The organism is Kiloniella sp., from assembly GCF_965205715.1.
In the GTDB taxonomy this organism is placed as follows: domain Bacteria; phylum Pseudomonadota; class Alphaproteobacteria; order Kiloniellales; family Kiloniellaceae; genus Kiloniella.
In genome coordinates, this window is record NZ_CBDBHW010000013.1 from 913792 (window position 1) to 969742 (window position 55951).

A 55951-nucleotide genomic window follows, 5' to 3' on the forward strand; every position below is an offset into this window, starting at 1 on the left:
ATGCCGCCAAGTTTTGCTCCAACCAGATCCTCAGGAGATTTGAATCTCTTGCTTCTTTCTGCTTTCCAGACATAAACACTGCTATCGATCATGATCGGGGATGACCAGCTTGTTTGCGAAGAGGTACTTCCTTTGAACCAAACCGGAATTACCCATGGGACGATAATGCTTTCCCTGGACATCAACTCGTTGAGCCTTTTCCTCGGGAGTATTTTTACTGAATAGTGATGACCCTCTCGACTACTTTTTGAAAGATGTGCTGCCAGGTCGTAGGTTAAGCCTGTACCTTCACCGGTAACGAATGGAGGGACGTTATGATAGCTATAGAGAACGTAGCTTTCAGCGTAAGTTGGGGCTGAAAAGAAAAATCCTAGAGAGTTGATCATTCCAAGAAGAAAAAAATTAAATGCTTTGTGGGCGCGAAATAGAGTCAAGGTTACTCTCCTCGATACAAACTCCCTCGGCAGGATTTTTATATCAATTTTGTATTGAGGAGCGGTTAATTTTCTATTTTCTGGGAATGACCTTTGTAACGTGTCCCATCTTACGCCCGGCTTTTGCTTCATCTTTTCCGTACAGGTGAAGCTTTGCTGAAGGGTCAGAAAGGATCTCTGCCCAATTATCCACGTCTTTACCAAGCAGGTTTGTCATTACGGCATCAGAATGGCGATATACGGAACCAAGAACTTGTCCAGCCGTTGCGCGGATAAACTGCTCAAACTGTGATGTAACGCAAGCATCCATTGACCAGTGGCCCGAGTTATGGGGGCGGGGAGCCATTTCGTTGACGAGAATTTCATCATCCGTCGTCACGAACATTTCTATGGCCATCATTCCAACCAACTGCATTTCCTCAGCCATATGGCGCGCGAGAACTTCGGCACGATCACTGATTTTTTGCGATACACGTGCAGGAACAATGGTTTGGTCCAGAATATGGTTTTTGTGACGATTTTCTACGGGGATATAGGCTTGGCAATCTCCCTGAATGCTACGTGCAACGATGACAGAGATCTCCATGCGGAAATCAACCAGAGCTTCGATGATGGTTTCGGCTTGCTCTCTATCTCCGACAACTGTTTTCCAGGCCTCGGCCAGATCGGTATCAGGCGCAATAAAAGTTTGCCCTTTGCCGTCATATCCCATCTCGGTTGTTTTCAAAACGCAGGGCCGTCCTATGTCACGCACAACCCGGTCGAGAGCCTTTAGGTTTGTGACCTCGGCATAGCGTGTGGTGGGGACATTAATCGATTGGCAGAAATCCTTTTCCCTTAATCGATTTTGGCAAATGTGGAGTACGTTTGGGCCCGGATTGACTGGCACGCGGTCAATCAGAAATGCAGCTGTTTTCGCCGGAACATTTTCAAACTCATAAGTGACGACATCAACGTGTTTTGCAAATTCAGCAAGAGTTTTTTCGTCGTCGTATCTAGCGACTGTTGTATACCTTGAGACTTCACTCGCCGGGCTGTTTTCGTCTGGGCAGTAGATATGGCAATGATAGCCAAGTTCTGCAGCCGCGGAAGCGGCCATGCGGCCAAGTTGTCCGCCGCCAAGGATACCGATGACAGAACCTGGTGCGAGGGGTGCAGAAAGAGTTTTGCTCATGATTTATGTGTCTCCGTGGGAGGCAGTATTAAACAGTATCTACGGGCTCAAGTGCGACAGCTGCGGACTGGCGTTCTCGCCATGCGTCCAATGCGTCTGCAATGTTTTTGTCGTTTAGGGCGAGGACAGAACCTGCAAGCAATCCTGCGTTGATCGCTCCTGGTTTACCAATAGCCAACGTGCCGACTGGTACACCACCTGGCATTTGTACGATTGAAAGCAAGCTGTCCTGACCTTTTAGGCTTTTGCTTTCTATCGGCACACCAAAAACAGGCAGTGGAGTCATGGCTGCGGCCATTCCGGGAAGGTGAGCTGCGCCACCTGCTCCCGCAATAATAATGCTCAAGCCCCGGTCTCGGGCCGTAGAGGCGTATTCGACTAATCTTTGCGGAGTTCTGTGCGCGGAAACAATTCGTTTCTCATAGGAGATGCCGAGGGCTTCGAGGGTTTCGGCCGCATGTTTCATGGTAGGCCAATCTGACTGACTGCCCATGATAATACCAACTTGCGGAGACTTCTCGGACATGGCTTTATCCTGCCTTATAGTATATCGGAGCGCATTATTAAGACGTGTGGTTCGATAACGCAAGTAAAGAGAACTAACGAATTTTACATTCAAATTACCTATTCTTGGTAACAATATGTAAAATGATTTTGTATAATGTGCTCAACAAGTTCATTTGCCGCGGTGTTTGGCATATGATGAGATTCCAGCAGGAAGCCGGAATTACAATATAAAGCAAAGGGATTGCTTGTTTAATGAAGGTCCAAAGACCACGTGGCGGAACTGGATCCGTTAGCAGTGTTGGCCGGGTATCTGCTGCTCCGGCAGTGAAACCTGCTCAATCTGTAGATAGTGTAAGTGGGATTTCCACTCCTCAAGACATTGCCTCGGTTGGTGGCATACCTGAAGCCGAGTTTACCCCTAAAGTCAGGGCTGCAATAGAACAGCTCATGAAAGAGGTTCAGGTCGTTCGTCAGGAGCTGGACCAAGCCAAAAAACGCGTTGATTACCTTGAAAAACTTGCGGATCAAGATGTGCTGACACCTGTTCTAAACAGGCGTGCATTTGTTCGTGAGCTTGATCGGATGATGGCCTATAGCGAGCGTTACGAAGTCCCGGGTAGTGTCATATATATTGATGTAAACGGCATGAAGGAAATCAATGACGGCCTTGGTCATGATGCTGGGGATGAGGCTATTAAGCATGTTGCCTCATCTTTGCTAAATCATGTGCGTTCGTCGGATATTGTCGGGCGGCTCGGTGGAGACGAATTTGGTGTTATCCTCCTGCAAGCAGCCCCTGAAATCGCAACGGAAAAAGCGCAATTACTTGCTGACGAAGTTTCACGCCACCCTTTTGATTATGAAGGTAAAAGTGTCAACGTTCACGTATCCCACGGTGTTCATAGTTTCCAGGGGAGCGATGCCAATGCAGCGCTCAAGGCTGCTGACCTTGCTATGTACGAGCAAAAGAAAGCAAGGCAAGAGCAGGAGTAGTCGTCATTTTTCAAAGGAGATCTTTTGCGAGAAAAGGCCTCTAAAAGATAATAATCTTATTTCTGGTGACGTGTCTTAGGCAATGATGTCTGGCAGCAATTGGCTTTCCAGCCTATTCATGGCGTCTTTCAAATTCAGTTTCTTTTTCTTTAATCGGACGAGTTGAAGCTGATCGAAAGGGGCGTGTTCTTGCAGGCGTGCAATAACATCATCCATGTCTCGGTGTTCTTGTTTAAGCCTTTCGAGTTCTTCGATAAGCTCTTTTCTGCTACTGCCTGTAGTGTCTGCCAATTTGTGGATGTCTCGTTAACGCACGTTAAATGAAGGGAATAGTTATACTCTGACTTTGAAAATAAGCATAGGTTTAGTATGAGGAGAATTGTATGAATTGTGTTTCTCTTGTGCAGGTATGGCAAAAACAGCCATAAGCGGTGCGTTTTAATGGTGTGGATAGAGTGATGTTGGGAATGTTTTGAAAGCGAATCGACTTCATCATCGTCTCTGGGCCGCGTCTGTAAAGCACAGATATCCAAATTTGAAACCAAATCCAAGCCCGAGTGAGTGGCAGTAATATACGTTGTAATAAATAGTTAAAGATGTTTGATCAAAACCAGTTGCCGACAAATCCCTTTTGGAATTTTTCTCTTGATGTCTATGGACAACAAGGTGTCGCGCCTGCTTGTTTGGTCCTTCAGGATAAATACGATCTTGATGTCAATTTGCTCTTGTTCTGTTGCTGGGCTGGGATATGCGGAAAGCCTTTGGATAAGCGGGAACTTTCTAGTTTGATCTTAGGAATAGAGCAGTGGAGAGATCATGTTATTCAACCGCTTCGTGATGTTCGGATCTGGATGAAATCTGAGACCGTAACAGGATTTCGCCATACAGATGATTTGCGCCAAAATGTTAAGGATGCTGAATTGTGGGCTGAAGCGTTGCAGCAAAATTTTATGCACCTTCAACTGCCATTGCGACCCGCAAGCGAACCGTCATCTGAAATTGCAGCCCAAAATATGACGCTGTATTTAGCGCTGTGTGAGGTTGAGGCTATTGGAACCGTAGACTGTGCCGATCTGGCAGCAATTGTCAGGGGAGGTTTCCCTGATCTTCCTCCGTTAGAAGCCGTATGGCTATTTCAGTAATCACTAATTACCACCCTGCTTATCACTCTGCTTATCACCGTGCTTATCACTGTGCGGAGGAAAGTATGATCGCTTATCGTTAAGGGCGCTTTTTACTGTTTTCATCCCAACGATTCATGCCATCAATTTCAATATCAAGCATGTCCAGGACTCTACCAAGCGTATAATCGACCATTTCTTCCAGGCTATCTGGTTTTGCGTAAAAGGCTGGCACAGGTGGGGCGATAATGGCCCCAATTTCGGAGAGATTTACCAAAGTACGGAGGTGACCAGTGTGTAGGGGAGTTTCTCTGACCATAAGGATCAGTTTACGGCGTTCCTTCAATATTACATCAGCTGCACGGGTCAAAAGACTCGAGGTAACGCCTGTTGATATCTCTGACATGCTCCGAATTGAGCATGGCGCAATGATCATGCCACGCGTTTTGTAGGAACCGCTGGATAGGCAGGCGGCAATGTCGTTGATATTATGGTTCACATCAGCGAGTTTCTTAACATCCGAAACTTTTAAATCACTTTCGTAAGCCATTGTTATTTCAGCAGATTTACTCATGATTAGGTGTGTTTCAATCGGCAGGGTTTTTAGCAGTTGCAAAAGCCTTATGCCATAAGTGATGCCACTCGCACCGCTAATGCCGATGATGATTCGCTCTGTTGTCATGCGTAACTATCTTTCACATTTGTGAAGAATAAATGAAATAATTGTACCGAGCCCCTTGGCAAGTCCTATGGACAGGTCTACCATAATTTATACGCTGTCTTCTCAAAAATGTTATTGGGTTTGAGTTGGTACAAAATTGGCAAAAAATATGCGTTTGGGACGCTCTGAAAACATCCCATACACTAAAGCCGAGCTTTCGGCTAGTTGTCAGTGCTTTGCCAAATCAAGATTTGATGGTTTTTTCAAACAACACGGTCGCTTTTAACTGCGGAGGATATTCTTCGTAGTGTTTTTTGCTGGAAAAAAATCGAGAGCAAAAGTTTACCGTGGCATTTTTTTGAAGCTGCAGGTGCAACTACGGAACTAGAGGGAGACGAATATGGCCACTGCCCAACGCATTGAGTCCTTACGTACAAAACACAGTACTTTAGAGAGCGCTATCTGTCAGGAGAATCTGCGCCCGCATCCCGATGAATCCCTAATAATGTCGCTTAAGAAGCAAAAACTTCACGTTAAAGATGAAATGACACAACTGAGCGATCCCCATTAACGAGGCAAAAGCTTTGGATTGAAACATCCTTTGCTTCTAAGAATATAAAATAGCAAACCCGCTCTGTGTATTTAACAGGGCGGGTTTTCTTATGTTTTCGTATATCTTGTAAATATCTTGTAAAATTATTTTCAATTGGAGGCTCTGCCTACTGAGGCAGTTTGATCATGTGCTAAATTTACAGCACTCTAAGTCATCTGGTCTGGGAGGCCGGATAATATAAAACCATAAAAAAAGTTGGGACACGCCAATGGGTCTTTTTGATGAAGTGCAATCGCGCTCTTTGTCCGAGCCAGAAAAATTCTGGGCTGAGGCAGCGGAAAATATTGACTGGTCTAAGCCATTTGAAAAGGTGCTGGATGATAGTTCCGCCCCGTTTTATCACTGGTTTCAAGGGGGGGAACTCAATACTTGTTATAACGCCCTCGATCGCCACGTCACGGCGGGGCGCGGAGATCAAATTGCATTAATTTACGATAGTCCCGTCACAGACACCAAAGAGCAAATTACCTATGCAAATCTTCTGAGCCGTGTTTCTAAGTTTGCGGGCGCTTTGGACAATCTTGATGTTCAAAAAGGCGACCGGGTTATTATTTACATGCCAATGATTCTGGAAGCCGCCATAGCCATGTTGGCATGTGCTCGAATCGGAGCTGTTCATTCCGTGGTATTTGGCGGATTTGCCGCGAATGAGCTGGCGACACGCATAGATGATTGTCAGCCCAAGGTCATTGTTACGGCATCTTGTGGTATCGAAGTCAGCAAGGTGATCCCCTATAAACCGCTACTTGATCAGGCGATTGAATTATCAGCGAACAAGCCGGAACATTGTATTGTTTGGCAGCGGCCTCAAGCCAAGGCCTCTATGATTTCTGGCCGCGATCTCGATTGGAAAGAGGTGGAAAGTCAGGCTTCTGAGATAGATTGCGTACCTGTAGCGGCGACAGACCCTCTTTACATTCTTTATACATCTGGAACCACTGGTCAACCTAAGGGTATCGTACGTGATAATGGTGGTCATGCCGTTGCCCTCTATTGGTCGATGAAAAATATTTATAATGTTGAGCCTGGAGATGTTTTCTGGGGGGCGTCTGATGTTGGGTGGGTCGTTGGCCATTCTTATATTGTTTATGGCCCGCTGATGTATGGCGCTACATCTGTTATGTATGAAGGAAAACCTGTTGGAACCCCAGATCCCGGCGCTTTCTGGCGGGTAATTTCAGAGTACAAGGTTTCAGTACTCTTTACTGCTCCGACCGCTTTTCGGGCCATTCGTCAACAAGATCCCGATGCAACATACCTTGATAAGTATGATCTCTCTTGTTTTAAAACTCTATTCCTCGCAGGAGAGCGTTGCGATCCAGACACTTTGAACTGGGCTCTGGAAAAGCTTGGTGTTCCTGTGATTGATCATTGGTGGCAAACTGAAACGGGTTGGCCTATTGCCTCAAACTGTTTGGGGATTGAACAGCTTCCAATCGTGGCAGGGTCTCCTGCGAGATGCGTTCCAGGGTGGGATGTTCGAATTCTTGATAGCGATCATCATGAAGTTGGTGCCGGGGATATTGGTGCAATCGTCTGTAGTTTGCCCTTGCCACCTGGAACGTTTTCCACTCTGTGGAACGCGCCAGAAAGGCACCGAGAAGCTTATCTCAGTACTTTCCCTGGATACTATGAAACAGGGGATGCAGGCTATAAAGACGAGAACGGGTACATTTTTGTGATGTCACGCACGGATGACATCATAAATGTTGCTGGCCACCGTTTGTCGACAGGCGCTATGGAGGAAGTTCTTGCGGCGCATGAGGATGTTTCCGAATGCGCGGTTATTGGTGTGGCTGATAAGCTAAAGGGCCAACTCCCATTGGGCTTTATGGTCTTAAAGGCAGGTGCTGATCGTTCTCATGATGAGGTTATTTCTGAAGTTGTTCAGAAGGTACGCAAGGAAATAGGACCAGTTGCTGCGTTTAAGTTAGCCGCTGTGGTCGGGCGCTTACCAAAAACCAGATCAGGTAAAATTCTTCGCGCGACGATGCGCAAAATTGCCGACTGTGAAGAGTATAAAGTACCTGCGACAATCGATGATCCAATAATTTTAGATGAAATCGCGGTTGCTCTTAAGGGGCTTGGTTACGCTTAGACCGCCTAGGATAAATTCTATATCTATTCCTTCATCAATTTTGATGAAGGGGGCAGCGTAGGTTTGTGATCCTGCGCTGACCATATTTCATAAGGAAAGTTCTTATGGAATATGATTGCCAGACTTGCCCGATCAATTTGATCGGGCTTTTTTTTACGCAAAACAAAAGGCCTCTTCGATGAAGAGGCCTTTTGGCATATTTCTATATGACTTGTCTTAAGCCCTAGTCGTCGGTTTTCTTGAAGGCCCGTGTGAAGGCTTCATAGGGATCTTCTGGGACTTCTTCGACAGGTGTCGTTGGAACGATCTCTTCTTCTTCGATTGGCTCAGGCTTCGGAATGATTCGGCCAGCCTTCTCAGCTTCTTTAATCGCTTTGTCGATGGTCAGGTTCAAATCGACCTGCTTACAAAGGCCAAGTAACACTGGGTCACGTGGGCGAATATTGCTGATGTTCCAGTGGGAACGATCTCTGATAGCCTGGATCGTCTTTTTGGTCGTGCCGATCAGCTTTGAGACATGATTGTCGGTTAATTCAGGGTGGTGGCGTACCAACCATGAAATTCCGTCAGGTTTATCCTGGCGCTTGGCAATAGGTGTGTACCTAGGACCTTTTGTGCGTTTGGAAGGCTGTGGAAGTCCCTCTTGCTGAAAAAAGCGTAGAGTCTTGCTTGAATCTTTTTCACAGCGTTCAATTTCGGCGCGCGTAAGCTGCGAGCTGGCAATCGGGTCCATACCCCGGATGCCCACAGCGACTTCGCCATCAGCGATGCCTTGAATCTCCAAGGTGTGAAGCTGACAGAAACCTGCGATCTGTTCAAAGCTTAACGATGTATTCTCGACCAACCAAACGGCGGTCGCTTTTGGCATTAGTGGCTGAGACATTGGTTCTCCTAATCGTGCCGTCGGCTAATGGTCCGCCGGCTACGGTAATAAATACCCAGCTGGTGGCTTACCTCGAATATAGCTCGAGGCCAAGCAGGAAATAAAGATATGAGGTGATTTTTTTATTAATCACCCACCTTTAGCATGATTTTACCGATATGTTTGGATGATTCCATCAATCGGTGGGCTTCAGCGGCATCTGAAAGTGGAAGGGTCTTAAACAGTACAGGCTGTAGTTTTTTGCCTGCAAGGAGGGGCCAAACATTGTTTTGTAGCTTTTGGGCAACATCAGCTTTGAATTCTTTTGAGCGTGCCCGGAGGGTCGAGCCCGTAATTTTTAGGCGCTTGAGCATAACCGGCATGAAGTTAACAGACGCTTCAGGACCATTTAAAAAGGCGATGAAGCATAAGCGCCCATCCATACCAAGTGTTGAAATGTCTTTTTGTATATAATCGCCGCCAACCATGTCGAGGACAACATCCACACCTTTTTTACTGGTGAACGCTTTTGATTTTTCCACAAAATCTTCGGTTCGGTAGTTGATGGCGAGGTCCGCACCCAACTCCATGCAAGCGTTACACTTCTCGTCGCTACCAGCTGTGGCGATAACTTTCGCGCCAAAAGCTTTCGCAAGTTGTATCGCAGTGGTTCCAATTCCGGAAGTTCCGCCGTGGATTAAGATTGTTTCGCCAGACTTAAGTTCGCAACGATCAAAAATATTACTCCAAACTGTGAAGTAAGTTTCAGGAATAGCAGCCGCTTGCTCAAGGCTAAAACCAGGTGGAACCGGAAGGCATTGTCCGACTGGAGCTGTGCAATATTCTGCATAGCCTCCGCCCCCCACAAGTGCTGTTACTTTGTCGCCAATGTTATAAGTACTAACCGAAGCCCCGATTTTTGCAATTGTGCCTGATACTTCCAGGCCGGGAATGTCTGATTCTCCTGGAGGAGGGGGATAAAGTCCCCGGCGCTGGATGACGTCGGGGCGGTTTACCCCTGCATAAGAGACCTTGATCAGAACTTCATTATCAGAGGGTTCAGGGACAGGACGGCTTGAAGGGACCAGCTGGTCAGCATCTCCAAACTCTTTTATTTCGACAACGGACATTTGTTCCGGGATTTGTGGGGACACGTTATTGCCTCTGCTCGTTGATGTTTTGGAGTATTTTAAAGATATTTATTCTGTTTTTCTCTTTACGGAACAGTCTAATATGCTCGGTATATAGTTGCCATTAAATAAAACGCTGACCATTTGATTGGAGATTTTTATGAACTTGGATGATTTGGAGCCAACAAAGGGGAAGCCCAAACTTAAAGATCTGGAACCAATGGGGTTGGGGGAACTTGGGGACTATATTCGCGAACTTGAGGTCGAGATTGAGCGGGCCCAGGCTGAAATAAGCCGAAAAGAAAAACATCGCCAAGGGATCGACGGGCTATTCAAGAAATGATGACAAGTCTTGAAATTGTCCTGCCTGTGTTTGCCATCATACTTTGTGGATATTTAATAGGTCGGAAAGAGTGGGTAACAGCCTCTGCACTGAGAGGGCTTTCGTTTTTTGTTTATTACCTCGCTATTCCAGCACTTTTATTTCGGACCATGGCGCGTGGGAATATTTCTGACGACCTGGACCTTTCGTTGATTGTCTCTTTCTACAGTGTGTCACTCTTTATATTTGCTTTCAGTGCTCTTCTCGGGCGTTTTTACTATGGTCATCAACTAAAAGAAGCTGCGGTGATGGCTATGGGGGCGACCTATGGCAACTTGTTGTTACTAGGCTTCCCTCTTGTTTATTCCGCTTTTGGTGATGAGGGGATGGTCCCGCTTACCATGCTCATTGCCTTTCAAGCCCCTGTTTTGATGGGGTTAACGTCGATGCTGACGGAGTACGATCTTTCGCGAGAGCAAGGCGGTGGTCAGGGCGCAAAAGCTATGATGAAGGCACTTGTGAGCTCGATTACCCGAAATCCCATTATCATTGGCTTGATCTTGGGCGGTATTTACCAGTCTTCTGGTTTGGAGCTCTTTGCTTTACTTGATCGATTTACATCAATTCTGGGCGGGGCTGTTGTTCCCTGCGCCCTTTTTTCGTTAGGTGTTTCTCTTACGGGATTCAAATTAGCTGGAGATCTCAAGCAAAGTTTTTTAATCGTTGCCTTGAAAACAATTGTGTATCCCGTGATGGTGACCTTCCTGGTTTTTTACGTTATTGACGTGCCGCCGTTATGGGCTGCAGTTGCCGTTATCCTTGCTGCTCAGCCGACAGGGGTTAATGTTTTTATCCTGGCGCAGCAATACGGTGTGTTTAGCGCTCGGGCAGCATCAATTGTGCTGTCTTCGACTATTCTATCTGTTGTCACAGTTACGGTATTAATTGCATACTACGTCAATATTCTTCCCAAATAATGTCCCTCAATCCACAATATAGATATTACAGGAGATACTTATGCCCGGCCTCAAAGGGAGAGCAGCAGTCATTACAGGTTCGACCAGCGGAATAGGTAAGGGCATTGCAGAGCGGCTCGCTGCTCAAGGTGTTGATATCATGCTCAATGGTTTTGGTAATCGGGATGAAATTTCCAAACTTGAAGATCAGCTAAAGTCTGATTATGGGGTGCGGGTCGCCTATTCAGGGGCTGATATGTCTAAGCCGGACGAAATTAGGCTCCTTATTGCGCAGGCCCAAGATGTGTTTGGTTCTGTCGATATACTTGTAAACAATGCGGGTATTCAAAACGTTTCTCCTATTGATGAATTTCCAGAAGATCGTTGGGATGCAGTAATTGCAATCAACCTTTCATCTGCTTTCCATTCCATCAAAGCTGCACTGCCGGGAATGAAAGAGCAGGGGTGGGGGCGTATTGTAAACGTAGCTTCTGCGCATGGATTGACGGCGTCGGCTAATAAATCGGCGTATGTGGCTGCCAAGCATGGTGTCGTTGGCTTGACCAAGGCGGTGGCACTTGAAGTCGCAACCCAGGGCATAACTGCCAACGCAATTTGCCCGGGGTGGGTTTTGACCGACCTTGTTCGTGCTCAAATCGAAGCTCGGGCTCAAGAGAGTGGGCGGAGTTTTGATGTAGAAAAGCGGATATTAGTTTCAGAAAAAACTCCTACTCAAGATTTTTCTACCCCTGAACAGATCGGCGAACTTGCAGTATTTTTATGTGGTGAGGCCGCTTCTCAGATGACGGGAGCGCCGTATTCAATCGATGGCGGATGGATGGCGCAATAGACCATAAGTTATTATTATTGCTATTTCTTCGACTTTTTCTAGTCGTTGTTAATATGAGGAACCTCTTTTCTTGAGGTTCCTTTTTTTTAGCACTTGAAATTCCTAAAAACGTTATTAAATCTCTATTAATAGAAATGATATTTGGCACTTCTCCGCTTTGTTGAGTAGATTTAGGATTTCAAATAGAGCATAGATTGATTATCTGGAATGGATGATTGTCTAATTTTGAGTTTGAAGTATTCGGTATCCTTGATGCCTCTGGCTCGCTTACGGATCATTCCTATACTGACATTACCAGCCTCTATCCTGGCGCTTGTGAGCTTGTGTTTGGCGTAGTTGCAGATGCCCACACAATGTTTCCGTAGGGATTTCGCGAACTTTTTTAGATAGAGCATCTGTGACTGATCTGCTATCAGGCACCAACGTTCCAGTTGCTCCGCCATCGCCTCAAATGAAGCGGCACTCCACAGCAGCTGAAGCTGTTCTTTCAAGACGTAAAGTGCATTCAGGTTGCTATTGCTCTCCAGCAACCTTTGCAGCTTGTCACTTTGTTTTTCACTCAACTTATCCGCATTTTTGAGCAACAGATAATGTGTCCCTTTCATCAACTCTTTACCACTTGGATCGGCCTTTCTGAACTCAAGTCGACGCTGATTATGGATAGCTTTGCTGTAGTTTTTCATGACGTGGAAACGGTCAAATACTATGTCGGCCAACGGCAAGGACTCTCTGACAGCCTTTTGGTAGGCAGGCCCCATATCCATCGCTACGGCCTTTATTTTGCAGGCTGTATCTGGTTGCAGTTGTTTCAAAAACCTTGAAAAAACCTCGGCAGTTCGGCCTGCTTCAACCCAGATCAGATGACCGCCAACCATATCGTAGACCACCGTCATGTAGTCATGACCTTTCGCCCGGGCAACTTCATCTACACCAATATATTCCAAGCCAGTTAGCTCTGCAGGATCAAGCGTAGGGAGAGTTTCAATAAGGTATGCCCTGTCGATATTCTTGACCGTTTCCCATCGTATATCCAAATGTCTGGAAACCGCTTGAATAGACATATGCCGACATAATCCACTGATCAGTCGGCAAAATCGGTGAGTGAAACGGCACCCTTTATCAACAAAATCACACCCCTCAATGCGGCGTTCGCCCTTGTTAATATAAACCTGCGCCAGCTCAATCTCGACCACACAAGGATACCCAAAAAGGGGGATGTCGTTTACTTGTCGGCGGACATGCTGGTTGATGCTTCCCTTCTGGCCTGTAGCAGGGTCTATAGCCCTCCTACGCGCGTCTCGGCTGCAGTGAATGACAATCTTAACACCGCCGTCATCCAGTTTAATTTCATTTACACGTTGCCCTTTGAGGCCTAAAATATGCTGCGAGATGTTGATTGTCATATACCTGCTCTATGTAAAGTTATCAGAAACCATACATATCAACAGGTTACTTGGCGGTCGGCATCTTTTTCTACTCAACAAAGCGGAGAAGAGCCTGATATTTTTGATCTTAACCAATTTTTAGTTGGTTTGTTTTAGTCTTGTAATATCAGATTTAGGTTTTTTAGTTGGTTTATTACTATTTTAGTTAATTACGATGCCTCCCTGTTGACTTGCCGCCGGTTTTTGCCGGCGGTCTTTTTTTGTTCAAAATATGTCAAAAAAGGCATTGTTTGTCTTAAAAGTGTCAAAAATGAAAACAAGACCTTGACGCGAGCGCCAAGTCTTCATAACCTCTTGCGTAACAAAGGCAAGTTGACAGGGTGGACAAAAAGACTACGCGTTTATAATCGTAGCGTTTGTTATATATATGCCAAAAAAAATACTGGCCGGGCTTTAAGCCCGGCCTTTGGTGTTTCTGGGGTTTGTTTCTGAAACAGAGGAACGTTTAGTTCTTATCCATTAACTCAGGTTTGTTCCCCGTAGACCTTGTAATCGGGATGTTTTTCGGTTTATTAGATTCTGGAATTTCCCTCGCGAGATCTATGACCAGAAGGCCATTTTCCAGGTTCGCACCAGTTACTTTGATGTGATCATCTAGGTCGAAACTTTTTTGAAAAGAGCGGTTTGCAATACCCTGATGTAGGTAGGTAACACTATCGTCAGGCTCTTTATCTTTTTGTCCGGTAACAAGAAGAGAGTTTTCCTTGAGGGTAATATCTAGTTCGTCTTGGGAAAAGCCAGCCAAAGCCATGGTTATACGATAGGCATTTTCCTGCGTTTTTTCGATATTGTATGGGGGGAAGCTGGATGCGGTATTATCCAAACGCTTTGCTGTGTCGAGCATGTTCATCATGCGGTCGAATCCAACAGTAGCGCGAAGTAGTGGGGTAAGGTCACGATGGTGCATTGCGTGTTCTCCATTGAGCAACAGGCCTAATATCTGGCTCACCTCATGGTCGAGCCGGCGATTAAGAGAAACCCCTAAGGCATTTCTCTTACTATTCGAGTTAAGTGTAAAAAATTGGATTTCAAGATCCCGGCTTCAAAAATGCCAAACCCTCATTTAGTTTTTATTTGACGGCTGATCGTTACCAATATTTTGTTAAGGCACTGGATGTTAATATGAGCACAAATAGCGCAGGTAATCTTAAACAATGCGCAAGCAAGAGTCGTCAGGCAGGATATGGTCACATTTCTGGATTCTACATATCAAGAGGCATTATCTTTAACTCGTGAAGCGCGGGATTATATGGCCGACCGTGCGCGTAATCGCCACCCATGGCTTCGTCCCGAAGATCGTTTGCAGATTTGCTGTGAAAGTATGCGGCTAACAACCAGGCTTACGCAGGTAATGGCGTGGCTGATGATGCAGCGGGCAGTATTGACGGGCGAGATAACAATGGATGAAGCCACAAGACCGGAAAATCGTTTGTCCGGACAGGTGGTTTGTGATGTGCCTGATGAGCTTCCTGATGGTGCAGACCCTAGAATGGCTGACCTAATGAGCCGAAGCTATCTAATATACATGCGCGTAATGCGACTTGATTCGCAATTGGATAGAGCGAAAAAAAAGGCCCCGTAAACGGGACCTTTATTTTTCGTATACAGAAACGGCTTAGTTCTTGATGCCGAATGCTGCAAAACGCTTGTTGAACTTAGCAACCTGACCGCCGGTATCAACCAAACGGTGCTCGCCAGTCCAAGCAGGATGACTTTTAGGATCAATATCAAGACGCATGGTGTCGCCTTCTTTGCCCCAAGTCGAGCGTGTTTCGAATTCACTACCGTCAGTCATTATAACTTTGATGGCGTGGTATTCTGGATGAATGTCTTTTTTCATAGTCCTGTATCCCCATAGGAAGCGGGGGCTTTGTAACTGAACCTGTACCTAGAGGCAAGTAGAAAACCACGAATCGAGGAAGAACTACTTAGCTAGGTCATAGGGTCGCATTGAAGCCATTAATAATTTGTGGTTTCTCACACTGGAGTGGAAAGGTCAATTCCGTTATTAGATATCTGATAATAAATTTGGTTACTCCTCGTTTTGAGGACTGTATGGCAGGAAATAAAATATGAGTCGCACGAGCGCCCGTAATAAATCTGAAACGCAAAGCGCGGACCGACCGAGCAGTAAAGAACTGAAGCACTTGCTGTTACTCTGGCAGTTTGTGCGTCCTTATAAGCTCCAGATCATCGGTGCGATGATTGCTTTGGTTGTTGCCGCAGGAACAGTTCTTGGTTTGGGGCGCGGTCTTAAGGCATTGATAGATCAGGGCTTTTCTAGCGGTGATAGCGCGTTGCTGGATCAGGCCGTTTTTGTTCTTTTTGGGGTTACTGTTCTGTTAGCTCTTGCCAGTTACTCAAGATATTATCTTGTCTCATGGATTGGTGAACGGGTTGTTGCTGATATCAGGACAGCAGTTTTTAGCCATATTATTAAAATGTCACCGGCATTTTTTGAAGTTACGCGTAGTGGAGAAATCCTTTCCCGTCTGACAACAGACACAACTCTTCTTCAGGTGGTTGTCGGGTCTTCTTTTTCAATCGCGTTGCGTAACATATTGATGTTCTTCGGTGGTTTGACGCTTCTCGTCATTACGTCCCCGAAACTCACGGGCTTTGTCGCCTTGGTAATTCCCTTCGTTTTAATCCCGATTCTCTTCTTTGGGCGTAAAGTCCGTCGTTTAAGTAAGGACAGTCAGGATCGTATTGCTGATGTCGGAGTCTTTGCGGATGAAACAATTGGGGCGATTCGCACCGTTCAAGCATTTAGCCATGAAGATATTGACCGTGGATTCTTTTCCGGCCGAGTCGAAGATGCTTTTGGTACTGCTGCGACTCGAATCCGTTTTCGTGCCCTTTTGACTGCTGTGGTTATCGTCCTCGTTTTCGGTTCCATCAGTGCTATTTTGTGGATGGGAGGGCGTGATGTCCTCGAAGGTAAGATTTCCGCAGGGGAACTCTCGTCGTTTGTTTTCTATGCAATTGTCGTCGCAGGCTCACTCGGTGCCTTTAGTGAAGTTATTGGTGACTTACAACGTGCTGCCGGAGCAACGGAGCGGCTGCTCGACCTTCTATCGATGAAGACGGATATTGCGGCTCCAGAAAACCCTATTGTTCTACCTAAGAAAATCAAGGGCGCGGTATCTTTCAAGGATGTCGGTTTTAATTATCCTTCCAGGCCTAACCAATCAGCCATGACGGATTTCTCTGCTGATATTAAATCTGGTGAGAAAGTCGCCATAGTCGGTCCTTCAGGGGCAGGGAAAACCACAGTGTTTCAGCTATTACTCAGGTATTATGATGCCCAGAAGGGCGGGATATCCATTGATGGCGTGGCAATCGGAGACCTCGACCCGATTGAAATGCGACAGCACATCGGGATGGTTTCGCAAGAGCCGGTTATCTTCTCAACGACAGCGTTAGAGAATATTCGCTATGGCCGTCCTGATGCGAGCGAAGAAGATATTTTTGATGCTGCTAAAGCGGCGTCGGCGCATGAGTTCCTCAAGGACTTGCCAGATGGTTACAATACATTCCTTGGTGAAAAAGGGGTGAGATTGTCCGGTGGGCAACGACAGCGCTTGGCAATTGCTCGAGCAATTCTTCGTGACCCCGAGATCCTTCTGTTAGACGAAGCTACGTCTGCTTTGGATTCTCAAAGTGAGCAAGCTGTTCAGAAAGCCCTGGATAATCTACTGGAAGGGCGCACCACCCTGATGATTGCACACCGTCTTGCCACCGTCCTGAAAGCTGATCGCATCCTGGTCATGGATCAGGGTAAAATCGTTGCCAGTGGGACCCATAACGAACTGATTAAACAGGATGGGCTCTATGCCAATCTGGCAGAACTGCAGTTTGGAATCGATATGAATCCTTCGATACAAGCTAAAGCAGCAAGCTAGCCATATAATAAAATATACTTAGCGTTGAGTTAGTTTGAGCTCGATACGGCGATTTCTTCTGTAGGCTATCTCATCGCGGCTGGTATCCAGGGGTTGGAATTGACCAAAGCCCGTTGCGGCTAATCTGGATGCTGGAATTCCCTGGGAAATCAGAAATTTAACGACTGATATAGATCTCGCTGTAGAAAGTTCCCAGTTAGACGGGAATTCAGGGGTAGAAATGGGCTGCACATCCGTGTGGCCGTCGACCCGTAGTATCCAGTCAATTTCGTTTGGAATAGTTCCTGAGAGCTCTCTTAGGGTGTTTGCCAGCTGTCCCAGCTGTTGGCTGCCCCCATCTTCGAGTGTGGCAGAGCCGCTCGTGAATAAAACTTCGGACTGGAAGACGAAGCGATCGCCGACAATCCTAATATCTTGCCGGTTACCCAGTACTTCTTTTAGGCGGCCAAAAAATTCAGATCTGTACTTGGCAAGTTGTTGTACCTTTGTTGCAAGGGCTACATTCAAGCGTTTGCCGAGATCAATAATTTGAGTCTCTTGAGCTGCATTAATGGCCTCAGATATTTCCAGTGTCGCAGATATATCGGAAAGCTGTTTTCGAAGGGCTGCGATTTGTTGATTTAAGAGGACAACCTCTGTCTGGGCCTCGGCAGTTAACTCTTGCTGACCTGCGAAATCGCTCTCTACACCTGCAAGCTTCTGGGTCAAATTATCGCGAAGTTCCTTCAGCAGAGCAATTTCAGCTAATTGGGTTTCAATCTTTTCTTTGTCAGCTTCAACGACTTTATAGGCGTCTTCTAACTCGGCATTCACCCGCGCTGATTCTGCAGATAATTTTGCTGCGGCGAGTTCAAGTATAGAGAGTTGTTCTTCGATTGATTTTTTATTGTTTAAGAGTTCTTCTTTTTCAGCTTCGAGCGCTTTTTTATCCGCCTCTAAGAGGTCCTTATCTTCTTGCAGAAGGTTCTTGTCAGCCTGAAGTAATGCTTGGGCGCTTATCAGATCCTTTAGTTTCTTACTGACAGAAACAAGCTCTCCTTCAAGGTCTTCTTTGTCCTCGGATAGGGATGAAAGCTGATTGGCAAGGCTATCTCGTGAGGAAATGGAACTTTGTAATTCAGTGGTTAATTGAGTGACGCTGGTCCGAAGTCGAGAATTTGCTGATTTTTCCAGGGATAGGAGATCTGCGAGCTCACTAATCTCTCTATTCAAATTGTTAAGGGCTTTGTCTTTACCGCTCAGGGCATTGCTTAGGGTGAACTGCGCCACCATAAAGACCATGAGAACGAAAATGATAACCAAGAGAAGTGTTGCGAGGGCATCAACAAATCCTGGCCATATATTAATTGCTCTTCGGTTGTTTCTGCGGCTTGAGAAAGACATCTGCGGCTATTCCCCTTCTGCAAGGGCTGCCAATGTTCGTGTTAAGAGGCGTATTTCACTCCGAATTTCCTGAACGGAGCTTTCTCGACCATTGTTGAGGTCACCGGATAATTGCTCTAGACGCAGATCCATGTTGCGTAGATGGCCACGTGATGCTTCATCTATTCCTGTATTCACTGGCGGCTTTGATTGAGCCTGAGCGAGTTGACCTAGAATTGGCTTAAGCTGCGCTTGAGTTTCCGCAATGCTCAACATCACACTCTGTTCAGCTCTCATATGGTCTGTCAGTGTCGACATACGTTCTGTCAAAGTGATCAGGCTTTGATTTGACCTTACGCGTTCTTCCTCATCCCGAGACATTGTCCGCTCAAGCTTTTCAAGACTTTCAGCCGTTTGTTCCAACAAGGCGGAAATATAGGCAGGAACAGACTGATCGCCATCCACACCAGGGCCACCGCTGGAAAGTTTTGTGATACCCGAAAGCCATTCTTCGAGGTAATTAAGGAACCGGTTGTGGGCTTGCCTGGCCTGTAGCTCTAAAAAGCCGAGCACCAGAGAGCCCGCGAGACCAAATAGGGACGAACTAAAGGCTGTGCCCATGCCTGAAAGTGGCGTAGCAAGGCCCGCTTTGAGTTCATCAAACATAGAAGAGGGGTCATCTGCGGTGGTACTTAAGCCGGATATGGTTTGTCCAACAGCGTTGACGGTATCAAGTAGTCCCCAAAACGTGCCCAAAAGCCCCAGAAACACCAAAAGGCCGATTAGGTAGCGTGAAATATCATGACTTTCTTCTATACGGCTTGAAATGCCATCAAGAAGGGTCCTCATTGAGAGAGTAGAAAGGCTTAGTTTTCCTTTTTTCTCCCCAAGCATTGTCGCCATTGGTCCAAGTAGGCGGGGCTCTCTAATTTCATCAATGGTGCCAGAAAAAACCAGACCGCCTTCTGTTTCCCTTTTTAGCTCTTCTAGCCATGCCAATTCAGGTTTAAGCGAAAGGACCTGTCGGAAAATATAGATAATTCCAAAGAAGAGAACGCCGAGTATCATTCCGTTCATTACAGCGTTTGCGACAAAAGCTTCCTGAAGGCTGGGGGCCAGAGCTGCAATTGCAGTCATAACTATACCCAGGAAAATACCCATCCGGATGAGATATCGTGTTGGCCGTTTCATACGTGAGGCGCCTCTTGGTAAATAAAAACTCTGCGCAGGTTACAAGTGCCGTTGGGCAAAACTATGGCTAGGCACTCACAACCTTCTTCTAATTGTTCATACCGTGTTAGTTTTGAACCGGAATAATCTCTACGCGATCGGGGTTACCGTCTTTAGACTTATTGCCAAGCGCTCGAACATGCATTCTTGTACTCTTAATGCCACGCTCCATTAGAACGCCTGTCACAGCCAAGGCACGCGATAGAGAGACCCGGCGTGCTTGCGCACCGCTTTCGGTATCACTGGCGTAGGCATGAAGTTGAATTACTTTTGTCTCATCAGCCAAAAGAGCATCTGCCAATTGATTCAGTTGCAACTTTGCATCTGTACTTAGCTCGGCATGTTCTGGTTCAAAGAACAATTTAATCGGAATAATTGGTCCAACAGAAGCCGCTGATACGGCGGGGTCTGCTGAAGCTGTCTCAACCGTGGGTGTCGGTGGAGGGGGCGGAGCAAGCTCATCGGTACTCTCCACGAGCGGCTGAGTTGCTATTACAGGTGCGCTAGGTATTCCTGTGCTGGCTTCTGCAGTAACCGGGGCAGGGACTGGTGGCGGCGTTAGAATCGGCTCACTTGTAACGCTTTCTATTACAGGAGCGGGTTCAAGAGGAGCAATAGACTGTGGCGCCGGTGCTTCGATAACGCTCTCGGGCTCAACTGAAGGTGCCTGAGCAATTGGTTCAGGAGCTGTGGGCGTAATTGTCGGGCTAGGGGGTGCCGGGGGTGTAACAGGACTAGGAACTTGGGTTATCTGTAGTGGTTCAGCTGCTTTTTTGACTACTTTTGGTGCCGCTGGTGGTGTTATCTCAACGACTGTTGATGGAGTTTCGACAGCCTGGCTTTGTGCGAGGATTGGTGCTGCCGGAGCTGATGCTATAGGGGGGCTTGTTACTTGTTTCGGGCGAATGCTTCCTGCAGGAGGGGGGACGAGAAGCTGTGATTGTGGTTGGAATGCAGGCACCTGTGCCGGATATTGGGGGGCAGTGCCCGTGCTCGCTACACGAGGCTGAGATACTTGGGATAAGGGAACCAGAGGTTGTCCATATGGATTGTACAAGCTGCTCCCAGAGGTTAACCCCGGTTGTTGCACTGGGGTGTTGTATCCCTGAGGCGCGTAGGCAGGGGCGTTATAGCCCTGTTGTGTATATCCTGAGGACTGAGGCTGAAAATTTGAAAAATTCTGTATGGTAATCTGGCTGTGGGGATAAGTTTGAGGCGGGTAAAGAAGGTTTCCCGGTCTGCTCAGATATTCGCTTCCGTTACTGCCGGGATATCCTGAAAGAATATTCTGGGAACCATAGGTATTAGAATATCCGTTAGAATAGGCCGGCACAGAGCCTATTAACTGCTCGTTGATATAGACGCCAGAACTACCGGATCCCCCGATGATGGTGGTGTTCTGTGCCATCGACGTCGTGGCAGCACTCAAAAGCGCAATCCCAGCCGAACCTGTAAGTAGCATTACAGTGCGGTTAACATTTATATTTTTCAGCATATAGCTCATAGGCTTAAACAAAGTACATCCCCCAGGATGATTCCCAATGTGAATCTTGGAGCGTAGCTTAATGCTGATAAGAGGTTACGACAATAGATAAGGCAAAAAGAACAAAGGGCTCGTGAAACACGAGCCCTTTGAAGCACTGGTAAATCACAATGAATTTACCGTAGAAATGGTCGTCCTAAATCTTCGAAGCCTAGGCTTTGCCAGCTTCTTTGAATAATTTGACCATCTTTGGGTGCAAATCAATGTTTGCGCAAAGAATACTTTTACTTTCAAGCTTAAATTGGCGGCCATCGATCTCGGTCACCGAGCCACCAGCTTCTTTAACAAGTAATTGGCCTGCGGCAACATCCCATGCGGAGAGATCACGTTCCCAGAAAGCGTCATATCTGCCGGCAGCAATGTAAGCCAAATCAAGTGCTGCTGCACCCCAGCGGCGTACGCCTGCTGTTTGTGCCATCACGGCATTGATTTCCCGGAGGAATGGGCCGCGATCGCCACGTCCGAGATAGGGAGTGCCTGTAGCAATGATCGTACTATCAAGACTTACACGCGCAGATACACGCAAGCGTTTGTCGTTGAGAAAAGCGCCTTTGCCTTTTTCAGCGGTGTACATCTCGTCTTTGATTGGATCATAAACAAGAGCTGCTACGATTTCACCACGTACTTCAAGTGCAATGGAAATAGCAAAGTGAGGTAGTCCATGCAGGAAGTTCGTTGTGCCATCCAGAGGATCAATAATCCAACGCTCGTCCGTGCTCTCACCTTTTTCGATACCAGCTTCTTCTGTTAAAAAACCAAATTCAGGACGCGCCTTTTTTAGCTCTTCTTTCAGAATTTTTTCCGCTTTGAGATCTGCGGTTGAAACGAAATCAGCAGGCCCTTTTTTAGAAACCTGAAGATTTTCTACTTCACCAAAATCGCGTTTGAGACTGCGGGCAGCTTTCTCAGCTGCGCGTACCATAACGGTTATGCGTGGTGACCGATATACCATCGAAATTACTTTCCGTAAGTTTGACAGAGGGTACGGCTAAGTACCCCCGTGTGAATTCTTAGTCTTTCGCACGTTCCACATAGCTGCCGTCGGCAGTATTCACGACGATACGTGTACCAGCTGCGATATGTGGGGGAACGAGAATACGAGCGCCGTTGTCCAGAACACCAGGCTTGTAGGAAGAAGATGCAGTCTGTCCTTTGACTACAGCATCAGCTTCTACAACCTCACAGGTAACGTGATCAGGAAGGACAACAGAAATTGGTTCTTCTTCGTAAAGTTCAATGGTGACCGCCATGCCGTCTTGTAAGAAGATAACAGGTTCGCCGACCATGTCTTCATGCAGGGCAATTTGCTCATAGGATTCATTATTCATGAAATTGAGCATGTCACCATCGCGGAAGAGGAATTGGTATTCAATCTGATCTAGGCGAACACGATCAACATCTTCACTTGCGCGGAAACGTTCGTTCATTTTTGTACCGTCGCGGATATCCCGAAGTTCCACTTGAAGGTACGCGCCACCTTTGCCCGGCTGTGTGTGTTGAGTTTTCATAGCGCGCATCAAGCGGCCTTTGTACTCAATAATGTTGCCAGGGCGGATGGCATTTCCATTAATTTTCATGATCAGTGCCCGTCTTCAGTTGTCAAATAACATAATGTTAGAGTGTGTCGTATTTGTAATTCGCAGGGAACCTATCAGTTCCTCGCGTTTCAGGCAATTGCCTCATTAATTTCAGCAATCGCTTTTGCAGGATCTGTCGGGTGCTTCCAGATTGCGCTCTGGACCGCAATAAAGTCTGCACCTGCTTCTGCATGTAGGCTGGCATCATCAATGGAGACATCATCCATTGATACACAAGGTGGTGTCATCATCGTCTGCCACCAGGTTAGAAGTTCCGGGCCTCTTGGTCCGTTCTCTTCGAACGCGCGAACGTCGGGATCGTCAATTTCCGGTAGTGGTTTCCTGTTGTTGAAGGCAACATAGTCTGCACCTGCTTCACCGACCAGAATCGCATCGTGTCGAGAAATCCCACAATCAACACCGACGATGTTGTCGCTGCCTAAAAACTCGCGCGCTTCTTTAAAGGTTTCTGCAGAGGTGAGATGGACACCGTCGCAATTAAGAGAGGCTGCGCTTTTGAAATCATCTTCGATCAAAAAGGCAATATCCCGATCTTGCACCAATGGGCGAAGTACCGCGACAACCTCTTGCAATGTAGACTCTGAACGTGCTGTTCCACATAGGAGAACACAGGAAATACCACCGCTGTCCAGCGCTTGTAATAGCGAGGGTACAAACTGGTCGGTTGAGAGTTCACCACTCAGAACTTCAGGAGGGGTGAGAAGATAGATTTCAGAATTCATAGCTCTTCATACCTAAGGAGTTACAACCTGGCAATGGGTGTCAGAGTATAGCTCATATCTTTAAAGCGAATAGCTGGATACTTAAAGTATCCATCATTGAGTTGGTAATTCGTCCGTTTTCAATGACGAGAAATACCATCTTATTTATTATCAGACGAACAAAGCCTTTTTTTACATGATAATGCTTTGCTAGGCTCCGCTTGAACAGGGGGAGCTTTTTGGATTTTCCGGACAAGGGCATAATGGGAGTGTTAGAGATGAAGTTAGAAACTTTTGGACGTTTACCTGAACTTCAGCACTTAATCGATCTGCTAAAGAGTACATTTAAGGCTGATACCTCTACACCAGAAGATGTTCCCCGTGTCGCGCAAACAATCTTTTCTGCTTTAGAGAGGGAGGTTTGTGTTGAAGGTGCAAATAAACCCACGCGGCTTAAAGCTTGCTCCTATTTTGAGACTGCACTTGATAGAATAAGATTGGGGGGCCCGTTGATAAGTCCCATGGCAGATGTGCTTGAGGCACTTGAGCCAAAATTACAGTGGTATCATCCTACCGTATTGGGCTCATCAATTAATGATGCACATGACAACATTGCAAATGCAGTATTGATCGGGCCAAACGGGCTGGAGCGACGTAAAGATGTGCTGGTTGGCATAACTATAATGGGTCCCCAAACGCTATATCCTAATCACCAGCATTATCCCGAAGAGATATACAGGGTCTTATCTGAGGGGGAGTGGCGACAAAATGAAGGGCCATGGCATGAGCCAGGTTTCGGAGGGACTGTTTACAATCCTTCGAATATCATCCACGCATTCAGATCCAAAATGCAGCCTTTATGTGCGATTTGGTGTCTCCGGAATACGCATGAGCCTTAGGTGATTTATTTAGCTTGTTGGTGGTTCGTTTTCCTCACACTTTTTAATGTAAGTACAAAAAAAACGGGGCTCCTGAGAACCCCGTTTTCTAACGTTCAGCGCAAATTGCTTAAAGCTGCTTGCCCATTGCAACGGCTGTGTCCAGCATGCGAAGGCTAAAGCCCCACTCGTTGTCATACCAAGCCAGAACACGGACGAAGTTTCCGCCAATGATCTGGGTTTGTGTTGTATCAAAGACGGAGGAAGAGGGGTTGTGATTGAAGTCACAAGATACCAATGGCAATGCATTAATACCGAGGACACCCTTCAAATAGCCTTTTGAGGCTTCGATCATCGCGTTGTTGATTTCTTCAACAGTCGTGTCACGTTCAGCTGTGAAAGTCAGGTCGATACAGCTGACATTTGCTGTTGGTACGCGGATGGCGTTACCTTCGAGCTTACCTTCCAGAACAGGAAGAACCTCACCAATGGCGCGGGCTGCACCTGTGGATGTCGGGATCATGGAAACGGCTGCGGCACGGGCACGACGTAGATCTTTGTGCTTTGAATCTACGGTTGTTTGATCCCCAGTATAGGCGTGAGTGGTGGTCATAAAACCGTTTTTGATGCCGATGGTATTTTGCAATACATCGACAACCGGAGCTAGGCAGTTTGTCGTACAGGATGCATTGGAAACGATATTGTGCTCACTGGTCAGTTGTTTGTGGTTTACGCCATAAACAACTGTCAGATCACAACCCTGTTTCGCAGGAGCAGAGATCAATACTTTCTTGGCGCCACCAACCATATGTAGAGAAGATCCCTCTACATTGTTGAAAGCACCCGTGCATTCAAGGACAACATCGACGCCGTACTCACCCCAAGGTAGTTTGGCCGGATCGCGGTCGTGAAGCATTTTAATTTTTTTTCCGTTGATGATGATGTTCTCATCATCGGCTTCAACCTCAGCATTGAGGGTGCCGTGAACGGAATCGAATTTAAGCATATGGGCGTGAATAGAGGGATCACCCGATGCATTGATGGCAACGATTTCGATATCATCGCGATTGGTCTCAATAGCTCCGCGGAGTGTAAGACGACCAATGCGACCAAAACCATTGATTCCAACTTTAACTGTCATAATTTGGAACCTATTTATTATTTAGTTATCGTTATCAGGGCTTATGCCCCTTAGTATAACGCCCCAACCTTTCGGATGGGGCGTTTATTTATTTGAAGATTTATCAGTAAGTACCTGTCGAAGCCTTACTGTTATCTTCTGCTCTTTTCAAAAACGCACTCTGCATTGCAGAGCCGTTATCTTTACTACCGGCCCATGCTTTGAGGGGAGCCGCTTGCAATGCCCGGCCATAGGAGAAACTTAGTTTCCAAGGCAGGTTACTGTAGTTTTTGTTCATTGCATTCAGGTGTTCTGTGGACTGTTCGTCGGTTTGTCCGCCGGAAAGGAAGACAATGCCAGGAACAGCAGCAGGTACGCAGCGCAAGAGGGTTGCAACTGTGCGATCCGCAACTTCTTCCACGGAATCCTGATCAGGACATGCCTGACCAGCAATTACCATATTTGGTTTTAGCAAGATGCCTTCTAGCTCGACTTCCTGATTGGCCAGTTCTGCAAACACGGAACGAAGAACTTCTTCGCTTACCGCTTGGCATACATTGATGTCGTGATCGCCATCCATAAGGATTTCAGGTTCAACAATCGGCACGAGTCCAGCTTCTTGAGCCAGAGCAGCATAACGCGCGAGTGCGTGAGCATTGGCATTAATAGCTGCAAGGCTTGGGGACTGGTCTGTGATGTGGTAAACACCGCGCCACTTGGTAAATTTTGCACCAAGTTTTGCATACTCGTTCAACCGTTCACGTAGTCCATCAAGGCCTTCTGTGATGGTTTCTTCTGGGTGTCCTGCAAGAGGTTTGGCTCCAAGATCGACTTTGATACCTGGAATGATGCCTTGATCCTGCAAAACTTTACTCAAAGGCGTTCCGTCAGCAGCATTTTGACGAAGCGTTTCATCATACAGGATTACACCACTGATGAAATCGTTTCCACCTTCTGCCCGGAAGAGTAACTCCCGATAATCACGTCGGGAATCTTCGGTTGATTCCGCCGAGATTGAATCAAAGCGCTTCTTGATCGTGCCCGTGCTTTCGTCTGCGGCAAGGATACCCTTGCCGGTGGAGACGAGAGCCTGAGCGATATCTGCAAGTGTGTCAGTCATAATTTTTCCTAACAAAACCTTGTCTAGATTACAGGCGAGCTTTGACGGCGTCGACAATAGCTTCAGGAGTGATCTTGAATTTTTTGTAGAGCTGATCGATTGGGGCGGATGCACCAAAATCGTTCATACCAACAAAAGCACCATACTGACCAATCCACTCGTGCCAGCCAAACGGTAACGCGGCTTCAACGGCAACCGTCAATGTACCAGGTGACAGAACTTCGTCACGGTAGTGTTGTGGTTGCTGCTTGAAAATTTCCCAGCACGGCATCGATACTACTGCAGTTCCAATACCCATGGCTTCGAGACGTTTCTGACCTTCGAGAGCAATCTCAACTTCTGAACCAGAGGCAAGAAGGGTTACTTGGCGATCCAAAACAGAAGGGTTGAGGATATAGGCGCCATACCCAGAATAGTTATCTGAGATGTCTTTACGCTGTGCAGGTAGTCCCTGACGGGTCAAAGCAATAACAGATGGGGCATCTTCGCTCTCAAGTGCGAGTTCCCAGCATTCGGCAGTTTCAATTGCATCTGCTGGACGGAACACGTTGAGGTTCGGTATGGCGCGCAGAGAGGCAATGTGTTCAACCGGCTGGTGCGTTGGACCATCTTCGCCAAGGCCAATGGAATCGTGCGTCATGACATAAATGACACGCTGTTTCATCAGTGCAGATAGACGAATAGACGGACGGCAATAATCGGTGAATACAAGGAATGTTCCGCCGTAAGGAATAAAGCCACCATGAAGGACAAGTCCGTTCATTGCGGCAGCCATTGCATGTTCACGAACACCGTAATAGATGTAGCTACCAGCATAATCTTCGGCGGATACAGGGCCTTGGCTTCCTGATTTGGTGTTGTTTGATCCGGTAAGATCTGCAGAGCCACCAATCATATGCGGAATTAAGGCTGTCAATTCATCCAGAGCATTCTGCGAAGATTGACGGGTCGCCAACTTAGGGCATTCAGCTGAAAGTTTTGTTTTATATTCCTTGAAAGCCTCTTTCCAGCCTTCTGGAAGTTTTCCAGCCATCTGATCTTCAAAAAGCTTACGTTGGTCTGCTGGCAGGCTTGCGAGTTTTTTATCCCAGGCTGCCGAAATTTCAGCACCACGTTCGCCGGAAGATCTCCATGCCTTGAGAATGTTTTCAGGGATTTCAAACGGGGCATGTGGCCAGCCAATTTTTTCTCTTGTCCCGGCAATTTCATCGTCGCCAAGCGGTGCACCGTGTGTTTTGGATGTACCGGCTTTGCTTGGAGCGCCGTAGCCAATGACGGTTTTGCACGCGATCAAGGAAGGCTTGTCGCTCTTGCGGGCGGTCTCAATAGCTGCGGCAATCGCTTCGGGGTCATGTCCGTCGATCGCGACAGCATCCCAGCCACAGGCTTCAAAACGCATCAACTGATTGTCTGAAACGGACATGTCCGTAGAGCCATCAATTGTAATGCCATTGTCATCAAAAAGAACGATAAGCTTATTCAGCTTTAGGTGACCAGCAAGAGAAATCGCCTCGTGACTGATGCCTTCCATCAGGCAACCATCACCTGCAATCGCGTATGTGTAGTGATCAACGATGTCATCATCGTAGCGGGCATTGAGCATACGCTCTGCCAAGGCCATGCCGACAGCATTCGTAATACCCTGCCCAAGAGGGCCTGTGGTGGTTTCAATGCCTGGAGCGTGTCCAAATTCTGGGTGACCAGCTGTCATACTGTCCAGCTGGCGGAAGTTTTTCAGCTGCTCCATTGTCATGTCCGGGTAACCGGTAAGATGAAGCAGGGAATACATCAGCATAGATCCATGACCTGCGGACAAGATAAAGCGGTCGCGGTCAGCCCAATCTGGGCGTAATGGATCAAATTTCATGAAACGGCTAAAGAGAACAGTAGCAACATCGGCCATGCCCATCGGCATTCCTGGATGTCCAGAGTTTGCGCGTTGAACGGCATCCATGGAAAGAGCACGAATGGCGTTAGCCATGTCCGTGTGGTTGCTACCTGGCGCGGCGTCCGCAGCAGATACGGGAAGGCGCTGTGCAGTCATATTCAAGGTCCCCAGTTGGGTTCAGATTATCCTGCCCATGTAATAGGGCAGAGGGCCATTAACGGCGGCAAAATGCCCCTTTGCTTGCCAGAGGTCAACAAGGTTGTCGGTAATAGCTGTTATAATCCATATTTAATCGATATATAAAGAGGAAGGAAATGACTTCTGTGACAGTTAGTTGACCTTGCTGACAAGGTTACCATATTCTGTTAGTTATTGATCTGGCGAAAAAATTACCAGCGAATGGCTTATTTTTATTATGACAAGAATTCTTAAAGCTGTAGATCGCCTTGCTGCTGCGGTAGAGGCACTAGAAAAAAGTGTCGATACTCGATTGAGCGACTCCAGTGAGACAATTTCAAAGTTGAAACAGGATCTGGATTTGAGCATGCAAGAAAACTCCAAGCTCGAGAGGTTAAAACAGGATGTGGGTATACGCCTCGATTCTGTGATCGGCCAACTTTCGACTTCACTGGAGAAATAGAATGGCTCAAGTAGCACTTAATGTGAACGGTCGTCGCTATTCGGTTAGTTGCCAGGATGGACAAGAAGATCATCTTTTGGGGTTGTCCAAATACATCAATCAAAAAATTGATGACCTTAAGGGTAGTATGGGGCAAGTCAGTGAGGCTCATTTATTGTTGATGGCAGGCCTTCTCCTTGCCGATGAGCTCCATGAGGCTTACATCCAAATTGATGATGGGAAGTCAGGTAAAGACAATAAATCTCCTGCTGATGACGAGGTTGAGGCAGAGAAAGTCGCTACAACGCTGGAAAGTTGTGCAGATCGACTGGAATCTATTGCCGCCCGTCTGGAAAGTCATTAAAAGATCAAACTGGTGCTACGGAACGCGTGGGGTTCGTAATTTCCCTGGGGCCTAAATTCTTCTTTGGGAGCTGTCCCTGCTGAGATCGTGGTCTTGGTATATGGCGCCCACCTGCACTGCAGGCCACAAGAGGACTTGGAACTAACGGTTACTGTGGCACCACTTGATCTCTTTCGGGTTATTGAAACGCAATAACTTATGGCTTGTTTTAAAGCCTATGAGGGAAACTATGACCGTCTTAGATACCCAAGATATCGATCAGCTCAAAAAATCACTCCGCAAGGAAGCGAAAAAACAACGGGCAGAGGCTTACCGCCTTTTACCTGACGCTGCTGAGCAGCTGTGTCAGAAATTGTTCAGTACGATTGATCTGCCCAAAGGTGCGGTGGTTTCTGCTTACTGGCCGCTCGGCGATGAACTCGATCCAATGCCTTTATTGAACGCGCTGTATGAAAAAGGCTTCAAACCTGTACTCCCGGTTATGCTTGGCGCAGGGAAGCCTTTGATTTTTAGATCCTGGGCACCGGGAGATGAGTTGGATGACGCAGGTTTTGGTACCTGTGAGCCGCGCAATGATAAAGAAGAGCTTGAGCCAGATGTGCTATTTGTACCGCTTTTGGCTTTTGACCGTGCGGGCTATCGGCTCGGTTATGGTGGCGGTTTTTATGATCGTACACTCGATAAACTCAGGGCTCATAAGGCAGTAACGGCCATTGGTATTGCTTATGCCGCTCAAGAAATGGAAGCGGTAATTCGAGGGCCTTATGACGAACCTTTGAACTGGATCGTGACCGAACAGGAAGCCATCGATTTAACGGTCAAGGTTTAGCAAGGGTAATATTTCTAAGGATAATCCTTGGACCCGGCGTATAGAAACCTTATACCTTCAGAAATAATTAAAATTAATACGGTGAGCAGAGTTGTGTTACGGCAACTTTGCCTGCCCTGAAGGAACAAAAATGAGATTGTTATTCTGTGGTGATGTGGTTGGCCGTTCAGGACGTGATGCAATTGCTGCGCATCTTCCTGGTTTGCGCCGAGATCTGAAGTTGGATTTTGTCGTTGTTAACGGCGAAAATGCTGCATCTGGATTTGGCGTCACAGAGAAAATCTGTAAACAGTTCTTTGAATGTGGTGCTGATGTCGTCTCCGGCGGTAATCACAGCTGGGATCAGCGTGAGTGCATTACCTATATCAATAGTGAAACACGCCTGCTTCGGCCCTTGAACTTTCCTGAAGGTACACCGGGGCGTGGTGCTGCGCTTTATGAAGCGCCCGGTGGTCGTAAGGTTATGGTCGTGAATGCAATGGGCCGTATTTTTATGGATCCGCTTGATGATCCCTTTGCCGCAATTTCCAAAATACTTGATCGCTATCGGATGGGGCAGCAGGGTCTCTCTGCTGTAATTGTTGACTTCCACGGCGAAGCGACCAGTGAGAAAATGGCGATGGGACACTTTTTGGATAGCAGAGTAAGTCTTGTTGTTGGCACCCACACCCATGTGCCGACCGCAGACCATACGATCTTGCCAGGAGGCACCGCCTACCAGAGTGATGTCGGGATGACCGGTGATTATGATTCTGTCATCGGTATGAAAAAAGAAGTGCCGATTGCCCGTTTTACCAGAAAGATGCCAACAGAACGTATGAGCCCAGCAATGGGAGAGGCGACGCTTTCCGCAATTTATGTCGAAACCGATGATAAGACGGGGTTGGCCACACGCATAGAGCCTGTTCGAATCGGTGGACGGCTCTCGCAAACAGTACCTCAGCTAGGGTAGCGTCTATGTAAGCGTAGGCTTTAAACGGGTAAAATTAGCTGTGCTTGGCTATTGCTGCTGACATTGCCTTAAAGCGTTTAACTTCCTCAATCATTAGATTGGCTTGGTCCAACGTATCTTTGGCTATGGCATTCGCTTGTTCTGCAAGTACGGCAGGCTTTTCCGTCGCTCCAGGTGTGTGCTCCGCCATCACCATTAAGGTGTTCAGAGCATCAAGATTTGAGTGAAGTGAATAGTCTTCAGTTAATTCTGCTGCATTTTTTGCAATTTTTGAGAATTCTTTTGCATCGATCTGATCATCTTGTGGAAAATCGATGATATGAAATTTTCTTGCCATGCTGTTTACCAATCTAGATGAGGCAGTCCCTGTAATTATACTTCGGGTAATCGTACTCTGGGTATTCTGGCATAACTTTAGAGATTTTAGCTTAAACTTTAGTTAATACTTTGGGCTCTTCTCCGCTTTGTTGAGTAGATTTAGGATTTCAAATAGAGCATAGATTGATTATCTGGAATGGATGATTGTCTAATTTTGAGTTTGAAGTATTCGGTATCCTTGATGCCTCTGGCTCGCTTACGGATCATTCCTATACTGACATTACCAGCCTCTATCCTGGCGCTTGTGAGCTTGTGTTTGGCGTAGTTGCAGATGCCCACACAATGTTTCCGTAGGGATTTCGCGAACTTTTTTAGATAGAGCATCTGTGACTGATCTGCTATCAGGCACCAACGTTCCAGTTGCTCCGCCATCGCCTCAAATGAAGCGGCACTCCACAGCAGCTGAAGCTGTTCTTTCAAGACGTAAAGTGCATTCAGGTTGCTATTGCTCTCCAGCAACCTTTGCAGCTTGTCACTTTGTTTTTCACTCAACTTATCCGCATTTTTGAGCAACAGATAATGCGTCCCTTTCATCAACTCTTTACCACTTGGATCGGCCTTTCTGAACTCAAGTCGACGCTGATTATGGATAGCTTTGCTGTAGTTTTTCATGACGTGGAAACGGTCAAATACTATGTCGGCCAACGGCAAGGACTCTCTGACAGCCTTTTGGTAGGCAGGCCCCATATCCATCGCTACGGCCTTTATTTTGCAGGCTGTATCTGGTTGCAGTTGTTTCAAAAACCTTGAAAAAACCTCGGCAGTTCGGCCTGCTTCAACCCAGATCAGATGACCGCCAACCATATCGTAGACCACCGTCATGTAGTCATGACCTTTCGCCCGGGCAACTTCATCTACACCAATATATTCCAAGCCAGTTAGCTCTGCAGGATCAAGCGTAGGGAGAGTTTCAATAAGGTATGCCCTGTCGATATTCTTGACCGTTTCCCATCGTATATCCAAATGTCTGGAAACCGCTTGAATAGACATATGCCGACATAATCCACTGATCAGTCGGCAAAATCGGTGAGTGAAACGGCACCCTTTATCAACAAAATCACACCCCTCAATGCGGCGTTCGCCCTTGTTAATATAAACCTGCGCCAGCTCAATCTCGACCACACAAGGATACCCAAAAAGGGGGATGTCGTTTACTTGTCGGCGGACATGCTGGTTGATGCTTCCCTTCTGGCCTGTAGCAGGGTCTATAGCCCTCCTACGCGCGTCTCGGCTGCAGTGAATGACAATCTTAACACCGCCGTCATCCAGTTTAATTTCATTTACACGTTGCCCTTTGAGGCCTAAAATATGCTGCGAGATGTTGATTGTCATATACCTGCTCTATGTAAAGTTATCAGAAACCATACATATCAACAGGTTACTTGGCGGTCGGCATCTTTTTCTACTCAACAAAGCGGAGAAGAGCCATACTTTGGTTGTTACGTGTTGAGAAAACGCCAGAAAACATTCGAAATGGTAAATAACCGCCTATTAGGGCTTCTTCTGTCCGTGAAATCCTGCTAGATAAGCATTGAAATATTTCGTTTAATTATCTGAGCTAGGAAGTCTGCTCATGGCAGGTCATTCACAATTTAAGAACATCATGCACCGCAAAGGTGCTCAGGATAAAAAACGTGCTAAAATTTTTGCACGTCACACCCGTGAAATCATGGTTGCTGCACGTTCTGGGACACCTGATCCCGAGCAGAATTCAACGCTGCGAAACGCTATTATAGCTGCCCGTGCTGCAAACATGCCCAAGGATAACATCGATCGTGCTATAAAGCGCGTAGCTGGTGGCGAAGAAGTCGCCAACTATGAAGATGTACGTTATGAGGGCTACGGACCTGCGGGTGTTGCTGTAATTGTCGATGCATCGACCGATAATCGGAACCGGACCGCTTCTGAAGTTCGTACCGCGTTTGCCAAACTCGGTGGGAACTTAGGTGAAACAGGTAGTGTTTCCTTCATGTTCGACCGCGTGGGATCTATAACATATCCAGCTGATATTGCCGATGCCGATACAATGTTTGAAGCCGCTGTTGAAGCCGGTGCTGAGAACGTTGAAAGCACAGACGATGATCATGAGATCATATGCGAACCAGGTGATTTTGCCTCTGTGCGCGATGCTTTGATGGAAAGATTTGAAGCGCCGACGGAATCCGGTCTTGTATGGAAGCCCCAAAACACGATTGCGCTTAATGAAGATCAGGCATCCACGATGCTAAAGCTTATTGATGTTCTCGATGATAACGATGATGTTCAGAGTGTCAGTGCGAACTTTGAGATCGATGATGAAATTATGGCCAAGCTCACAGCTGGCTAAGGTATTAGGGGGCCGGCCAAGGGATTATGCGGATCATTGGAATAGATCCCGGCCTTCGTTTTACTGGGTGGGGTATAATTGAATCAGAGGGTAATCGACTACACCATGTTGCAAATGGTGTGATCAAAACCCTGTCTACCAATGAGCTCCCCCAACGTCTTGTTGAGATTCACGATGGCATTCGTGCTGTTCTTGCTGACTACCAACCGGATGAAGCAGCGGTCGAAATTACGCTTGCGAATAAAAACCCCAGTTCAACTCTCAAGCTTGGAATGGCCCGTGGAATCGCGTTGATCACACCGGCATTGGTTGGTCTTCCCGTTGGCGAATATTTGCCAATGATTGTCAAAAAATCCGTCGTTGGTACTGGGCATGCAACCAAAGAACAGGTTTTGATGATGGTTGAGCGGTTGCTGCCTGGTTCTAAAGTCACGTCGACGGATGCGTCGGATGCGTTGGCAATTGCCATTTGTCATGCCCATAATGTTTCCACCGGGCGAAAATGGGCTGCCGGGGTTGAAGACCCGATTGCTGCCGCCCTGAAAAAAGCTGGTATCGAAGACCCTCGCTTAGCAAAGAAGGGGGCAGGAAGCGGCGCCGATAAGACCAAGGGTAAAATCAGGGGGAAGAAATTCCGATGATCGGAAAGCTGACAGGGAAAGTTGATTCTATCGGTGACGATTGGGTCATGCTTGATGTGGGGGGCGTTGGTTATGTGGCCTTCTGTTCCAGCAGGACGCTTTCCATCCTTCCTGGTGAGGGTGAGGTTACAAGTCTCTTGATCGAAACGCATGTTCGCGAAGACCATATTCATCTCTTTGGTTTTGCCACCCAAGCTGAAAAAGAATGGTACCTCCTGTTGGGGACAGTACAGGGTGTCGGAGCCAAGGTTGGGTTGGCTATCTTGTCAGCGATCTCGCCCGATGAACTTTCGGTTGCTATCGCAGCACAGGACAAGACGACTTTGACACGTGCCAGTGGGGTCGGTCCCAAGCTTGCTATTCGTATTATGAATGAGCTTAAGGACAAAATAGCAAAGCTATCACTTGGAATTTCGGGGCAGATTGTCGATCCTTCTGTTGAAACCGAGGGCACGGCAACAACGCCTTTGGCTGTCTCAGAAGATGCGGTTTCTGCTTTAGTCAATCTTGGGTATCGACGCTCGGAAGCGTATAGTGCTGTTGCTAAAGTATCTAGCGAGCAGGGTCTTGATGCTCCGCTTGAGGCTCTTATTAAAGGTGGTTTGGCGGAGTTGATGCGTTGAGTGAAGATAGATTGGTATCAAATGAGTTTTCCGAAGGTGACGGCGCCGAAAAATCGTTGCGCCCTTTAAGCCTTGGAGAATTTATTGGTCAGCGCCAGCTCCGAGAAAATTTACATATTTTTATTGAGGCGGCGAAACAGCGTGGTGATGCGCTTGATCATGTGTTGTTTTTTGGTCCGCCTGGCCTTGGTAAGACGACACTTGCACAGGTCGTTGCCAGAGAGCTCGGGGTTGGTTTTCGGGCGACTTCAGGTCCTGTGATTGCAAAAGCCGGAGATCTGGCTGCGATACTTACAAACCTTCAATCACACGACGTCCTGTTTATAGATGAAATCCATCGTCTGTCTCCGGTCGTAGAGGAAATCCTTTATCCGGCGATGGAAGATTTCAAGCTCGACCTGATAATTGGGGAAGGACCTGCTGCCCGTTCCGTTCAGATTGATCTTCCGCCCTTTACCCTTATTGGTGCAACGACACGCTCAGGTTTGATATCTACGCCGCTGCGAGAGCGTTTCGGTATCCCCTTGCGGCTTCAGTTTTATGAGCCAGAGGAGCTCCAGCAGATCGTGGCGCGTGGTGCCAAGATACTTGGCGCGCCAATGAGTGATGATGGCGCCTTTGAAATTGCTCGTCGTGCGCGGGGCACACCACGTGTCTCTGGTCGTTTGCTTCGGCGTGTTCGAGATTTCGCCTCTGTTGCGGGGGTTGAGTTAATTGAAGCCGCCGATGCAGATGTCGCTTTACGGCGCCTGGATGTCGACGAAAAGGGCCTCGATGCGATGGACCGAAGGTACCTTCGGGTTATTGCTGAAAATTATGGGGGGGGGCCGGTAGGGGCCGAAACCCTTGCGGCTGCTCTGTCTGAGCAAAGAGATGTTATCGAAGACGTTATTGAGCCATATTTGATCCAACAGGGGTTTCTTCAACGCACACCGCGCGGTCGAATGTTGAGTAGCTCTGGGTATAAATATCTGGGTTTGAGCGAACCTGTCGAAGTGTCCTCGCGCCGTTCTTCCCAAATGGATTTGCTATCAGGCAATGGTGAAGGAGAGTAGGGGTGAAACAAAATTGTGACCTTCCTCTCTCTGGCGTATTTGAAAATGGATACCATCGTTTTCCGGTTCGGGTGTATTACGAAGACACGGATAATGCTAAAATTGTCTATCACGCCAATTACTTGAAGTTCGCTGAACGGGCCCGTACAGAAATACTTCGCCTTCTTGATCTTGAACAAACTGAACTAAGTGAGCGTTTCGGCCTTTTTTTCGCCGTAAAAGATTGCTTTCTTAAGTTTGTTCAGCCTGCGTATCTTGATGATCTATTAGAAGTTAGATCGCGGGTCGTTCAAATGAAGGGGGCCAGCTTTTCGTTTGAGCAGGTTGTTTTGCGTGGGGATGAGGCGCTGGTTCAATGTGATATCCGCATTGCCTGTGTCAGCGAAAAGGGGGGACCCGCAAGGATCCCAGCTGAGATTAGTCAGGCTTTAGTTCATTTTCGGGAATGAATTAGAGCGCACGTTTTTGGGTTCTAAAGGGAGCTGCCAAAGAAGATGGCAAATGAAGTAATTGAAACTGTTGAATCCGTCGGCCTTGGCGGCGAGGTCGTTGATACTGTTGCACTTGGTGGGGCATCGGCCGTTCATGATTTAAGTGTCTGGGGTCTTTTCCTTCAGGCAGACATCATCGTCAAAGTGGTGATTTTTATTCTGATCATTGCCTCTATCTGGTCCTGGGCAATTATGATCGACAAAATTGTGAAGCTACGCAGCCTTCGCAAACGCGCCGACCAATTTGATGAAGCCTTCTGGTCAGGAGGATCCCTTGATGATCTTTATGATCGCATTGAGAAGCGTCCTTCTGATCCAGTGTCGAGCATCTTTATTTCTGCAATGCGCGAATGGCGTCGGGCAAGTAGTCGAGGCGCCGGCAGCAGAAGTGATCACGCAAGGGTGAGCCTACAGCAGCGTATCGACAGGGTGATGGATATCAGCCTTAATCGTGAGATGGATATTCTTGAACGGGGTATGGTTTTCCTTGCTTCCGTGGGATCTTCAGCTCCATTTATCGGTCTTTTTGGGACGGTTTGGGGCATTATGAATGCCTTTACATCTATTGCCGCATCCAAGAATACGAGCCTGGCTGTTGTTGCTCCTGGTATCGCAGAGGCTCTTTTTGCCACGGCGCTTGGTCTTGTTGCTGCTATTCCTGCGGTTCTTGCATACAACAAACTCTCAAGTGATATCGGAAGATATGGTGCGAGATTGGAAGTGTTCGCCGGTGAGTTTAGTGCGATCCTCTCACGCCAGTTAGAGGAGCACTAAAATGGCAGCCCCAACACTCGGTGGTGGAGCTGGTAAGGGTCATCGCCGTTGGAATAGATCATCTCGGAAACCGATGAGTGACATCAATGTGACCCCTTTTGTTGATGTTATGTTGGTTCTGTTGATCGTCTTTATGGTGACGGCACCCCTGCTTACTGTTGGTGTGCCCGTTGATTTGCCTAAAACACAGGCCAAGTCGCTAAATGCATCTGAAGAACCTCTTGTTATAACCGTAAATTCAAAAGGTGAGCTCTTTATTCAAGAGTCAAAGATTGAAGAAGCTCAGTTGGTGCCGCGCTTGAATGCTATTACCGAGAACAAGCCGGATACTCGGGTTTATGTCCGTGGGGACAAAGCCATTGATTATGGGCGTGTTATGCAGGTCATGGGACTGGTAAACAGCGCCGGTTATGAGAGAGTTGCTTTGATTGCCGAACTCCCGAAAAAAGAGAAGTAGTCGCTAAAATCATGCGTATGGGCGTTGCTCTTTCTTTATTTTTACACATGGCCTTATTGGCGTTTGTGATCTTTGGATTACCACGCTTTAATAAGCCGTTTCTTGCTGAGCAGGTTGTGCCTGTTGAGTTTGTCGTTCTCGCTGAGCTGGAAGTAGAAGATACACCTGTGCCGGAGCAAGATGAGCCGGATCCTGAACCTGAGCCTGAAGAACCTCCTAAGCCAGAACCCAAACCAGAGCCGGAGCCAAAACCGGAGCCTGCGCCAGAACCAGAACCTGTTCCCGAACCTGCACCTGAACCGGAACCAATTCCTGAGCCTGAGCCCATACCAGAACCTGAGCTCATTCCAGAACCCGAGCCTTTAAAAGTAGAGGCTCCTGAGCCTGAAATCGTACAGGAAATTGAACCTGAGCCTACGCCAGAACCAGAGTCTGTGGTGGAAGAGGTGAGAGAGGCCCTGCCACCGAAACCTAAAGCCCGTCCAAAACCACCCAAGAGGCCTAAGCCACCCGAGCCTAAAGTGGTTAAGAAAAAAGAAGAGCCGAAACCCAAAGAAGACGCCTTGTCTTCGATTCTGAAGAACGTAGATAGACTTAAGTCTGCGCCTAAAAAGACGACAACCAAAGGTCAGACAAAAAGCAATCCAAGTCGTCCGCGTGCTTCATCTGCACAAATTAGTGACATTCAGCGATCACTGCAGCAACAGGTGAAACGCTGCTGGCGTGTTGATGCGGGTTCATTACAGGCAGAGGAAATGATCGTCGATATCTCGGTTAGCATGCGCCAGGATGGAAGCGTAAGTGGTGTTCGCATTGTAGATCAGAGCCGATTTAACAAAGATGCCTACTTTAGAATCGCCGCTGAAAATGCCCGGCGGGCGGTTATCAGCTGTGCACCTTATAAGTTGCCAACGAACCTTTATAGCGATTGGCAGACAGTGAATTGGACCTTTGATCCGTCAAAAATGTTTGGGCAATAAGTCGGGGAAGGGGAGTGATTGTGTGCGGGCTGTATTGATCCTTATATACTCCTTATTCGGCTTTGGTTTTGTAATGATGGGGAGCTTGAGCCCCGCTTATGCGCAAGACGATCCTAAGGTCGTGGAGAATTTGGTTAAAAAATGGGGCCAATGCCTTAAGCTTGCTCCGCGAGAGTGGTCCGGAGGCTCAACCATAATTGAGTTGTCGATTGATTTACTCAGAGACGGGAACGTAGATAGTATTCAAATTGTTGATCAAGAGCGGTTATCTCATGATGAAGAATTAAGGGAATTAGTCGAACAGCTTCGGCAAAAGATTATTAGTTGCGCGCCTTATAAACTACCAATTAGTCTGTATGCTGATTGGCAAACAATTAAAATGAGATTTGATCCAGCGAGTATGTTCGGGCAATGAACAGGAGAAGAATAGTGACACTATTGAAATCAACGCGTGGGATTTTGGTTGCCGCTGCGGGCGTATTGGGATTTTTAGTAGGGAGTTTTCCTGCCCAAGCCGAAATAAACGTAAATATTACTGAAGGTTTTGTTGAGCCGTTACCGGTCGCTATTGCTGACTTTCAAGGCGGACAGCCCGAAGAGCAGTTACTTGGCCATGATATTGCGGAAGTGATTTCTGCTAATCTGGAACGGACTGGATTGTTTAAGCCAATCGACAAGAAGGCCTTCATCCAAGATGATAATTCCCTTGCGGTCGGTGTGCGTTTTGGCGATTGGCGCCTGATCAACGCACAGGCACTTGTGTCTGGTAAAGTAACGGCACTTGGCGATGGTCGGATCAGTGTCGAATTCCGGCTTTGGGATGTGTATGCTGAAAACATGATGGTTGGTCAGAGGTTAAAGTCTACGAAGACGAACTGGCGGCGTATGGCGCATCAGATCACTGATTTTATTTATGCGAGGCTGACTGGTGAAAGAGGATACTTTGATACCCGTATTGTTTATGTATCCGAAACCGGACCACAAAATCGCCGTCAACGCCGTCTCGCCATTATGGATCAGGATGGTTTCAACCATAATTTCCTGACCAATGGCCGTTTTGATGTCTTCACGCCCCGTTTTTCTCCGACATCGCAAGAGATCACATATTTGTCATTCGAGGGCAATGTGCCAAAGGTCAAACTCCTGGATCTGCAAACTGGACGTGAAGAGAACCTTGGAAACTTTAAGGGAATGAGCTTTGCCCCGCGTTTCTCGCCCGATGGAAATTCTGTCGTCATGAGCTTGGCGGATCGTGGAAACACTGAGATTTACACAATGGATCTTCGTACCAGAAAGTTTAATCGACTGACAAATGATCCTGCTATTGATACGTCGCCGTCTTATGCTCCGGATGGATCTAAGGTTGTATTTAACTCTGATCGCGGTGGAAGCCAGCAACTTTACGTGATGGATGCAAACGGCAAAAATGTGAAAAGAATCTCTTTTAACAAAGGGCGTTACGCGACTCCTGTATGGTCGCCACGTGGAGATTTGATCGCATTTACACGTCTCTCTGGTAGAAAATTCTATATTGGTGTGATGAAACCGGATGGCTCTGGTGAGCGTATGCTTGCTGAGGGGTATCATGTGGAAGGTCCTACATGGTCACCAAACGGCCGGGTACTGTCATATTTTAAACAGGGTAAGTCTGATAGTCGTGGTAAAGTGAAAAGCAATGTCTATACCGTTGATCTTTCTGGCTACAATGAACGTCAGGTCGTTACGCCTCTTGATGGTGTAGATCCTGCTTGGTCACCACTATTGCAATAAGCTGTAAGCTTGATAAACCCCTGCTATACCGTTATAGTCGTGGGCGTTTCCCGATTTAGTCGGTGTAACAGGGGGTTTTTGAGTTTCTTCGTTGGTCCGATTTTTCTAATGGATCACTTTAACAATTTAGTATCCGGGTATTACTCGAGAGGGCGAAAAAAATATGCGCTTTAAGTTGCTCACCATTTTTGCAGCCGCACTGTTCCTAAGTGCTTGTGCTAGCAATTCCGATGACACAGCAGGGGGGTCCAATGACGGGGCGTCTGCAACAACTGGTACAACTGACCAGTCTTCTTCTGTAGATTCATCTTCCATTCAGGGACCTCAGCCGGGCTCTCTGGAACATCTCGTCGTTAACGTCGGCGACCGCGTCTTCTTTGGTTATGACCAGAGTGATCTGCAAGCTGAAGGTCAAAAGACCACTGAAGCTCTTGCGGTATGGCTTAACAGCTACCCTTCAGTGACCTTGACCATTGAAGGTCACGCTGATGAACGCGGTACACGGGAATACAACCTTGCATTAGGTGAGCGTCGTGCGAACTCAGTACGCGACTATCTTGTTGCTTTGGGCGTGAACCCTAATCGTCTACAGGTCGTAAGCTTTGGTAAAGAACGTCCAGAAGTACTGGGTTCTACTGAAGAAGCTTGGGCTCAGAATCGTCGTGCAGCTTTTGTTGTAAACTAAGCGCATCGATTGTTAATTTAAAAACGTGATCCTTTAACAGGTGCCACATTGTTACCAAGATGGCGATGTATAAGGTTTGATATTATTTATCGTTCGAGGGTGTGATATTATTTATCGTTCGAGGGTGTGAAAAGAAGATGTCATTGATGACCGTTAATTGGAAAGCGTTCCGCATGGTTGCCGGTGCCGTAGTAGTTTTACTGGCTTTTCCAGGAAATTCTTGGGCACAAAATTCTCAAGTTCAGGGACTGGTTAATAAGATTGATCGTCTGCAACGAGAACTAGTGACCCTTCAGCAGCACATCTATCAGGGCAAGACACCTTCTGCAGCAGATTTGGCTGCTGTTGGGAGTGATACTGGCGGTGGCGCTAATTCTGGCCGGGTTGAATTGCGGTTATCCCAAGTCGAGAACCAAATGCGTAAAATCACGGGCCAGTTCGAAGAGGTGAACTATCGTTTGGATCAGATTGGGAAACGTTTGGACAAACTTGTTGCCGATACAGATTTGCGTTTGCAAAACCTTGAAAGTGGTAATCAGGTTGGCCAATCTCAACAACAGAATCAAACGACGGGTTTGGATTCTACGCAGGCCAATTCTTCACTTCAACAGCCTCAGCCATCAGGCCAGCCAGGCGTTCTTGGAACTGTACGCGCGGATGATCTAAATAACTTCAATACTCAGCAACAGGCTAGCACGGCTCCGAACACCGTTGTTGAAAGCGCTTCTCCCCAAAGCTTGATCCAAGGAGGGCTCCGTTCCGATGAGGTGAGCGCCTATAACCTTCCTGGCGATACGCCCAAGCAACAATATGACTATGCTTTTGGTCTCTTGCGACAGGCAAGATACGACGAAGCTGAACAAGCGTTTAGTACTTTTGTTGAACGCCATCCTGAAGATACCCTGGCGGGGAATGCGACTTACTGGTTGGGTGAAACCTATTACGTTCGTGGTGATTATCAGCAAGCTGCGATTACCTTTGCTGATTCGTTCCAACGTTATCCAAGTAGTTCTAAAGCTCCTGATAATCTTTTGAAACTTGGTCTATCTCTTTCATCACTTGGTAACACAGCAGATGCCTGTGGCACTTTTGGAGAGTTGTTAAATCGCTATCCAAATTCTTCAACGATTATTAAGCAGCGTGCAGGTCAGGAAACCCAAAGACTAAATTGCCAATAACAAGAACCGTCATCGCTCAAACAATTGTTAATGTTACAGTGAGCCAGCCGTGAATATGGGCAGGACTTTGTTTGTGCCCGCAATTGAGTCTGTGGCTGGGCCGATCAAGGGGGGAGAATTTGCTGACTTAATGTCTGCTCTCATTCTTCCCCAACACCCGTTAAAGATCGCTGTTGCCTTGTCGGGTGGGGCCGACAGTATGGCGTTGTGCCTATTGCTAAAGGAATGGGTCGATGCGCACGATGGTGAGCTGATTGCTGTAACTGTCGATCATACTTTACGCCCGGAATCAGAGTTCGAAGCAAAATGGATCCATGCCCGCCTAACTTCTGAAGGTGTTGAACACCATATTTTAAGTTGGCAAAAAGAACTTAGGGCAACGGGCAGTACGCAGGTCCTAGCGCGTGACGCGCGATATAGATTAATGTCCCAATGGTGCCAGCAGAGGAGTATCTCTCTTCTTGCTCTTGCTCACCATCTTGATGATCAGATTGAAACTCTACTGATAAGGCTGCTCCGCAATAGTGGTTCTGACGGCCTCGCTGGCATGTCCCTACAGCGCAGAGAGGGGCAATTAAATCTGATCAGGCCTTTGTTGTCCGTCTCGAAAGAGCGATTGCTGGCGACTCTTCGCGATCGGGGGTGGGGCTGGATTGAAGAGCCGAGTAACCATCAAGACAAATATCTCCGAAACAGGTTACGAAGGGCGATGCCTAATCTGGAGCTAGGCGGGCTTAAAAAGGAGACCCTTGCGAGAATTTGTCATAGCCTCGGTCGGATCCGCCGAAATCTTCAAGAGCGTACTGATGCATTTATAAATAAGTGTGTGGTGGTTAAATCTTCGGGATATGCAACGATCGACTATAACGAATCGATAAAAGCCGACTCTGAAATTCTAACAAGGGCATTAGAAAGAACGCTTTTGACCATAGGGGGAGGAAATTATTCTCCCCGGTCGGAAAGAACAAAGCGTTTAGTGCGAGAGTTGCACGACGGAACGGATGTAAAGGTTACGTTGGCAGGCTGTCACGTCAAAGTGAAGCAGGGGGTAATTGCCATCGCCCGGGAAACCAGAAATCTTCCCGAAGTTCCCTTAAGTTCTGAGGGCGATTTTCTTTGGGATAATAGATTCTATATTCATATACATGGCGCTATGAAGGATGCAGGGCTAATTCTAAAGGCATTAGGGAAGCAAGGCTGGCAACAATTGTGTCAGTTGTCGCCCCATATCAAAGAATCAGCGATTCCCATGTTCGCCCGCTATAGCCTTCCTGCTGTTTTTCTTGGGGATAAAATCATAACTGTTCCCCATTTAGAGTACCTTGATTCGGCTTGGTTGGATAAATTACGCATAAAAATGCGATTTAAACCAAAAAATATATTAATTCAGCATCCCTTTACGGTTGCTTAGGCGCCAAAGCGCATTATCTTCTAGACAGAACTGATTCATTTTGCTGCGCATTTGAGAGCGCAGCCTAGATTTTGGAAGGTCGTTACCTTGAATTTCAGCCGTAATGCTGCCTTATGGATTGTTGTGGGCTTACTCTTGTTTGCACTATTTAATCTTTTTCAGGGGCCTACAAACCCTGGCGGGCAACAGCAACTAGCTTATTCCGATTTCCTCGCACAAGTAGAGACTGGGCAGATTTCCAATGTCACTATTCAGGGGCAGGAAATTAAGGGCAATTATAGTGATGGAAGAATCTTCACGAGTTATGCGCCCGAAGATCCCACGTTGGTTGAAACACTGCGCAACAACGGCGTGACGGTTAAGGCGATGCCTTTGGACGAAGGTAGTACCCTCATCCAAATTCTGATCTCTTGGTTCCCGATGATTTTGCTTATCGGTGTGTGGATCTTCTTGTTCCGTCAAATGCAAGGCAACAGTGGCAAAGCCATGGGCTTTGGTAAAAGTAAAGCCAAGCTTCTGACCGAGAAACAAGGTCGTGTCACATTTGATGATGTCGCAGGTATTGACGAAGCTAAAGAAGAGTTGGAAGAGATTGTTGAGTTTCTAAAAGATCCTCAAAAATTCCAACGTCTGGGCGGAAAGATCCCTAAAGGGTGTTTGCTTGTTGGTCCTCCAGGTACAGGTAAGACACTTCTGGCCCGTGCGATTGCCGGAGAAGCCAACGTTCCTTTCTTTACGATTTCTGGTTCTGACTTCGTCGAAATGTTTGTCGGTGTTGGCGCAAGCCGTGTTCGAGACATGTTCGAACAGGGTAAAAAGAACGCGCCTTGTATCCTCTTTATCGATGAGATCGATGCTGTTGGTCGCCACCGTGGCGCCGGCATGGGCGGCGGTAATGATGAACGTGAGCAGACTCTGAACCAGCTCTTGGTTGAGATGGATGGTTTTGAATCAAATGAAGGCGTTATCATAATCGCAGCAACCAACCGTCCTGACGTGTTGGATAACGCATTATTACGTCCCGGTCGTTTTGATCGTCAGGTGACCGTTACTAATCCTGATATCCTTGGCCGTGAAAAAATTCTCAAAGTACATTTACGCAAAGTTCCTTTGGCACCTGATGTTGATGCGCGTGTTGTTGCGCGTGGTACACCTGGTTTCTCTGGTGCTGCCCTTGCGAACCTTGTCAACGAAGCGGCTCTGTTGGCTGCGCGTTCAGGCAAACGTGTTGTTACAATGTCAGATTTTGAGAATGCCAAAGACAAGGTCATGATGGGGGCGGAACGCCGCTCTATGGTCATGACTGATGAAGAAAGAGAAATGACAGCTTATCACGAAGCTGGACATGCTCTGGTCGGTATTCATGTCAAAGGTAACGATCCGCTACACAAAGTAACAATTATCCCAAGGGGACGTTCTTTGGGTGTTACCATGAACCTGCCTGAGCGTGACCGTTTGGGTTATAAGGTTATGGAGTTGAACGCAAAGCTTGCCATGACATTTGGTGGCCGTGAAGCAGAGCTTTTGATTTATGGAGCTGACAACGTTACCACAGGTGCTGGTAATGACATTCAGCAAGCAACCAACATGGCACGTGCTATGGTGATGGAATACGGCATGAGTGATAAGCTTGGTCGCCTTCGCTATACTTCTCGTCAGGACGATCCGTTTAACTATGGTGGTGGCGGTGATAATGGCTTGAGCGTTTCCGGGGCTACCCAGAAGATGATTGATGATGAGGTTAGAAGTATCGTCGAGACTGCAGAACTGCAGGCTCGTGAAGTTCTTGCCACTCATAAAGATCAGCTCGAACTCATTACGAAAGCTTTGCTTGAGTACGAATCTCTTAGTGGTGCAGATGTTGATCAGCTACTCAAAGAGGGTAAAATTGATCGTAGCGATGACAGCAACCAAGGTAATGGTTCTGATATTCCGCGTGCCTCTGTTCCTAAGAGTGGCAATACGCCTCAAGAAGATGAAAGTGGTAAGGAAGATAAGGGCGGGGCTACCCCGGAACCTCAACCTGAAAGCTAATATTTAAGCTACACAGGTTTTCTTACTATGGTACAACCAAGGCCTCACAGATGTGGGGCCTTGGTATTTTTAAATGGACTTTGCAATGGCAGCTAAGCTTTATATCCGCCCTTTACAGGCTTCCAATGGTAATTCGTCAATTGGTAAGGCAGTTATTTTCCTCGGAGGTCCTGCGCGTTATTCGGCTGCTGAAGTAACCATTCGATCCTCAACAGGGGATATCGAAGAGCGTCATGTTCTGCCAACCAGTGAGATCTTGTCATGGTTAGAAACAAGTCGACCGGATTTTAAAGAAGCCGCATCAGGGATACTTGCCAAGCTAAGCGAACCACGTGCCTCTTTTGCCGGATTGGACATGAGTCAAGCTCATGTGATGGGCGTTATCAATGTGACCCCGGATTCTTTTTCCGACGGGGGAGATCGTTACGACGCGTCCAATGCGGTGGAAGATGGCCTACGAATGGTGGAGCAAGGAGCAACGATCCTTGATGTCGGGGGAGAGTCCACGCGTCCAGGGGCTGAGCCTGTTTCGTTGGATGAAGAGCTGCGTAGGGTAATCCCGGTTGTGCACAAGCTCTCGCAAGCCGGAGCATTGGTATCTATTGATACGCGGCATGCAAAGGTAATGACCGAAGCAGTTGCTGCAGGTGCGGGGGTCATAAATGACGTCACCGCTTTGCAGGGAGATGAGGGGAGTTTAGAAGCTGCGGCAGCGGCAAAGGTTCCTGTAATCCTCATGCATATGCAGGGCACCCCTGAAACAATGCAAAGCAACCCAACCTACCAGGATGTTGCGTTAGATATATACGATTTTCTCGAACAGCGTGTCGCTGCGTGTGAAGCTGCGGGTATTCCTCGAAATATGGTTGCCATTGATCCTGGAATTGGGTTTGGCAAGACAATTGACCATAACCTTCGGCTATTGGATACCCTGTCACTTTTCCATGGAACTGGTTGTCCTGTATTATTAGGTGTCAGCCGTAAGGGATTTATTGGTAAACTGTCCGGCGCGGTAGAACCAAAAGATCGCGTTGCAGGTTCTATCGCCTGTGCATTGGCTGGATTGCAACGCGGGATACAAATGTACCGTGTTCATGATGTCGCCGAAACGTCACAGGCCTTTGTGATTTCGCGGGCTATTTTGAACGCAGCAATCGTATAGTTGTTTTCGTTAATGATACGCATTGTTGCCGCATTTTGCCTGTTAGATGATGGTGATTTTCATTTAGTATGAAGTCGAATTTAAATACTAATTGTTTTTTACAAGTGAAGAACAATTCGGAAATTGGAGACCGAGAATAAAATGAGCCGTAAGTATTTTGGTACCGATGGTATTCGTGGAAAAGCAAATGTAGCCCCGGTTACTGCCGAGATCGCCTTGGCTGTTGCCAAAGCAGCTGGTGCCCATTTTCTTCGAGGTAATCACCGTCATACCGTGGTCATCGGCAAAGATACACGTCTTTCCGGTTATTTGCTTGAACCTGCTCTGACAGCTGGCTTTATTTCCGTGGGTATGGATGTGGTTCTTCTTGGTCCCATTCCAACCCCTGCCGTTGGTATGTTAACCCGTTCTATGCGGGCTGATATGGGGGTGATGATTTCTGCTTCTCACAATCCTTACGAAGACAATGGTATCAAGTTGTTTGGTCCAGACGGATTTAAGTTGTCTGACGATGTTGAGATGGAAATCGAACAACGTTTGCAAGATAATAAAGACATACCCTTGGCAACAAGTGCCAAACTCGGACGAGCAACTCGGCTCGAAGGGGCTATGGGGCGCTATATTGAGTTTGTCAAAAACACCTTCCCAAAAGACTTACGCCTTGATGGTCTTAAAATCGTTATCGATTGTGCTAATGGTGCAGCTTATAAAGTTGCCCCAACCGTTCTCTATGAGCTCGGGGCGACTGTCATTCCCGTGGCTGTGACGCCGGATGGATTTAACATTAATAAGGATTGTGGAGCGACTGCGACCACCCTTATGCAAGAAGCTGTTGTTGCTCACGGTGCGGATATTGGTATCGCCCTTGATGGCGATGCCGATCGCTTGATTCTGGCTGATGAGCACGGTCAGATTGTCGATGGTGATCAGGTCATGGCTCTGATAGCGAAAACTCTCCAAAGCAGAGGGTTGTTAAGCGGTGGTGGTGTGGTTGCAACAGTGATGTCAAACATGGGGCTTGAGAACTATCTCAATGACATCGGCCTTGATTTGATTAGGACTCCTGTGGGTGACCGCTATGTTGTTCAGACTATGCGTGAGCAGGGATACAACCTGGGTGGGGAGCAATCCGGCCATATGGTGATGAGCGACTATACCACAACGGGTGATGGACTTATTGCAGCTTTACAGGTTTTGGTCGCACTTATCCGGGCAGACAAACCTGCAAGTGAGGTCGTGCGCGGGTTCTCTCCACTTCCTCAGTTACTTCAGAATGTCCGCATTAACAGCGGTGTACCCTTGGATGATGTACTGGCACTTCCAGTCGTCAAAGAAGCTATTCAGGCCGGTGAAGCACAGCTCAATGGTACAGGTAGAGTACTTATTCGCAAGTCAGGAACCGAACCTTTAATCCGTGTCATGGCGGAAGGTGAAGATTCCAAGTTAGTGAATTCTGTCGTCTCAGAGATTTCCGAGACGATTAGTAGTGCCAGTTAACAGAATTTATGATCCGATGAGGGGAAGCTAGAATACAGAGCTTCCCACATCTGGACCCTTTCGTAGGATCTCAGCAAGAATTTCCAGACCACGGATAAGTTTTTCATCGGTGTCTGGCTGACCAAGACAAATGCGCACGGCATGAGGTGGCGCCTTGCGCCCTACGATAAAGGCTTCTGAAGCTGATATTGTCACGCCGGCGCGTCCCGCAGCATGGGTGAATTGACTGGATCGCCAAGGAGCTGGCAGGTAAAGCCAGACATATATGCCCAGGGTTTCACTTTCCATCTCGTAGTCAGCAAAGATTTTACGAGCAATTTCTACACGGCGACGTGCACTTTCTTTTCTGCCTTCTAGGATACGATCTGAAGCGCCACTCATAATCCACCGTGTGGCAATTTCAGCCGTGATGGGGGAGGCCATCCAGCAAGTTGCTCGGACAGCAGCAATCAGGCTCGCGGTACTGTGTTGTGGGCCCGTTAAATAACCAACACGTAAGCCTGGTGCGATGGTCTTTGCCAAAGAGCTGATATAATAACAGCGTTCAGGTGCCATATTTGTGATCGGTGGCAGAGCATTTTCAACAACAAGTCCAAAGACATCATCCTCGATAATGGAAACCCGGTAACGCCGGGCTATATCGGCTATGGCCTGGCGGCGCTCCATGGGAAGAAGGCGCGTTGTCGGGTTTTGGAAATTCGGAACACAATAGAGAAATTTTACATCTCCTGCCTTGCAAGCTTCTTCAAAAGCTTCTGGCAGAATGCCGTGCTTGTCCATTTCCAAACCGTCGAGCCTGAGACCAAGCATGCGGCAGACAGACTGGATCCCCGGATAGGTCATTTCCTCGCAGAGAACGCGGTCCCCAGGGCGGGCAATGGCTGCCATGGTGACGGCAATGGCATGGTGTGCACCGGCCGTCAGAATAACGTGGTCAGGATCTATGGTAAGGCCATTTAGCTCAAACCAATGTGCCCCAGCTTCACGGTGATGGGGCAGGCCTGAATGGGGCTGGTAACTCAAAAGAGTGGATATCTCTGCATCGGCAGCAATTGTTTGTAGCGTAGATGCCATTTCTTTTTCTTCAACACCCCCCGGAGGTGGGTAGGCAAAATCCATCAAGATCAGGTTTTGGTCAACGAATCTCGATTGGTTGAGCATATGACGCTCTGCAGGAGAGGGGCCATGAACAAATGTACCACGCCCAACTTCCCCAAAAGTCAGTCCTCTGCGTTCAGCTTCAGCATAGGCACGGCTGACGGTGCCGACTGTTACACCGAGGTGCCAGGACAGGTCTCTGTGGGTCGGCAGGCGGTCGCCCTGTTGCAGGAAACCGTTGCGGATATCTTCTGCCAGGGCATCGGCGATTGCCATATAGCGAGGGCCAGAGCCGAATTTTACTTTTGGGAGCCAATTTGTCATGGTGACAATGTAATCATTGACCCCCTATTGTATCAAGCATTAACTAGGACAATGAGTGCAATATTTGGTGCTAATATGGTGTCAAATGTTGAAATTCGTTTTAAAACATGTGGTTACCTTCGTTTGAGATCTTTGGAATCCACAAGTGCGAAACGAGTCTTGGATGGTGGCCCGGAGGATACAATGTCACGAGAACTTCTAAATAATGCTTTTCAAAGAGGCGATCGTTATCTCTCAGAGATTGATGAACGCCGGGTTTTTCCCGATAAAACCGCGATATCTGCCTTGTCTGGATTTGATGAACCGCTGTCTCAAAAAGGTGAAGAGCCAAGTAAGGTTCTCGAGATGTTGGATGAATTGGGCTCCCCTGCAACAGTAGCTTCGGCTGGGAGTCGCTATTTCGGATTTGTTGTTGGCGGTAGTTTACCAGTTACGGTGGGTGCCAATTGGATGGCAACGGCGTGGGATCAGGTTGCGTCTTCGGCGGTGACGTCTCCAGTGGCTGACAAAATTGAGAAAGTTACGACTGGCTGGTTATTAGATGTCCTGGATCTGCCGAGGGAATCAGCGGTTGGGTATGTCACTGGTGCGACGATGGCGACATTTACGGCGCTGGCTGCCGCGCGACACAAATTGTTACGGGGTAAAGGATGGAATGTTGAGGCCGATGGTCTTTTTGGTGCCCCGGAAATCAAAGTTATTGTTAGCGAGGAAGTTCACGTTACGGCCTTGAAGGCTCTTTCGATGCTCGGAATGGGTAAGGAGAGAGTTATCCGTGTTCCAACGGATAAAAATGGGGCCATGGATATCACTCAGTTACCCGAGCTAGATGATTGTACGATTATCTGCACCCAGGCGGGAAATGTGAACAGTGGGGCATTTGATCCAATTGCAGCGATTTGTAATCGCGCCAATAAGGTCGGCGCCTGGGTTCATGTTGATGGGGCCTTTGGTCTTTGGGCAAGAGCTTCCCGCACGCGGTCATATCTTGCCGAGGGCATAGAAAAGGCGAGTTCATGGGCGACTGATGGTCATAAATGGCTAAATACGCCTTATGATGGGGCCATGGTCATTTGCCGCGACGAAGAGGCGCTTTACAATTCCATGTCCGTAGCCGCGGCCTATTTGCGGGAAATTGAAACTGCAGCCCAGAATTATATGCCTGAATTTTCAAAACGGGCCCGTGGGATCGAAATATGGGCGGCGTTAAAGTTCCTTGGTCGCGATGGCGTAGACAATCTCATTTCTGGATGCTGTGACTTGGCAACTTATTTTGCAGCTGGTCTGGAAGAGCTTGGTCTTAGCGTACTTAATGATGTTGTTATTAATCAGATTGTCGTTAGTTGGGACAATGCTGATAAGACAGAAAGTTTAATGCAAGCCGTACAGCAAGAAGGCACGTGTTGGTTTGGTCCGACCATCTGGAAAGGTCACAATGCTTTTCGTTTATCTGTTTCATCCTGGAAAATAGAAAAGAAAGATATTGATCTTTCTTTACAGGCAATCGGTAATGCGATGAAAAGTATTGAGAATTAACAAGCAGTCGAGATGAAAATGGAAATAGCTCTTTATCAAGTTGACGCCTTTACGGATGAAGTTTTTAAAGGAAACCCTGCTGCGGTATGCCCGCTAGACGCCTGGCTTCCCGATGATGTCCTTTATCAGATCGCTGCGGAAAACAATCTTTCAGAAACCGCTTTTTTTGTCGCTGAAGGAGAGGGCTATCATCTTCGTTGGTTTACGCCGACAACAGAAGTAGATCTCTGTGGTCACGCTACTCTTGCGACCTCTCATGTAATCGCAACCGAGTTGTCTCCTGGAACCAAGAGCATTCTGTTTAGATCCAAGAGTGGCGAGCTAACTGTTACTTGTGATAACGGGAAATACACACTCGATTTTCCCGCCCGACCTCCTGTGCCTTTTGACGCAGTGGATATGGTTGAAGATAGTATCGGCGTGCGGCCTCAAGCGACATACAAATCCAGTAAGCTTATGGCTGTGATCGAAAGTGAAGAAGCTGTTCTCGCTGTAGAGCCCAACTTTGATAAAGTAGAAGCGCTTCCGGGTGACGGTTTGGTCATTACTTCCAGAAGTGAGAACTACGACTACGTGGCGAGGTATTTTGGCCCTCATTGCGGTATCCCAGAAGATCCGGTGACGGGATCTGCTCATGTGGTGACTGTTCCTTATTGGAAAGAGCAACTAGGCAAAAGAGAAATGATTGCCAAGCAAATATCCAAGCGTGGGGGTGTCCTTTGGCTTGAAGACCGGGATGATCGGGTATTGTTAACCGGGAACGCGGTTCTTTATCTCAAGGGAACAATATTTATTTGATTTCGTTATCTCGTAGCGAAAAAAAGAGCCCCATACCGGGGCTCTTTTTTATATCTGATGTTATGGATTATAACGGCCAGATCCACAGTATTAGGGGAACGGATACCAGAAGGATCAGGATATCCAGTGGTAACCCCATGCGCCAATAATCGCCGAACTTATAGCCACCAGGTCCCATGACCAACAGATTGGATTGATGTCCAATGGGGGTGAGATAGGTTGAAGAGCTCCCAATCGCGACGGCGATGAGGAAAGTATCGATGTTTACGCCTAGGCCATTTGCGATGGAAATGCCGATTGGTGCCATGAGCACTGCTGTTGCAGCGTTATTCATTACATCTGAGAGCATCATCGTAATAAATATAAGAAGCCCGAGGATTGCCCATATCGGGACGAGATCGCTTAGGCCAACGAGAGGCGAGGCTATTAGGGCCGTTCCTCCTGTTGATTCGAGGGCGAGGCCGACAGGTATCATTGCACCCAATAGGACAATAATTGACCAGTCGATTGATTCGTATAGTTCTTTTAAATTTAGTTCTCCAAGAAGAACCATGGTGCCGACAGCACCAAGGAAAGAAATTTGCGGGGGGAGAATGCCAAAGGCAACCAATGCAATTGCTATCGCAAATAAACCAGGGGCGATTATTGAGCCTCTTTTAGGGATGAGTGAGAGTTCTCTTTCGGCAAGAGGTAGTAAGCCAAGAGAGGCTAAAGCTTCAGGCATTTCTTCTCTGATACCCTGGATGAGAAGGACATCCCCAGCCATGAAACGAACCCGGCCAATGCGTTCGTTTACCGGCTGGCCCTGGCGGGCAACGCCGAGGGTATTAATGCCATGGTGGGTATGGAGCTGCATGTTGTGGGCTGTGCGGCCCTCAAGTCGTGATCCTGGTGTTACCACGGCTTCTAATATACCGACACGATCAGACTGCAAGGCGTGTGAGCTGTCGCCAGCAGATCCAATAATTTCTAAATTAGCTTCATCAACGACTTTTTGAAGGGTATCTGTATCTGCCTCAAGTGTCAGGATGTCGTCTTCTTTTAGGCGCATGTAACCTGATGGAGCAAGCATGCGGTCTTCTCTTCGGACCAAGGCGACTACGGCGACATTACCCTGTGCCAAGGTTTCAAGATCCACGAGCCGGTGACCAATATAAGGAGAGTTTTCTGGGATTCGAACGTCTGCAATATAGTCTTCAATCTGAAAAAGACTTTCGCTTTCACTATTGCTGACCATACGTTTGGGTAAAATGCGCCAGCCGACGAGCGATATAAAGGCTATACCTGTAAGAGCAACACCGAGCCCCACAGGCAGGAAATCAAACATAGCAAAGCTTTGCCCGGTTTCGGCCTGTCTGAAACTGGAGATAATGATGTTCGGGGGGGTGCCGATTAACGTGGTTAAGCCGCCGAGTAAGGAACCAAAGCTTAAGGGCATAAGGACTTCACTGGTTGGGCGCTTACTGTTGTAGGCGCTGCCAATTGCAATCGGCAGCATCAGAGCAAGGGCGCCAACGTTGTTCATGAAGGCGGAGCAAATGGCGACAAGACTGGTTAAGGCCAGAATATGGAGGGTTGGATTCCCTGCTGCGGGTTCCAAAAACCGAGTCGCGAGTTCAACTATCCCGGAATTGCGTAATGCCTGAGAGATAATAAGGACTGCAGCCACAGTAATGACCGCCGGGTGCCCAAAGCCTAAAAAGGCATCGTCAGCCGGAACAACTCCAAGAATAACTGCGCCGATGAGTGCCATCATCGCAACGACGTCGTACCTTATTTTCCCCCATATAAATAGAATCAATGCGAGGCCAATAATGGCAAAAACGATAATCTGATCGGTATACATCCCCACCTAACTTTGCGAAGTTTTTTATTGTTAAGCGCTGTTTATCATCTGTGAAAATATTCTGCTTTGCCCTTCACTACAATGCTGTGCTTATGCAAAAAGTTCATTTCTGTTAAAAACAGGGCAAAATAAGCAAGGATTTTGCGGTGCAATATGTTTATAGTGCAGGCGCGACCTGAAAAAGTCGGTTTGCGACCCTGAAATATGGGTGGATATTGTAGTGCAGCCAAAAGAGCTGCCATACTGGAGTTACGTGTCCAATGAATGAAAAACCTAGTGAACGTCCCTTAAATCCAAGATTCTCTTCCGGGCCTTGTGCAAAGCGCCCTGGTTGGTCTTTGGATTCACTAGGCTCTTGCTGGCATGGTCGATCTCATCGCGCAAAAGGCGGTAAAGCCAAACTCGCACAAGTGATCGAACAGTCACGCAAAATCCTTGGTATCCCTGAAGACTACCGTGTTGGAATCGTCCCAGCTTCCGACACCGGTGCCGTTGAAATGGCACTTTGGTCTCTCTTGGGGCCACGGGGAGTTGATATGCTGTCATGGGAAAGTTTCGGTAAAGGTTGGGTCACTGATGTGATCAAACAATTGAAACTCGATGACGTCCGTACTTTTGAAGCTGACTATGGAAAGCTTCCTGATTTGTCTCAGGTTTCCTGGGATCGTGATGTGGTCTTTACCTGGAATGGTACGACCTCTGGTGTTCGTGTGCCTAATGGAGAGTGGATCAATTCTGATCGTGCGGGACTCTCTATCTGTGATGCGACTTCAGCAGCTTTCGCGATGCCATTGCCGTGGGATAAGCTCGATGTCACGACCTGGTCTTGGCAAAAGGTTCTCGGTGGTGAAGCTGCTCATGGTATGATTGCTTTGAGTCCGCGCGCTGTTGAGCGCCTTGAAAATCACGAGCCTGCCTGGCCGATGCCAAAAATCTTTCGCCTGACAAAAGGGGGGAAGCTCAACGAATCGATCTTTAAAGGCGCGACGATCAATACGCCGTCGATGATTTGTGTTGAGGATGCTCTGGATTCTTTGAATTGGGCCGAATCTGTTGGTGGTCTCGAAGGTCTTGTTGGCCGGTGTAATGCCAACTTGGCAGCAATTGCCAACTGGGTTGCCAAAAGCGATTGGGCTGCTTTTCTCGCGGAAGGTACATCGACGTGTTCAACAACATCGATATGTCTGAAAGTGAAAGCGGGATGGTTTGAAGCCTTGTCTGCGGATGATCAAGCAAAAGCGGCTAAGGCGCTGGCTTCCAAAATGGAAGACGAGAACGTAGCCCTTGATATCGGTGCTTACCGGGATGCGCCTGCTGGTCTTCGGATCTGGGGTGGCGCAACAGTTGAGACATCAGACATAGAACTACTTCTGCCTTGGTTAGATTGGGCAATCGAAGAAGTACGTGCGGAATTCGAATAGAGTTGGAAAAATGGTAAAAGTACTTATTAGCGATAAACTAAGTCCGAAAGCTGCGGACATCTTTCGTAACCGTGGTATCGAAGTCGATACCAAGGTTGGCCTTACACCTGAAGAACTGATCAGCATCATTGGTGATTATGATGGTCTTGCAATCCGTTCTGCAACAAAAGTCACACCAGAAGTTCTCGAAG

General features: G+C 47.4%; 59 protein-coding genes and 1 other RNA gene (2 of these 60 running past the window's edge). 37 read left to right on the forward strand and 23 right to left on the reverse strand.

The window, feature by feature from the left end; translation table 11 throughout:
* The 3 genes from ACOGW3_RS15680 to purE all read right to left on the reverse strand — a co-directional run.
* Positions 1 to 434, reverse strand: partial view of a hypothetical protein gene (locus ACOGW3_RS15680; RefSeq protein ID WP_419903840.1) — the 5' portion only. It extends 394 nt beyond the left edge of the window; 434 of the gene's 828 nt are visible here — the first part of the coding sequence; it begins with the start codon at positions 432 to 434; the stop codon falls past the left edge of the window.
* 73 nt (positions 435 to 507) lie between these two features.
* Positions 508 to 1608: a 5-(carboxyamino)imidazole ribonucleotide synthase gene (locus ACOGW3_RS15685; protein ID WP_419903841.1), complete on the reverse strand. Its 1101-nt coding sequence runs from the start codon at positions 1606 to 1608 to the stop codon at positions 508 to 510.
* Positions 1609 to 1636: 28 nt separating this feature from the next.
* Positions 1637 to 2134, reverse strand: coding sequence for a 5-(carboxyamino)imidazole ribonucleotide mutase (gene purE / locus ACOGW3_RS15690; protein ID WP_419903842.1), 498 nt, complete (start codon positions 2132 to 2134; stop codon positions 1637 to 1639).
* Positions 2135 to 2367: 233 nt separating this feature from the next.
* Between purE and ACOGW3_RS15695 the strand changes: the two genes are divergently transcribed.
* Entirely contained in the window at positions 2368 to 3108 is a 741-nt protein-coding gene (locus tag ACOGW3_RS15695) for a GGDEF domain-containing protein (RefSeq protein WP_419903843.1), read from the forward strand.
* Between the two features lie 75 nt (positions 3109 to 3183).
* Here the strand turns inward: ACOGW3_RS15695 and ACOGW3_RS15700 are convergent, their stop codons facing one another.
* The gene (locus ACOGW3_RS15700; protein ID WP_419903844.1) at positions 3184 to 3399 is read right to left on the reverse strand and encodes a YdcH family protein; all 216 of its coding nucleotides are present in this window, start codon (positions 3397 to 3399) and stop codon (positions 3184 to 3186) included.
* Positions 3400 to 3704: 305 nt separating this feature from the next.
* On the opposite strand from ACOGW3_RS15700, the gene ACOGW3_RS15705 reads away from it, so the two are divergent.
* Positions 3705 to 4250, forward strand: a complete 546-nt coding sequence (locus tag ACOGW3_RS15705; protein ID WP_419903845.1) for a TIGR02444 family protein — start codon at positions 3705 to 3707, stop codon at positions 4248 to 4250.
* A 79-nt stretch (positions 4251 to 4329) separates the two neighbouring features.
* Here ACOGW3_RS15705 and ACOGW3_RS15710 read toward each other — a convergent pair whose 3' ends face one another.
* Positions 4330 to 4911, reverse strand: a complete 582-nt coding sequence (locus ACOGW3_RS15710; RefSeq protein WP_419903846.1) for a UbiX family flavin prenyltransferase — start codon at positions 4909 to 4911, stop codon at positions 4330 to 4332.
* Positions 4912 to 5290: 379 nt separating this feature from the next.
* Here ACOGW3_RS15710 and ACOGW3_RS15715 point away from each other — a divergent pair, with 379 nt between their 5' ends.
* Complete coding sequence (locus ACOGW3_RS15715; protein ID WP_419903847.1) at positions 5291 to 5461, forward strand: YdcH family protein; 171 nt, start codon at positions 5291 to 5293, stop codon at positions 5459 to 5461.
* 250 nt (positions 5462 to 5711) lie between these two features.
* A complete protein-coding gene (locus ACOGW3_RS15720) occupies positions 5712 to 7601 on the forward strand; it encodes a propionyl-CoA synthetase (RefSeq protein WP_419903848.1) in 1890 nt (629 codons plus the stop codon).
* 223 nt (positions 7602 to 7824) lie between these two features.
* Here the strand turns inward: ACOGW3_RS15720 and ACOGW3_RS15725 are convergent, their stop codons facing one another.
* Positions 7825 to 8484: a DUF1013 domain-containing protein gene (locus tag ACOGW3_RS15725; protein ID WP_419903849.1), complete on the reverse strand. Its 660-nt coding sequence runs from the start codon at positions 8482 to 8484 to the stop codon at positions 7825 to 7827.
* 125 nt (positions 8485 to 8609) lie between these two features.
* Positions 8610 to 9593: an NAD(P)H-quinone oxidoreductase gene (locus ACOGW3_RS15730; protein ID WP_419903850.1), complete on the reverse strand. Its 984-nt coding sequence runs from the start codon at positions 9591 to 9593 to the stop codon at positions 8610 to 8612.
* 160 nt (positions 9594 to 9753) lie between these two features.
* Here ACOGW3_RS15730 and ACOGW3_RS15735 point away from each other — a divergent pair, with 160 nt between their 5' ends.
* Genes ACOGW3_RS15735 through ACOGW3_RS15745 form a run of 3 tightly spaced genes read left to right on the forward strand, consistent with a single transcriptional unit; the run spans position 9754 to position 11721 of the window.
* A complete protein-coding gene (locus ACOGW3_RS15735; protein ID WP_419903851.1) occupies positions 9754 to 9936 on the forward strand; it encodes a DUF1192 family protein in 183 nt (60 codons plus the stop codon).
* Positions 9936 to 10892, forward strand: a complete 957-nt coding sequence (locus ACOGW3_RS15740) for an AEC family transporter (RefSeq protein ID WP_419903852.1) — start codon at positions 9936 to 9938, stop codon at positions 10890 to 10892. The genes ACOGW3_RS15735 and ACOGW3_RS15740 overlap by 1 nt, the downstream gene beginning before the upstream one ends.
* A gap of 40 nt (positions 10893 to 10932) precedes the next feature.
* The gene (locus ACOGW3_RS15745; protein WP_419903853.1) at positions 10933 to 11721 is read left to right on the forward strand and encodes a 3-hydroxybutyrate dehydrogenase; all 789 of its coding nucleotides are present in this window, start codon (positions 10933 to 10935) and stop codon (positions 11719 to 11721) included.
* A 170-nt stretch (positions 11722 to 11891) separates the two neighbouring features.
* Here ACOGW3_RS15745 and ACOGW3_RS15750 read toward each other — a convergent pair whose 3' ends face one another.
* The gene (locus ACOGW3_RS15750; RefSeq protein ID WP_419901077.1) at positions 11892 to 13124 is read right to left on the reverse strand and encodes an ISL3 family transposase; all 1233 of its coding nucleotides are present in this window, start codon (positions 13122 to 13124) and stop codon (positions 11892 to 11894) included.
* Here ACOGW3_RS15750 and ACOGW3_RS15755 point away from each other — a divergent pair.
* Positions 13111 to 13248, forward strand: a complete 138-nt coding sequence (locus ACOGW3_RS15755) for a hypothetical protein (RefSeq protein WP_419903854.1) — start codon at positions 13111 to 13113, stop codon at positions 13246 to 13248. The two genes, ACOGW3_RS15750 and ACOGW3_RS15755, sit on opposite strands and share 14 nt — an antisense overlap.
* Positions 13249 to 13611: 363 nt before the next feature.
* On the opposite strand, the gene ACOGW3_RS15760 is transcribed toward ACOGW3_RS15755, so the two are convergent.
* Positions 13612 to 14073: an Hsp20 family protein gene (locus tag ACOGW3_RS15760; protein WP_419903855.1), complete on the reverse strand. Its 462-nt coding sequence runs from the start codon at positions 14071 to 14073 to the stop codon at positions 13612 to 13614.
* A 276-nt stretch (positions 14074 to 14349) separates the two neighbouring features.
* Here ACOGW3_RS15760 and ACOGW3_RS15765 point away from each other — a divergent pair, with 276 nt between their 5' ends.
* Positions 14350 to 14748, forward strand: coding sequence for a DUF1465 family protein (locus ACOGW3_RS15765; RefSeq protein WP_419903856.1), 399 nt, complete (start codon positions 14350 to 14352; stop codon positions 14746 to 14748).
* 33 nt (positions 14749 to 14781) lie between these two features.
* Here the strand turns inward: ACOGW3_RS15765 and rpmE are convergent, their stop codons facing one another.
* A complete protein-coding gene (rpmE, locus tag ACOGW3_RS15770; protein WP_419903857.1) occupies positions 14782 to 15006 on the reverse strand; it encodes a 50S ribosomal protein L31 in 225 nt (74 codons plus the stop codon).
* Between the two features lie 232 nt (positions 15007 to 15238).
* Between rpmE and ACOGW3_RS15775 the strand changes: the two genes are divergently transcribed.
* Entirely contained in the window at positions 15239 to 17071 is a 1833-nt protein-coding gene (locus ACOGW3_RS15775; RefSeq protein WP_419903858.1) for an ABC transporter transmembrane domain-containing protein, read from the forward strand.
* An 18-nt stretch (positions 17072 to 17089) separates the two neighbouring features.
* Here the strand turns inward: ACOGW3_RS15775 and ACOGW3_RS15780 are convergent, their stop codons facing one another.
* The 6 genes from ACOGW3_RS15780 to ACOGW3_RS15805 all read right to left on the reverse strand — a co-directional run bounded on the left by ACOGW3_RS15780 (position 17090) and on the right by ACOGW3_RS15805 (position 23526).
* Entirely contained in the window at positions 17090 to 18454 is a 1365-nt protein-coding gene (locus ACOGW3_RS15780) for a peptidoglycan -binding protein (RefSeq protein WP_419903859.1), read from the reverse strand.
* Between the two features lie 6 nt (positions 18455 to 18460).
* Positions 18461 to 19624 (reverse strand): flagellar motor protein MotA, encoded by a 1164-nt coding sequence (locus tag ACOGW3_RS15785; protein WP_419903860.1) that lies wholly within the window; start codon positions 19622 to 19624, stop codon positions 18461 to 18463.
* A gap of 106 nt (positions 19625 to 19730) precedes the next feature.
* Positions 19731 to 21158, reverse strand: a complete 1428-nt coding sequence (locus ACOGW3_RS15790; RefSeq protein ID WP_419903861.1) for an OmpA family protein — start codon at positions 21156 to 21158, stop codon at positions 19731 to 19733.
* A 199-nt stretch (positions 21159 to 21357) separates the two neighbouring features.
* Positions 21358 to 22158, reverse strand: coding sequence for an inositol monophosphatase family protein (locus ACOGW3_RS15795; RefSeq protein ID WP_419903862.1), 801 nt, complete (start codon positions 22156 to 22158; stop codon positions 21358 to 21360).
* Between the two features lie 58 nt (positions 22159 to 22216).
* Complete coding sequence (efp, locus tag ACOGW3_RS15800) at positions 22217 to 22783, reverse strand: elongation factor P (protein WP_419903863.1); 567 nt, start codon at positions 22781 to 22783, stop codon at positions 22217 to 22219.
* 89 nt (positions 22784 to 22872) lie between these two features.
* Positions 22873 to 23526 carry a thiamine phosphate synthase gene (locus ACOGW3_RS15805; RefSeq protein WP_419903864.1) on the reverse strand — a complete coding sequence of 218 codons (654 nt, stop codon included), beginning with the start codon at positions 23524 to 23526 and terminating at the stop codon, positions 22873 to 22875.
* A 257-nt stretch (positions 23527 to 23783) separates the two neighbouring features.
* Between ACOGW3_RS15805 and ACOGW3_RS15810 the strand changes: the two genes are divergently transcribed.
* On the forward strand, positions 23784 to 24404 hold the full coding sequence (locus ACOGW3_RS15810; RefSeq protein WP_419903865.1) for a dimethylsulfonioproprionate lyase family protein: 621 nt from the start codon (positions 23784 to 23786) through the stop codon (positions 24402 to 24404).
* A 109-nt stretch (positions 24405 to 24513) separates the two neighbouring features.
* Here the strand turns inward: ACOGW3_RS15810 and gap are convergent, their stop codons facing one another.
* The 3 genes from gap to tkt form a co-directional block, all read right to left on the reverse strand.
* Positions 24514 to 25524 carry a type I glyceraldehyde-3-phosphate dehydrogenase gene (gene gap, locus ACOGW3_RS15815; RefSeq protein WP_419903866.1) on the reverse strand — a complete coding sequence of 337 codons (1011 nt, stop codon included), beginning with the start codon at positions 25522 to 25524 and terminating at the stop codon, positions 24514 to 24516.
* Between the two features lie 103 nt (positions 25525 to 25627).
* Positions 25628 to 26623: a class I fructose-bisphosphate aldolase gene (locus tag ACOGW3_RS15820; RefSeq protein ID WP_419903867.1), complete on the reverse strand. Its 996-nt coding sequence runs from the start codon at positions 26621 to 26623 to the stop codon at positions 25628 to 25630.
* Positions 26624 to 26651: 28 nt separating this feature from the next.
* A complete protein-coding gene (tkt, locus tag ACOGW3_RS15825) occupies positions 26652 to 28667 on the reverse strand; it encodes a transketolase (protein ID WP_419903868.1) in 2016 nt (671 codons plus the stop codon).
* Between the two features lie 259 nt (positions 28668 to 28926).
* Here tkt and ACOGW3_RS15830 point away from each other — a divergent pair, with 259 nt between their 5' ends.
* The 5 genes from ACOGW3_RS15830 (at position 28927) to ACOGW3_RS15850 (ending at position 31275) form a co-directional block, all read left to right on the forward strand.
* Positions 28927 to 29151 carry a hypothetical protein gene (locus ACOGW3_RS15830; RefSeq protein ID WP_419903869.1) on the forward strand — a complete coding sequence of 75 codons (225 nt, stop codon included), beginning with the start codon at positions 28927 to 28929 and terminating at the stop codon, positions 29149 to 29151.
* Between the two features lies 1 nt (position 29152).
* Positions 29153 to 29494, forward strand: a complete 342-nt coding sequence (locus tag ACOGW3_RS15835; protein WP_419903870.1) for a cell division protein ZapA — start codon at positions 29153 to 29155, stop codon at positions 29492 to 29494.
* 9 nt (positions 29495 to 29503) lie between these two features.
* A non-coding RNA gene (gene ssrS / locus ACOGW3_RS15840) (6S RNA) lies at positions 29504 to 29658 on the forward strand.
* A gap of 65 nt (positions 29659 to 29723) precedes the next feature.
* Positions 29724 to 30323, forward strand: a complete 600-nt coding sequence (locus tag ACOGW3_RS15845) for a 5-formyltetrahydrofolate cyclo-ligase (RefSeq protein WP_419903871.1) — start codon at positions 29724 to 29726, stop codon at positions 30321 to 30323.
* Between the two features lie 130 nt (positions 30324 to 30453).
* The gene (locus tag ACOGW3_RS15850) at positions 30454 to 31275 is read left to right on the forward strand and encodes a TIGR00282 family metallophosphoesterase (protein WP_419903872.1); all 822 of its coding nucleotides are present in this window, start codon (positions 30454 to 30456) and stop codon (positions 31273 to 31275) included.
* A 34-nt stretch (positions 31276 to 31309) separates the two neighbouring features.
* On the opposite strand, the gene ACOGW3_RS15855 is transcribed toward ACOGW3_RS15850, so the two are convergent.
* Both ACOGW3_RS15855 and ACOGW3_RS15860 read right to left on the reverse strand, forming a co-directional pair.
* Complete coding sequence (locus ACOGW3_RS15855) at positions 31310 to 31612, reverse strand: hypothetical protein (RefSeq protein WP_419903873.1); 303 nt, start codon at positions 31610 to 31612, stop codon at positions 31310 to 31312.
* Between the two features lie 140 nt (positions 31613 to 31752).
* A complete protein-coding gene (locus ACOGW3_RS15860) occupies positions 31753 to 32985 on the reverse strand; it encodes an ISL3 family transposase (RefSeq protein ID WP_419901077.1) in 1233 nt (410 codons plus the stop codon).
* Between ACOGW3_RS15860 and ACOGW3_RS15865 the strand changes: the two genes are divergently transcribed.
* The 17 genes from ACOGW3_RS15865 (at position 32972) to glmM (ending at position 48737) form a co-directional block, all read left to right on the forward strand.
* Complete coding sequence (locus ACOGW3_RS15865; protein WP_419903874.1) at positions 32972 to 33103, forward strand: hypothetical protein; 132 nt, start codon at positions 32972 to 32974, stop codon at positions 33101 to 33103. The two genes, ACOGW3_RS15860 and ACOGW3_RS15865, sit on opposite strands and share 14 nt — an antisense overlap.
* Before the next feature lie 123 nt (positions 33104 to 33226).
* Positions 33227 to 33979, forward strand: coding sequence for a YebC/PmpR family DNA-binding transcriptional regulator (locus ACOGW3_RS15870; RefSeq protein WP_419903875.1), 753 nt, complete (start codon positions 33227 to 33229; stop codon positions 33977 to 33979).
* Positions 33980 to 34005: 26 nt separating this feature from the next.
* Positions 34006 to 34620, forward strand: a complete 615-nt coding sequence (ruvC, locus tag ACOGW3_RS15875; RefSeq protein ID WP_419903876.1) for a crossover junction endodeoxyribonuclease RuvC — start codon at positions 34006 to 34008, stop codon at positions 34618 to 34620.
* Positions 34617 to 35243 (forward strand): Holliday junction branch migration protein RuvA, encoded by a 627-nt coding sequence (ruvA, locus tag ACOGW3_RS15880; RefSeq protein WP_419903877.1) that lies wholly within the window; start codon positions 34617 to 34619, stop codon positions 35241 to 35243. The genes ruvC and ruvA overlap by 4 nt, the downstream gene beginning before the upstream one ends.
* Positions 35240 to 36298 carry a Holliday junction branch migration DNA helicase RuvB gene (gene ruvB, locus ACOGW3_RS15885; RefSeq protein ID WP_419903878.1) on the forward strand — a complete coding sequence of 353 codons (1059 nt, stop codon included), beginning with the start codon at positions 35240 to 35242 and terminating at the stop codon, positions 36296 to 36298. Before ruvA ends, ruvB begins: the two co-directional genes overlap by 4 nt.
* Before the next feature lie 2 nt (positions 36299 to 36300).
* Entirely contained in the window at positions 36301 to 36747 is a 447-nt protein-coding gene (gene ybgC / locus ACOGW3_RS15890; protein ID WP_419903879.1) for a tol-pal system-associated acyl-CoA thioesterase, read from the forward strand.
* Between the two features lie 45 nt (positions 36748 to 36792).
* Entirely contained in the window at positions 36793 to 37563 is a 771-nt protein-coding gene (gene tolQ / locus ACOGW3_RS15895) for a protein TolQ (protein ID WP_419903880.1), read from the forward strand.
* A gap of 1 nt (position 37564) precedes the next feature.
* Complete coding sequence (tolR, locus tag ACOGW3_RS15900) at positions 37565 to 38020, forward strand: protein TolR (protein ID WP_419903881.1); 456 nt, start codon at positions 37565 to 37567, stop codon at positions 38018 to 38020.
* A gap of 56 nt (positions 38021 to 38076) precedes the next feature.
* The gene (locus ACOGW3_RS15905; RefSeq protein ID WP_419903882.1) at positions 38077 to 39000 is read left to right on the forward strand and encodes a hypothetical protein; all 924 of its coding nucleotides are present in this window, start codon (positions 38077 to 38079) and stop codon (positions 38998 to 39000) included.
* A 22-nt stretch (positions 39001 to 39022) separates the two neighbouring features.
* Positions 39023 to 39415, forward strand: a complete 393-nt coding sequence (locus tag ACOGW3_RS15910) for a hypothetical protein (RefSeq protein WP_419903883.1) — start codon at positions 39023 to 39025, stop codon at positions 39413 to 39415.
* A 14-nt stretch (positions 39416 to 39429) separates the two neighbouring features.
* On the forward strand, positions 39430 to 40770 hold the full coding sequence (tolB, locus tag ACOGW3_RS15915; protein ID WP_419903884.1) for a Tol-Pal system beta propeller repeat protein TolB: 1341 nt from the start codon (positions 39430 to 39432) through the stop codon (positions 40768 to 40770).
* A gap of 163 nt (positions 40771 to 40933) precedes the next feature.
* Positions 40934 to 41455: a peptidoglycan-associated lipoprotein Pal gene (gene pal / locus ACOGW3_RS15920; RefSeq protein WP_419903885.1), complete on the forward strand. Its 522-nt coding sequence runs from the start codon at positions 40934 to 40936 to the stop codon at positions 41453 to 41455.
* Positions 41456 to 41601: 146 nt separating this feature from the next.
* Positions 41602 to 42633: a tol-pal system protein YbgF gene (gene ybgF / locus ACOGW3_RS15925; RefSeq protein WP_419903886.1), complete on the forward strand. Its 1032-nt coding sequence runs from the start codon at positions 41602 to 41604 to the stop codon at positions 42631 to 42633.
* Between the two features lie 130 nt (positions 42634 to 42763).
* Positions 42764 to 44044: a tRNA lysidine(34) synthetase TilS gene (gene tilS, locus ACOGW3_RS15930; RefSeq protein ID WP_419903887.1), complete on the forward strand. Its 1281-nt coding sequence runs from the start codon at positions 42764 to 42766 to the stop codon at positions 44042 to 44044.
* An 87-nt stretch (positions 44045 to 44131) separates the two neighbouring features.
* A complete protein-coding gene (gene ftsH, locus ACOGW3_RS15935; RefSeq protein ID WP_419903888.1) occupies positions 44132 to 46078 on the forward strand; it encodes an ATP-dependent zinc metalloprotease FtsH in 1947 nt (648 codons plus the stop codon).
* Positions 46079 to 46163: 85 nt separating this feature from the next.
* Complete coding sequence (gene folP / locus ACOGW3_RS15940) at positions 46164 to 47240, forward strand: dihydropteroate synthase (RefSeq protein ID WP_419903889.1); 1077 nt, start codon at positions 46164 to 46166, stop codon at positions 47238 to 47240.
* Positions 47241 to 47381: 141 nt separating this feature from the next.
* Complete coding sequence (gene glmM, locus ACOGW3_RS15945; protein WP_419903890.1) at positions 47382 to 48737, forward strand: phosphoglucosamine mutase; 1356 nt, start codon at positions 47382 to 47384, stop codon at positions 48735 to 48737.
* 27 nt (positions 48738 to 48764) lie between these two features.
* Here glmM and ACOGW3_RS15950 read toward each other — a convergent pair whose 3' ends face one another.
* Positions 48765 to 50159 carry a PLP-dependent aminotransferase family protein gene (locus ACOGW3_RS15950; RefSeq protein WP_419903891.1) on the reverse strand — a complete coding sequence of 465 codons (1395 nt, stop codon included), beginning with the start codon at positions 50157 to 50159 and terminating at the stop codon, positions 48765 to 48767.
* Positions 50160 to 50342: 183 nt separating this feature from the next.
* On the opposite strand from ACOGW3_RS15950, the gene ACOGW3_RS15955 reads away from it, so the two are divergent.
* Both ACOGW3_RS15955 and ACOGW3_RS15960 read left to right on the forward strand, forming a co-directional pair.
* Entirely contained in the window at positions 50343 to 51695 is a 1353-nt protein-coding gene (locus tag ACOGW3_RS15955) for a pyridoxal phosphate-dependent decarboxylase family protein (RefSeq protein WP_419903892.1), read from the forward strand.
* A gap of 18 nt (positions 51696 to 51713) precedes the next feature.
* Positions 51714 to 52493 (forward strand): PhzF family phenazine biosynthesis protein, encoded by a 780-nt coding sequence (locus ACOGW3_RS15960; RefSeq protein WP_419903893.1) that lies wholly within the window; start codon positions 51714 to 51716, stop codon positions 52491 to 52493.
* Positions 52494 to 52560: 67 nt separating this feature from the next.
* Here ACOGW3_RS15960 and ACOGW3_RS15965 read toward each other — a convergent pair whose 3' ends face one another.
* Entirely contained in the window at positions 52561 to 54339 is a 1779-nt protein-coding gene (locus ACOGW3_RS15965) for an SLC13 family permease (protein ID WP_419903894.1), read from the reverse strand.
* 260 nt (positions 54340 to 54599) lie between these two features.
* On the opposite strand from ACOGW3_RS15965, the gene ACOGW3_RS15970 reads away from it, so the two are divergent.
* Together ACOGW3_RS15970 and serA are read left to right on the forward strand one after the other, a co-directional pair.
* Positions 54600 to 55760 (forward strand): phosphoserine transaminase, encoded by a 1161-nt coding sequence (locus tag ACOGW3_RS15970; protein ID WP_419903895.1) that lies wholly within the window; start codon positions 54600 to 54602, stop codon positions 55758 to 55760.
* Between the two features lie 10 nt (positions 55761 to 55770).
* Positions 55771 to 55951, forward strand: partial view of a phosphoglycerate dehydrogenase gene (serA, locus tag ACOGW3_RS15975; RefSeq protein ID WP_419903896.1) — the 5' end (the start) only. The gene runs 1397 nt beyond the window's last position; the window shows 181 of its 1578 coding nt (coding positions 1-181); it begins with the start codon at positions 55771 to 55773; the stop codon falls past the right edge of the window.

Excerpts from the sequence above, each read along its gene's own strand:
- ACOGW3_RS15960 (WP_419903893.1), top strand. The coding sequence starts at position 51,714 with ATGGAAATAGCTCTTTATCAAGTTGACGCCTTTACGGATGAAGTTTTT.
- ACOGW3_RS15755 (WP_419903854.1), top strand. The coding sequence starts at position 13,111 with ATGTTGATTGTCATATACCTGCTCTATGTAAAGTTATCAGAAACCATA.
- folP (WP_419903889.1), top strand. The coding sequence starts at position 46,164 with ATGGCAGCTAAGCTTTATATCCGCCCTTTACAGGCTTCCAATGGTAAT.
- ACOGW3_RS15790 (WP_419903861.1), bottom strand. The coding sequence starts at position 21,158 with ATGCTGAAAAATATAAATGTTAACCGCACTGTAATGCTACTTACAGGT.
- ACOGW3_RS15685 (WP_419903841.1), bottom strand. The coding sequence starts at position 1,608 with ATGAGCAAAACTCTTTCTGCACCCCTCGCACCAGGTTCTGTCATCGGT.
- ACOGW3_RS15765 (WP_419903856.1), top strand. The coding sequence starts at position 14,350 with ATGGTCACATTTCTGGATTCTACATATCAAGAGGCATTATCTTTAACT.
- ACOGW3_RS15780 (WP_419903859.1), bottom strand. The coding sequence starts at position 18,454 with ATGTCTTTCTCAAGCCGCAGAAACAACCGAAGAGCAATTAATATATGG.
- ACOGW3_RS15760 (WP_419903855.1), bottom strand. The coding sequence starts at position 14,073 with ATGCACCATCGTGACCTTACCCCACTACTTCGCGCTACTGTTGGATTC.
- ACOGW3_RS15715 (WP_419903847.1), top strand. The coding sequence starts at position 5,291 with ATGGCCACTGCCCAACGCATTGAGTCCTTACGTACAAAACACAGTACT.
- ACOGW3_RS15965 (WP_419903894.1), bottom strand. The coding sequence starts at position 54,339 with ATGTATACCGATCAGATTATCGTTTTTGCCATTATTGGCCTCGCATTG.
- ruvC (WP_419903876.1), top strand. The coding sequence starts at position 34,006 with ATGCGGATCATTGGAATAGATCCCGGCCTTCGTTTTACTGGGTGGGGT.
- ACOGW3_RS15860 (WP_419901077.1), bottom strand. The coding sequence starts at position 32,985 with ATGACAATCAACATCTCGCAGCATATTTTAGGCCTCAAAGGGCAACGT.
- ACOGW3_RS15795 (WP_419903862.1), bottom strand. The coding sequence starts at position 22,158 with ATGGTATATCGGTCACCACGCATAACCGTTATGGTACGCGCAGCTGAG.
- ACOGW3_RS15705 (WP_419903845.1), top strand. The coding sequence starts at position 3,705 with ATGTTTGATCAAAACCAGTTGCCGACAAATCCCTTTTGGAATTTTTCT.
- tilS (WP_419903887.1), top strand. The coding sequence starts at position 42,764 with ATGTCTGCTCTCATTCTTCCCCAACACCCGTTAAAGATCGCTGTTGCC.
- ACOGW3_RS15695 (WP_419903843.1), top strand. The coding sequence starts at position 2,368 with ATGAAGGTCCAAAGACCACGTGGCGGAACTGGATCCGTTAGCAGTGTT.
- ACOGW3_RS15810 (WP_419903865.1), top strand. The coding sequence starts at position 23,784 with ATGAAGTTAGAAACTTTTGGACGTTTACCTGAACTTCAGCACTTAATC.
- ACOGW3_RS15710 (WP_419903846.1), bottom strand. The coding sequence starts at position 4,911 with ATGACAACAGAGCGAATCATCATCGGCATTAGCGGTGCGAGTGGCATC.
- ACOGW3_RS15785 (WP_419903860.1), bottom strand. The coding sequence starts at position 19,624 with ATGAAACGGCCAACACGATATCTCATCCGGATGGGTATTTTCCTGGGT.
- ACOGW3_RS15805 (WP_419903864.1), bottom strand. The coding sequence starts at position 23,526 with ATGAATTCTGAAATCTATCTTCTCACCCCTCCTGAAGTTCTGAGTGGT.
- ruvA (WP_419903877.1), top strand. The coding sequence starts at position 34,617 with ATGATCGGAAAGCTGACAGGGAAAGTTGATTCTATCGGTGACGATTGG.
- rpmE (WP_419903857.1), bottom strand. The coding sequence starts at position 15,006 with ATGAAAAAAGACATTCATCCAGAATACCACGCCATCAAAGTTATAATG.
- ACOGW3_RS15955 (WP_419903892.1), top strand. The coding sequence starts at position 50,343 with ATGTCACGAGAACTTCTAAATAATGCTTTTCAAAGAGGCGATCGTTAT.
- ACOGW3_RS15850 (WP_419903872.1), top strand. The coding sequence starts at position 30,454 with ATGAGATTGTTATTCTGTGGTGATGTGGTTGGCCGTTCAGGACGTGAT.
- ybgF (WP_419903886.1), top strand. The coding sequence starts at position 41,602 with ATGACCGTTAATTGGAAAGCGTTCCGCATGGTTGCCGGTGCCGTAGTA.
- purE (WP_419903842.1), bottom strand. The coding sequence starts at position 2,134 with ATGTCCGAGAAGTCTCCGCAAGTTGGTATTATCATGGGCAGTCAGTCA.
- pal (WP_419903885.1), top strand. The coding sequence starts at position 40,934 with ATGCGCTTTAAGTTGCTCACCATTTTTGCAGCCGCACTGTTCCTAAGT.
- ACOGW3_RS15775 (WP_419903858.1), top strand. The coding sequence starts at position 15,239 with ATGAGTCGCACGAGCGCCCGTAATAAATCTGAAACGCAAAGCGCGGAC.
- ACOGW3_RS15865 (WP_419903874.1), top strand. The coding sequence starts at position 32,972 with ATGTTGATTGTCATATACCTGCTCTATGTAAAGTTATCAGAAACCATA.
- ACOGW3_RS15735 (WP_419903851.1), top strand. The coding sequence starts at position 9,754 with ATGAACTTGGATGATTTGGAGCCAACAAAGGGGAAGCCCAAACTTAAA.
- glmM (WP_419903890.1), top strand. The coding sequence starts at position 47,382 with ATGAGCCGTAAGTATTTTGGTACCGATGGTATTCGTGGAAAAGCAAAT.
- tkt (WP_419903868.1), bottom strand. The coding sequence starts at position 28,667 with ATGACTGCACAGCGCCTTCCCGTATCTGCTGCGGACGCCGCGCCAGGT.
- ACOGW3_RS15970 (WP_419903895.1), top strand. The coding sequence starts at position 54,600 with ATGAATGAAAAACCTAGTGAACGTCCCTTAAATCCAAGATTCTCTTCC.
- ACOGW3_RS15730 (WP_419903850.1), bottom strand. The coding sequence starts at position 9,593 with ATGTCCGTTGTCGAAATAAAAGAGTTTGGAGATGCTGACCAGCTGGTC.
- ACOGW3_RS15835 (WP_419903870.1), top strand. The coding sequence starts at position 29,153 with ATGGCTCAAGTAGCACTTAATGTGAACGGTCGTCGCTATTCGGTTAGT.
- ACOGW3_RS15845 (WP_419903871.1), top strand. The coding sequence starts at position 29,724 with ATGACCGTCTTAGATACCCAAGATATCGATCAGCTCAAAAAATCACTC.
- ACOGW3_RS15725 (WP_419903849.1), bottom strand. The coding sequence starts at position 8,484 with ATGTCTCAGCCACTAATGCCAAAAGCGACCGCCGTTTGGTTGGTCGAG.
- ACOGW3_RS15950 (WP_419903891.1), bottom strand. The coding sequence starts at position 50,159 with ATGACAAATTGGCTCCCAAAAGTAAAATTCGGCTCTGGCCCTCGCTAT.
- ACOGW3_RS15830 (WP_419903869.1), top strand. The coding sequence starts at position 28,927 with ATGACAAGAATTCTTAAAGCTGTAGATCGCCTTGCTGCTGCGGTAGAG.
- gap (WP_419903866.1), bottom strand. The coding sequence starts at position 25,524 with ATGACAGTTAAAGTTGGAATCAATGGTTTTGGTCGCATTGGTCGTCTT.
- ACOGW3_RS15750 (WP_419901077.1), bottom strand. The coding sequence starts at position 13,124 with ATGACAATCAACATCTCGCAGCATATTTTAGGCCTCAAAGGGCAACGT.
- ACOGW3_RS15820 (WP_419903867.1), bottom strand. The coding sequence starts at position 26,623 with ATGACTGACACACTTGCAGATATCGCTCAGGCTCTCGTCTCCACCGGC.
- ACOGW3_RS15740 (WP_419903852.1), top strand. The coding sequence starts at position 9,936 with ATGACAAGTCTTGAAATTGTCCTGCCTGTGTTTGCCATCATACTTTGT.
- tolQ (WP_419903880.1), top strand. The coding sequence starts at position 36,793 with ATGGCAAATGAAGTAATTGAAACTGTTGAATCCGTCGGCCTTGGCGGC.
- ACOGW3_RS15855 (WP_419903873.1), bottom strand. The coding sequence starts at position 31,612 with ATGGCAAGAAAATTTCATATCATCGATTTTCCACAAGATGATCAGATC.
- tolR (WP_419903881.1), top strand. The coding sequence starts at position 37,565 with ATGGCAGCCCCAACACTCGGTGGTGGAGCTGGTAAGGGTCATCGCCGT.
- ACOGW3_RS15745 (WP_419903853.1), top strand. The coding sequence starts at position 10,933 with ATGCCCGGCCTCAAAGGGAGAGCAGCAGTCATTACAGGTTCGACCAGC.
- efp (WP_419903863.1), bottom strand. The coding sequence starts at position 22,783 with ATGAAAATTAATGGAAATGCCATCCGCCCTGGCAACATTATTGAGTAC.
- ACOGW3_RS15870 (WP_419903875.1), top strand. The coding sequence starts at position 33,227 with ATGGCAGGTCATTCACAATTTAAGAACATCATGCACCGCAAAGGTGCT.
- ACOGW3_RS15720 (WP_419903848.1), top strand. The coding sequence starts at position 5,712 with ATGGGTCTTTTTGATGAAGTGCAATCGCGCTCTTTGTCCGAGCCAGAA.